Annotated in this window: 48 protein-coding genes, 1 pseudogene and 1 riboswitch (1 of these 50 running past the window's edge); of the genes and pseudogenes, 31 read left to right on the top strand and 18 right to left on the bottom strand. The window is 73.5% G+C overall.

Annotated elements, in window-relative coordinates; all coding sequences use genetic code 11:
* The 3 genes from ACFY30_RS33460 to ACFY30_RS33450 all read left to right on the top strand — a co-directional run.
* Positions 1-2,853, top strand: partial view of a SpoIIE family protein phosphatase gene (locus tag ACFY30_RS33460; RefSeq protein WP_390848889.1) — the 3' portion only. The gene continues 219 nt to the left of window position 1, outside the view; 2,853 of the gene's 3,072 nt are visible here — the last part of the coding sequence; the start codon falls outside the window, past its left edge; it ends in the stop codon at positions 2,851-2,853.
* An 87-nt stretch (positions 2,854-2,940) separates the two neighbouring features.
* Positions 2,941-4,182, top strand: a complete 1,242-nt coding sequence (locus tag ACFY30_RS33455) for a PP2C family protein-serine/threonine phosphatase (RefSeq protein WP_390848888.1) — start codon at positions 2,941-2,943, stop codon at positions 4,180-4,182.
* Between the two features lie 168 nt (positions 4,183-4,350).
* Positions 4,351-5,073 carry a lysophospholipid acyltransferase family protein gene (locus ACFY30_RS33450; RefSeq protein WP_390848887.1) on the top strand — a complete coding sequence of 241 codons (723 nt, stop codon included), beginning with the start codon at positions 4,351-4,353 and terminating at the stop codon, positions 5,071-5,073.
* Positions 5,074-5,173: 100 nt separating this feature from the next.
* Here the strand turns inward: ACFY30_RS33450 and ACFY30_RS33445 are convergent, their stop codons facing one another.
* The 8 genes from ACFY30_RS33445 to ACFY30_RS33410 all read right to left on the bottom strand — a co-directional run bounded on the left by ACFY30_RS33445 (position 5,174) and on the right by ACFY30_RS33410 (position 12,358).
* Positions 5,174-6,772, bottom strand: a complete 1,599-nt coding sequence (locus ACFY30_RS33445; RefSeq protein ID WP_390848886.1) for an alpha/beta hydrolase — start codon at positions 6,770-6,772, stop codon at positions 5,174-5,176.
* Positions 6,773-6,916: 144 nt separating this feature from the next.
* The gene (locus ACFY30_RS33440; RefSeq protein ID WP_390848885.1) at positions 6,917-7,675 is read right to left on the bottom strand and encodes an urease accessory protein UreD; all 759 of its coding nucleotides are present in this window, start codon (positions 7,673-7,675) and stop codon (positions 6,917-6,919) included.
* Position 7,676: 1 nt separating this feature from the next.
* Positions 7,677-8,354: an urease accessory protein UreG gene (ureG, locus tag ACFY30_RS33435; protein ID WP_390657294.1), complete on the bottom strand. Its 678-nt coding sequence runs from the start codon at positions 8,352-8,354 to the stop codon at positions 7,677-7,679.
* A gap of 404 nt (positions 8,355-8,758) precedes the next feature.
* Positions 8,759-9,433, bottom strand: coding sequence for an urease accessory protein UreF (locus ACFY30_RS33430; RefSeq protein WP_390848884.1), 675 nt, complete (start codon positions 9,431-9,433; stop codon positions 8,759-8,761).
* A 13-nt stretch (positions 9,434-9,446) separates the two neighbouring features.
* Positions 9,447-11,168, bottom strand: a complete 1,722-nt coding sequence (locus tag ACFY30_RS33425) for an urease subunit alpha (protein ID WP_390848883.1) — start codon at positions 11,166-11,168, stop codon at positions 9,447-9,449.
* Entirely contained in the window at positions 11,161-11,472 is a 312-nt protein-coding gene (locus ACFY30_RS33420; protein WP_390657291.1) for an urease subunit beta, read from the bottom strand. Before ACFY30_RS33420 ends, ACFY30_RS33425 begins: the two co-directional genes overlap by 8 nt.
* 15 nt (positions 11,473-11,487) lie before the next feature.
* The gene (locus ACFY30_RS33415; RefSeq protein WP_010355509.1) at positions 11,488-11,790 is read right to left on the bottom strand and encodes an urease subunit gamma; all 303 of its coding nucleotides are present in this window, start codon (positions 11,788-11,790) and stop codon (positions 11,488-11,490) included.
* Between the two features lie 241 nt (positions 11,791-12,031).
* On the bottom strand, positions 12,032-12,358 hold the full coding sequence (locus ACFY30_RS33410; RefSeq protein WP_390848882.1) for a type II toxin-antitoxin system Phd/YefM family antitoxin: 327 nt from the start codon (positions 12,356-12,358) through the stop codon (positions 12,032-12,034).
* Positions 12,359-12,431: 73 nt separating this feature from the next.
* Here ACFY30_RS33410 and ACFY30_RS33405 point away from each other — a divergent pair, with 73 nt between their 5' ends.
* From ACFY30_RS33405 to ACFY30_RS33395, 3 genes are all read left to right on the top strand, one after another.
* Positions 12,432-13,067, top strand: coding sequence for an ATP-dependent Clp protease proteolytic subunit (locus ACFY30_RS33405; RefSeq protein ID WP_390848881.1), 636 nt, complete (start codon positions 12,432-12,434; stop codon positions 13,065-13,067).
* Positions 13,068-13,074: 7 nt separating this feature from the next.
* Positions 13,075-13,380, top strand: coding sequence for a hypothetical protein (locus ACFY30_RS33400; protein WP_390823273.1), 306 nt, complete (start codon positions 13,075-13,077; stop codon positions 13,378-13,380).
* A 372-nt stretch (positions 13,381-13,752) separates the two neighbouring features.
* Positions 13,753-13,939: riboswitch (cyclic di-AMP (ydaO/yuaA leader) on the top strand.
* Positions 13,940-13,942: 3 nt separating this feature from the next.
* Entirely contained in the window at positions 13,943-14,416 is a 474-nt protein-coding gene (locus ACFY30_RS33395; protein WP_390848880.1) for a C40 family peptidase, read from the top strand.
* 44 nt (positions 14,417-14,460) lie between these two features.
* Here ACFY30_RS33395 and ACFY30_RS33390 read toward each other — a convergent pair whose 3' ends face one another.
* Entirely contained in the window at positions 14,461-14,940 is a 480-nt protein-coding gene (locus ACFY30_RS33390) for an ATP-binding protein (RefSeq protein ID WP_390848879.1), read from the bottom strand.
* A 211-nt stretch (positions 14,941-15,151) separates the two neighbouring features.
* Between ACFY30_RS33390 and ACFY30_RS33385 the strand changes: the two genes are divergently transcribed.
* Positions 15,152-16,012: a helix-turn-helix domain-containing protein gene (locus ACFY30_RS33385; RefSeq protein ID WP_390848878.1), complete on the top strand. Its 861-nt coding sequence runs from the start codon at positions 15,152-15,154 to the stop codon at positions 16,010-16,012.
* A gap of 9 nt (positions 16,013-16,021) precedes the next feature.
* On the top strand, positions 16,022-16,255 hold the full coding sequence (locus tag ACFY30_RS33380; protein ID WP_390848877.1) for a DUF397 domain-containing protein: 234 nt from the start codon (positions 16,022-16,024) through the stop codon (positions 16,253-16,255).
* A gap of 74 nt (positions 16,256-16,329) precedes the next feature.
* On the opposite strand, the gene ACFY30_RS33375 is transcribed toward ACFY30_RS33380, so the two are convergent.
* Positions 16,330-17,457, bottom strand: coding sequence for an 8-amino-7-oxononanoate synthase (locus ACFY30_RS33375; RefSeq protein WP_390848876.1), 1,128 nt, complete (start codon positions 17,455-17,457; stop codon positions 16,330-16,332).
* A 148-nt stretch (positions 17,458-17,605) separates the two neighbouring features.
* Between ACFY30_RS33375 and bioB the strand changes: the two genes are divergently transcribed.
* From bioB to bioD, 3 genes are read left to right on the top strand one after another with little or no spacing between them, the layout of a single operon-like run.
* Positions 17,606-18,832: a biotin synthase BioB gene (gene bioB / locus ACFY30_RS33370; protein ID WP_390848875.1), complete on the top strand. Its 1,227-nt coding sequence runs from the start codon at positions 17,606-17,608 to the stop codon at positions 18,830-18,832.
* The gene (locus ACFY30_RS33365; protein ID WP_390848874.1) at positions 18,825-20,105 is read left to right on the top strand and encodes an adenosylmethionine--8-amino-7-oxononanoate transaminase; all 1,281 of its coding nucleotides are present in this window, start codon (positions 18,825-18,827) and stop codon (positions 20,103-20,105) included. Before bioB ends, ACFY30_RS33365 begins: the two co-directional genes overlap by 8 nt.
* A gap of 2 nt (positions 20,106-20,107) precedes the next feature.
* Positions 20,108-20,824: a dethiobiotin synthase gene (gene bioD / locus ACFY30_RS33360; RefSeq protein ID WP_390848919.1), complete on the top strand. Its 717-nt coding sequence runs from the start codon at positions 20,108-20,110 to the stop codon at positions 20,822-20,824.
* Positions 20,825-20,920: 96 nt separating this feature from the next.
* Here the strand turns inward: bioD and ACFY30_RS33355 are convergent.
* A pseudogene (locus ACFY30_RS33355) lies at positions 20,921-21,112 on the bottom strand (helix-turn-helix domain-containing protein); the annotation flags it as partial.
* 183 nt (positions 21,113-21,295) lie between these two features.
* Positions 21,296-23,806, bottom strand: coding sequence for a LuxR C-terminal-related transcriptional regulator (locus ACFY30_RS33350; RefSeq protein ID WP_390848917.1), 2,511 nt, complete (start codon positions 23,804-23,806; stop codon positions 21,296-21,298).
* A gap of 118 nt (positions 23,807-23,924) precedes the next feature.
* On the opposite strand from ACFY30_RS33350, the gene ACFY30_RS33345 reads away from it, so the two are divergent.
* Both ACFY30_RS33345 and ACFY30_RS33340 read left to right on the top strand, forming a co-directional pair.
* Positions 23,925-24,611: an esterase/lipase family protein gene (locus ACFY30_RS33345; protein WP_390848873.1), complete on the top strand. Its 687-nt coding sequence runs from the start codon at positions 23,925-23,927 to the stop codon at positions 24,609-24,611.
* A gap of 82 nt (positions 24,612-24,693) precedes the next feature.
* A complete protein-coding gene (locus ACFY30_RS33340; protein ID WP_390848872.1) occupies positions 24,694-25,371 on the top strand; it encodes a class I SAM-dependent methyltransferase in 678 nt (225 codons plus the stop codon).
* Here the strand turns inward: ACFY30_RS33340 and ACFY30_RS33335 are convergent.
* Both ACFY30_RS33335 and ACFY30_RS33330 read right to left on the bottom strand, forming a co-directional pair.
* On the bottom strand, positions 25,366-25,740 hold the full coding sequence (locus ACFY30_RS33335; protein WP_390657278.1) for a fic family toxin-antitoxin system, toxin component: 375 nt from the start codon (positions 25,738-25,740) through the stop codon (positions 25,366-25,368). The two genes, ACFY30_RS33340 and ACFY30_RS33335, sit on opposite strands and share 6 nt — an antisense overlap.
* Before the next feature lie 4 nt (positions 25,741-25,744).
* Complete coding sequence (locus ACFY30_RS33330; protein ID WP_390848871.1) at positions 25,745-26,032, bottom strand: toxin-antitoxin system HicB family antitoxin; 288 nt, start codon at positions 26,030-26,032, stop codon at positions 25,745-25,747.
* Positions 26,033-26,151: 119 nt separating this feature from the next.
* Here ACFY30_RS33330 and ACFY30_RS33325 point away from each other — a divergent pair, with 119 nt between their 5' ends.
* The 13 genes from ACFY30_RS33325 to mug all read left to right on the top strand — a co-directional run bounded on the left by ACFY30_RS33325 (position 26,152) and on the right by mug (position 48,893).
* Positions 26,152-26,943, top strand: coding sequence for an ABC transporter ATP-binding protein (locus tag ACFY30_RS33325; protein ID WP_390657276.1), 792 nt, complete (start codon positions 26,152-26,154; stop codon positions 26,941-26,943).
* 4 nt (positions 26,944-26,947) lie between these two features.
* A complete protein-coding gene (locus tag ACFY30_RS33320) occupies positions 26,948-29,515 on the top strand; it encodes an ABC transporter permease (protein WP_390848870.1) in 2,568 nt (855 codons plus the stop codon).
* Positions 29,516-29,716: 201 nt separating this feature from the next.
* Complete coding sequence (locus tag ACFY30_RS33315; RefSeq protein WP_390848869.1) at positions 29,717-29,980, top strand: hypothetical protein; 264 nt, start codon at positions 29,717-29,719, stop codon at positions 29,978-29,980.
* Positions 29,977-30,771 carry a DUF6338 family protein gene (locus ACFY30_RS33310; protein ID WP_390848868.1) on the top strand — a complete coding sequence of 265 codons (795 nt, stop codon included), beginning with the start codon at positions 29,977-29,979 and terminating at the stop codon, positions 30,769-30,771. Before ACFY30_RS33315 ends, ACFY30_RS33310 begins: the two co-directional genes overlap by 4 nt.
* Before the next feature lie 26 nt (positions 30,772-30,797).
* Positions 30,798-33,329, top strand: a complete 2,532-nt coding sequence (locus ACFY30_RS33305) for a CHAT domain-containing protein (protein ID WP_390848867.1) — start codon at positions 30,798-30,800, stop codon at positions 33,327-33,329.
* Positions 33,326-42,412 carry a hypothetical protein gene (locus ACFY30_RS33300; protein WP_390848866.1) on the top strand — a complete coding sequence of 3,029 codons (9,087 nt, stop codon included), beginning with the start codon at positions 33,326-33,328 and terminating at the stop codon, positions 42,410-42,412. The genes ACFY30_RS33305 and ACFY30_RS33300 overlap by 4 nt, the downstream gene beginning before the upstream one ends.
* Positions 42,413-42,578: 166 nt before the next feature.
* Complete coding sequence (locus ACFY30_RS33295; RefSeq protein ID WP_390848865.1) at positions 42,579-43,004, top strand: GNAT family N-acetyltransferase; 426 nt, start codon at positions 42,579-42,581, stop codon at positions 43,002-43,004.
* A 189-nt stretch (positions 43,005-43,193) separates the two neighbouring features.
* Complete coding sequence (locus ACFY30_RS33290; RefSeq protein WP_390848864.1) at positions 43,194-44,528, top strand: hemolysin family protein; 1,335 nt, start codon at positions 43,194-43,196, stop codon at positions 44,526-44,528.
* The gene (locus ACFY30_RS33285) at positions 44,525-45,538 is read left to right on the top strand and encodes a hemolysin family protein (protein WP_390848863.1); all 1,014 of its coding nucleotides are present in this window, start codon (positions 44,525-44,527) and stop codon (positions 45,536-45,538) included. Before ACFY30_RS33290 ends, ACFY30_RS33285 begins: the two co-directional genes overlap by 4 nt.
* 169 nt (positions 45,539-45,707) lie before the next feature.
* A complete protein-coding gene (locus ACFY30_RS33280) occupies positions 45,708-46,487 on the top strand; it encodes an SGNH/GDSL hydrolase family protein (protein ID WP_390848862.1) in 780 nt (259 codons plus the stop codon).
* A gap of 105 nt (positions 46,488-46,592) precedes the next feature.
* Positions 46,593-46,835 carry a DUF4326 domain-containing protein gene (locus ACFY30_RS33275; protein WP_390848916.1) on the top strand — a complete coding sequence of 81 codons (243 nt, stop codon included), beginning with the start codon at positions 46,593-46,595 and terminating at the stop codon, positions 46,833-46,835.
* 73 nt (positions 46,836-46,908) lie between these two features.
* Positions 46,909-48,351: an adenylosuccinate lyase gene (purB, locus tag ACFY30_RS33270; protein ID WP_390848861.1), complete on the top strand. Its 1,443-nt coding sequence runs from the start codon at positions 46,909-46,911 to the stop codon at positions 48,349-48,351.
* Positions 48,348-48,893 (top strand): G/U mismatch-specific DNA glycosylase, encoded by a 546-nt coding sequence (mug, locus tag ACFY30_RS33265; RefSeq protein ID WP_390848915.1) that lies wholly within the window; start codon positions 48,348-48,350, stop codon positions 48,891-48,893. The genes purB and mug overlap by 4 nt, the downstream gene beginning before the upstream one ends.
* A gap of 9 nt (positions 48,894-48,902) precedes the next feature.
* On the opposite strand, the gene ACFY30_RS33260 is transcribed toward mug, so the two are convergent.
* The 3 genes from ACFY30_RS33260 to ACFY30_RS33250 are packed head-to-tail and all read right to left on the bottom strand — an operon-like array spanning position 48,903 to position 50,989.
* Positions 48,903-49,274, bottom strand: a complete 372-nt coding sequence (locus tag ACFY30_RS33260; protein ID WP_390848860.1) for a hypothetical protein — start codon at positions 49,272-49,274, stop codon at positions 48,903-48,905.
* A gap of 57 nt (positions 49,275-49,331) precedes the next feature.
* Positions 49,332-50,063, bottom strand: a complete 732-nt coding sequence (locus tag ACFY30_RS33255; protein WP_390848859.1) for an ABC transporter permease — start codon at positions 50,061-50,063, stop codon at positions 49,332-49,334.
* Positions 50,064-50,065: 2 nt separating this feature from the next.
* Positions 50,066-50,989, bottom strand: a complete 924-nt coding sequence (locus ACFY30_RS33250) for an ATP-binding cassette domain-containing protein (RefSeq protein ID WP_390848858.1) — start codon at positions 50,987-50,989, stop codon at positions 50,066-50,068.
* A gap of 108 nt (positions 50,990-51,097) precedes the next feature.
* On the opposite strand from ACFY30_RS33250, the gene ACFY30_RS33245 reads away from it, so the two are divergent.
* The 3 genes from ACFY30_RS33245 (at position 51,098) to ACFY30_RS33235 (ending at position 54,186) form a co-directional block, all read left to right on the top strand.
* Positions 51,098-52,252 carry a sensor histidine kinase gene (locus tag ACFY30_RS33245; RefSeq protein ID WP_390848857.1) on the top strand — a complete coding sequence of 385 codons (1,155 nt, stop codon included), beginning with the start codon at positions 51,098-51,100 and terminating at the stop codon, positions 52,250-52,252.
* A gap of 14 nt (positions 52,253-52,266) precedes the next feature.
* Positions 52,267-52,929 carry a response regulator gene (locus ACFY30_RS33240; protein WP_390848856.1) on the top strand — a complete coding sequence of 221 codons (663 nt, stop codon included), beginning with the start codon at positions 52,267-52,269 and terminating at the stop codon, positions 52,927-52,929.
* A 99-nt stretch (positions 52,930-53,028) separates the two neighbouring features.
* Complete coding sequence (locus ACFY30_RS33235; protein ID WP_390848855.1) at positions 53,029-54,186, top strand: ROK family transcriptional regulator; 1,158 nt, start codon at positions 53,029-53,031, stop codon at positions 54,184-54,186.
* 192 nt (positions 54,187-54,378) lie between these two features.
* Here the strand turns inward: ACFY30_RS33235 and ACFY30_RS33230 are convergent, their stop codons facing one another.
* Positions 54,379-55,140, bottom strand: a complete 762-nt coding sequence (locus ACFY30_RS33230) for a GntR family transcriptional regulator (RefSeq protein WP_390848854.1) — start codon at positions 55,138-55,140, stop codon at positions 54,379-54,381.
* A 300-nt stretch (positions 55,141-55,440) separates the two neighbouring features.
* Here ACFY30_RS33230 and ACFY30_RS33225 point away from each other — a divergent pair, with 300 nt between their 5' ends.
* Together ACFY30_RS33225 and ACFY30_RS33220 are read left to right on the top strand one after the other, a co-directional pair.
* Positions 55,441-56,088: an NADPH-dependent F420 reductase gene (locus ACFY30_RS33225; RefSeq protein WP_390848853.1), complete on the top strand. Its 648-nt coding sequence runs from the start codon at positions 55,441-55,443 to the stop codon at positions 56,086-56,088.
* 100 nt (positions 56,089-56,188) lie between these two features.
* Positions 56,189-57,019 carry an alpha/beta fold hydrolase gene (locus ACFY30_RS33220; RefSeq protein WP_390848852.1) on the top strand — a complete coding sequence of 277 codons (831 nt, stop codon included), beginning with the start codon at positions 56,189-56,191 and terminating at the stop codon, positions 57,017-57,019.
* Positions 57,020-57,039: the final 20 nt, after the last annotated feature.

The following is a 57,039-nucleotide window of genomic DNA, read 5'->3' as shown; positions in this document are numbered from 1 at the left end:
CGCGACGGCGGCTGGAGCGGGCTGCTGTCCGCCCGGCGCGGCGACGGCCGGCCGGTCCCGGTCATGGCCCGGTTCACCTCGGCGGACGAGCCCGGCGCCCCGTCCCGCTGGCTGGTGCTGCTGAACGAGACGGGCGACGCCCCCGGCTGGACGATGAGCCGCTTCGTCCTGGAGCAGATGCTGTCCGGCTCCCCGATCGGCATCGCGATCGTCGACACCGATCTGCGGTTCGTGTGGTCCAACGAAGCCCTGGCCAGGTTCGGCGGGGGCCGGCCCGGGGACCGGCTGGGGCTGCGGTTCGCGGACGTGCAGCCGGGCCTGGACGCCGAGGCGGCCGAGGCGCAGATGCGCAGGGTGCTCGAGAGCGGCGAGACCGTCGTCGGCTACGAGCACGTCGGGCACGTACGGGCCGCCCCGCACCGCGAGACCGCGCACATGCTGTCGTTCACCCGGCTCGAGGACGAGCACGGAAACGCGATGGGCGTCTACTACACGGTCGTGGACATCACCGACCGCCACCGCGCCCGGCAGCGGCTCGCCCTGCTGGACCGGGCCGGCCGGCGCATCGGCAGCAGCCTGGACATCGCCCGCACCGCCCAGGAACTGGCCGACGTGGCGGTCCCCGGATTCGCCGACGCGGTCGCCGTGGACCTGCTGGAGCCGGTCCTGCGCGGCGCGGAACCCGCCCCGGGCCTGACGACGGCCGGCCCCGAAGACTCCGTACCGCTGCTCCGGGCCGGGCTCAGGATCGCCGGAATCCCCCGCCCCGAAAGACCCGTACCCGATTCCGACCCGCCCGGCAGCCCCCCGCCCACCGCCCCCACCCCGACCGGACCGGCCACCGACGCGGACGACACGCCCCCCACCGCCACCCGGCCGCACGCGCCCACCGCAGCCGAGGCCGCCACCGACACCGCCGAAACCCCCGCAGCCAACCGGCCGGGCGCCCCCACGACGGCCGGAGACGAAGGTGCGGCCAACACCGGCGGAAGGGCCAACCCCCACCCGCCGGGCGCCCCCACGACGGCCGGAGACGAAGGTGCGGCCGACACCGGCGGGAGGGCCGACGCCGTCGGCCGGCCGGGCGCCGCGCCCTCGGCCAGAGGTGCCACCGACACCGACCGGAGACCCGCCCCCAACCGGCCGGGTGCCACCGACCCGCGCATCACCGCCGGAGGCGCCTCCCGGGCCGACGCCCCTGCGGCGGCCGAGGGCGAGGCCGACACCGGCGAGTGGGCCGACGCTGCCGGCCGGCCGGGCGCCCACGCCCCGAACGCGGGCGGTGCCGAGGCCCACACGAATGCCGACCCCACCGACCGCCACAGCACCGACCGGGCCGGCGCCCCTGTGGCTGCCGGAGGCGAGGGCGGCGGTGATGGCTCTGCGGCGGCCGGGGGCGGCGCTGCGGGGGACGGTGGTGCGGTTCGGTATCCGGCCGGTTCGCCTCCTGTCCGCTGTCTCCTCACCGGGCAGCCCTGGCGGGCCGAGCGGCTCGACGCGTCGGCCGAGGAGTGGCTGCGCGACATGGAAGCGAGGCCGGAGGCGGCCTCGCCGTCCGATCCGGCCGGCGTGCTGATCGTGCCGGTGCGGGCGCGGGGCACCACGCTGGGTGTCACGACCTTCCTGCGGCGCCGTCGGCGGGAGCCGTTCGACGCCGACGACGTGGCGCTCGCCGAGGACCTGGTCTCGCGGGCGGCCGTCTGCGTGGACAACGCCCGCCGCTACACCCGGGAACGGGACGCGGCCCTGGTGCTGCAGCGCAGTCTGCTCCCCCAGCGGCTGCCCGAGCAGGACGCGGTCGAGGTGGCCGCCTGCTACCGGCCGGCCGACGAGCTGACCGGTCTCGGCGGCGACTGGTACGACCTGATCCCGCTGTCGGCGGCACGGGTGGCCCTCGTGGTGGGCGAGGTGCCCGGGCACGGCATCGACGCCGCCGCGGCCATGGGGCGCGTACGGACCGCCGTACGCACACTCGCCGCCCTGGATCTGCCGCCCGAGGAGGTCCTCGCCCATCTGGACGATCTGGTCGCCCGCATGTCCCGTGAGGAGGGGCGGGAGGCGAGCCCCCAGGCGCAGGGGGCGGGGTGCGTGTACGTCGTCTACGACCCGGTGGACGGCCGGTGCGCGATGGCCGCCGCCGGGCATCCCGCGCCGGCGGTCGTCCTGCCCGACGGGAGGATCACGTTCGTGGACCTGCCGCAGGGGCCCCCGCTCGGCGCCGGCGGGCCGCCGTTCGAGTCGGTGGAGACGGTCCTGCCGGAGGGCAGCACACTGGCGCTGCACACCGACGGTCTGCTCGCGCAGGGCGAGGAATGGGCGCTGGACACCGACCGCACCCGGCTGCGGCAGGCCCTGGAGCGGCGGGCGGACACCCTGGACCTGCGCTGCCAAGCCGTGATCGACGCTCTCGTGCCGGCCCGCCCGTTCGACGACGTGGCCCTGCTGATGGCCCGGACGCGACGGCTGTCCGCGGACCGGGTCGCCGAATGGGAGCTGCCCGCCGACCCGGCCGCCGTCTCCGAGGCCCGCAGGACGGCGAGCCGCCGGCTGACGGAGTGGGGGCTCGCGGAGCTGTCGTTCACCACCGAGCTGGTGGTCAGCGAGCTGGTCACCAACGCCATCCGGTACGCCGCCGGCCCCATCCGGCTCCGGCTGATCCGTGAGCGCACCCTGGTCTGCGAGGTCTTCGACGGCGGGGCCACCGCGCCCCATCTGCGTCATCCGCGCACCACGGACGAGGGCGGCCGCGGCCTGCTGCTGGTCTCCCAGGTGACCCAGCGCTGGGGCACCCGCTTCCTCCCCGAAGGGAAGATCATCTGGGCCGAGCAGTCCGTCACGGATCCCGCCGGGTGACACACAAGACCCCAGACGTCACACCACGTGCGAAAATTACCCAAAACCGGTGGATGTGAAGCGGGACCGGCGGATGGGGCGCGAGCCATGAACGACACGGCGATCGACTACGCGGCGGTGTTCCAGGCCCTGCCCGGCATGGTGGCGCTGCTGACGCCAGGGCTCGTGTACGCGGATGCCAACGAGGAGTTCCTGCGCGTCGCCGGGCGAAGACGCGAGCAGGTGATCGGCCGGCATCTCTTCGACGTCTTCCCGGACAACCCCAACGACCCGGGCGCGAGCGGTGTCCGGAATCTGCAGTCCTCCCTGGAGCGGGTACTGGCCACCGGTGAGCGGGACGCGATGGCCCTGCAGCGCTACGACGTCGAGGACGCCGACCGGCCCGGGGAGTGGGACGAGCGCTACTGGAGCCCGGTCAACGCGCCGGTGTTCGGCCCGGACGGCTCCGTGGTGCTCCTCGTGCACCGCGTCGAGGAGGTCACCGAACTGATCCGGGCCCGCGGCTCCCGGAGCGTGGGGCGCCCCGGGAGCCGGGCCCGCGTGCTGGAGGCCGAGCTGTACACGCGCGCCCGTGAACTGCAGGAGCTCAACGAGCGGCTGCGCCTGGCGCACGCCCGGGAGCGGGAGGTGGCCCTCGCCCTGCAGGAGGCGATGCTGCCCGCCCGCCCCCAGGTGGCCGACCATCACGCGGCCGTGCGCTACCGCCCGGCGGTCGGCTCGCTGAACGTCTGCGGGGACTGGTACGACCTCGTCGACCTGGTCGGCGGCAACCGCATCGGCGTGTCGGTCGGCGACGTCGTGGGTCACGGCCTGGAGGCGGCCGGGGTCATGGGCCAGCTGCGCAGCGCGCTCACCGCGGCCTCCCGGGTCGCCGGAGGGCCGGCCGAGGCGCTCGACGTCCTCGGACGGTACGCGCACGTGGTGGACGGCGCCGAGTCGGCGACGGCGGTGACCACGTTCATCGACTTCGACCACCGCACCATCACCTACAGCAGCGCCGGCCACCCCCCGCCCGCGCTCGTCCACCCGGACGGCCGCGTGGAGTTCCTCGACCAGGCCACCGACGCGCCGCTCGACGCCAGCCCCGACCCGGGGCCGCGGCCGCAGGCGTGCACGGTCTACGACCGGGGCGCCACCCTCGTGCTCTACACGGACGGCCTGGTGGAGCGGCGGCACGAGGACATCGACACCGGCCTGGGCCGTCTCGCCGAGGCCCTCAGCCTGCACCGGGAGGCCGACCCGGAGACCCTCGCCGACTCCGTCCTGCTCGAACTGCTGCCGCAGGGCGGCGCGACCGACGACACGGCCCTGGTGGTCGTACGGCTGTGAGGGCGACGGCGGGTCGTGGACGGCGACGGCGACGGCCGTGCGCCATGGGCCGTTCGGCACGGTTCCGGCGGCCTCCGCGTGCCCCTACACTGGCTGCCCACATCATGCCGGTTGACCTGCTGGAACACGGTGGCGGTGCCGAGCCGCCGGGCTGAGGAGCGATCCTTCTTGTTCTACTACCTTCTGAAATACGTGGTGTTGGGGCCGCTTCTGCGCCTGCTCTTCCGTCCCCGAATAGAAGGTCTGGAGCACGTCCCGGAGTCGGGACCGGCCATCATCGCGGGCAACCACCTGTCGTTCTCGGACCACTTCCTGATGCCCGCGGTCCTCAAACGGCGCATCACGTTCCTGGCCAAGGCCGAGTACTTCACGGGTCCCGGCATCAAGGGCCGGCTCACCGCGGCCTTCTTCCGCAGCGCCGGGCAGATCCCGGTGGACCGCTCCGGCAAGGAGGCCGGCCAGGCCGCCATCCGCGAGGGCCTGGGCGTGCTGGCCAAGGAGGAGTTGCTCGGCATCTATCCGGAGGGCACCCGCTCGCACGACGGCCGCCTGTACAAGGGCAAGGTGGGCGTCGCGGTGATGGCCCTGAAGGCCGGGGTGCCGGTGATCCCCTGCGCGATGATCGGCACCTTCGAGGCGCAGCCGCCCGGCAAGGTCATCCCCACCCTCCACCCGGTGGTCATCCGCTTCGGCGAGCCCCTCGACTTCGCCCGTTACGCGGGCATGGAGAACGAGAAGGCGATCCTGCGCGCCATCACGGACGAGATCATGTACGCGATTCTGACGCTGTCCGAGCAGGAGTACGTCGACCAGTACGCGGCGGTCGTGAAGGCGGAGGAGGCCGCGGCGGCCGAGAAGCAGCGCAGGTTCCCGCGTCTTCCGCTCCGCTGACGTCGGGTCAGCATGCCGAAGGGCGGCCGGATCACTCCGGCCGCCCTTCGTCGTACGGACGTCACCGGGACGCCCTACGAGTGGTGCCTGCGGGTGGTGCCTACGGCTTCGGCGTGGCGTGCGGGGCGCAGGTCACGTCCTTGCCGTCCAGCTCGCCGGTGAGGAGGTAGGCGTCCACCCGGGTGTTGATGCAGGAGTTGGAGAGGCTCGTCACACCGTGGGAGCCGGCGTCCTTCTCGGTGATCAGACGGGAGCCCTTGAACCGCTGGTGCAGTTCGACGGCGCCGTCGTACGGGGTGGCCGCGTCATGCTCGGACTGCACGATCAGCACGCCCGGCAGGCCCTTGTGGGTCTTGACCTCCACCGGAGTCTGCTGTTTCACCGGCCAGAAGGCACAGGGCAGGTTCATCCAGGCGTTGGCCCAGGTCATGAACGGGTAGTCCTTGTTGAGCCGCGTGTTGTCGCGGTTCCACTTGCTCCAGCTCGTGGGCCACTTGGCGTCGGTGCACTCCACGGCCGTGTAGACGGCGTTGCCGTTCTCCGAGGCGATGTTGCCGGCGGTGTCGGTGAGGTCCGGGGCGGCCGCGTCGACGAGCGCCTGGGTGTCACCGGCGACGTACTTGCTGAAGACCGTGGCGACCGGGATCCACGACGAGTCGTAGTACGGGGCGCTCTGGAAGAAGGAGATCAGCTCGGCCGGGCCGACGAGGCCGCCGATGGGGTTCTTCTTCGCGGTGGCGCGCAGTTCCAGCCACTTGGCCTGGACGGCGGCGCGGGTGGTGCCGAGGTGGAAGGTGGCGTCGTTGGCGGCGACCCAGTCCTCCCAGTCCTTCCAGCGGCCCTCGAAGGCGACGTCCTGGTCGAGGTTGGCTTCGTACCAGATCTTCTCCCGCGAGGGGTTGACCACGCTGTCGACGACCATCCGGCGGACGTGACCCGGGAAGAGGGTGCCGTAGACGGCGCCGATGTAGGTGCCGTACGAGACGCCCAGGTAGTTGAGCTTCTTCTCGCCGAGGGCGGCACGGACGACGTCCAGGTCACGCACGGTGTTCGGCGTGGTCATGTACGGCAGCATCTCGGCGCTGCGCTCGTAGCAGCCGTCCGCGTACGTGCGGGCCAGCTTGATCTGGGCGAGCTTGTCGGCCTCGCTGTCCGGGACCGGGTCGGCCTTGGGCGCCTTGACGAACTCCTGCGGGTCGGCGCAGGAGATGGGCGCGGAGTGGCCGACACCGCGCGGGTCGAAGCCCACGAAGTCGTAGGCCTTCGCGGCGTTGGCCCAGATGGCGTTCTTGGTGGTGACCCGGCGCGGGAAGCGCATCCCTGAGCCGCCGGGGCCGCCCGGGTTGTAGACGAGGGCGCCCTGCCGCTCCTCCTTCGTGCCGGTGTTGCCGATGCGGTCCACGGCGATCTTGATCTGCTTGCCGTTGGGCCGGGCGTAGTCGAGCGGCACGCTGACCCAGCCGCACTGGATCGGCTTCTCCAGGCCCCAGTCGGCCGGACAGTCCTGCCAGTCGATACCGGCTTTGGCCGCGCGCTCCGCGGCGATGGCCGCGCCCCGCTGCTCCCTGTCCTGCCCCGAACGGCCGCTGGTCGCGCTCGCGGTCGGCGCCGCGATGGCACCGGCCATCAGCGTGGCGGCGACGAGCGCTCCGGCCGAACCGAGCGCAGCGGTCCTTCTGTTCGGACGTATGTCCCTCAAGTGGGCTTCTCCCCTACCTTGTTCTGACGGTACGGCGGTACGGCGATACACGGCGGTAGAGGGATCCTCGCGGCTGTGAGGCACCTGAGAACAGGTTTGGTTGACCTTCTTTGCCAATCCGATAACCGGAGAGGAACGTACCGCTCACCGGTTGTCGAACAGACCCAGGGCTTCGTCCAGTGTCCGCCGCAGCCGCAGACCGTCCGGTGCGACGGCGGTCACCAGGGCCGCGGGGCCCGCGAGGGGCATGACGGAGGCGTACCCGTCGAGCACCTGGGCGGCCACCGGCTTGTCCTCGAACTCCGGCCGTACGACGACGAGTTGCCCGACCGCACGATGTCCCGCGAGCACGGCGGGCCCGTCCCAGCCGCCGGGGGCGCCGGGCCCGCAGCCCAGCTCCTGGTCGAGGACGACCCGGCCCGCCACCCGGAGGACCAGCCGGCTGCTCAGCCTCCCCGGCTCCTCCCCCACCCGCCCGAGGACCTGCTCCTCGCGCAGCACGAGGCGGGCACCGAAGGCGAGGTCGACCCGGGTGCCGACGTGCAGGTCGCTCCCGCGCGCGGAGATCAACGGCTCCGGCAGCCAGTGGAGTTCACCGCCGTCGGCCACGGTGAGCCGTACGTCGTAGCAGGCGGCGTCCTTGATCTGCCCCGGCAGGGCGATGGTGGCGGCGGCGGAGCCGACGGACAACCGGGCCCCGCTCCCGACCTCCGCCTCGACACCGAAGCGGTCCCCGCCCAGAGGTCCGCTCATGGCCCCCACGAGCATGACGCGCGCCTCGCCGCCCGTGCTCCGGGTGCGCCGCAGCGCGAGCGGACCGTCGCTCTCCAGGACCGGCAGGGAGGTCCCGCCGCGCCCGTTAGCCGTCGCCCGGATCCGGGCGACGGCGTGCACACCGCTCATGTCACGCCGTCCAGCCGGCGAGCTGCGCCCGCACCCAGGCCGCGACGTCCGCGACCCCGGCCTCGCTCCTCAACGACTGGAACACGACCGGCAGTTCGGCGCGCTGAGCCTTGGCGTCGGCGGCCATCCTGGCGAGGTCGGACCCGACGTACGGAGCGAGGTCGGTCTTGTTGACGACCAGCAGGTCGGCGGTGGTGACCCCGGGGCCGCCCTTGCGCGGGATGTCGTCCCCGCCCGCCACGTCGATCACGAAGATCTGCGCGTCGACGAGCCCCTTGGAGAAGGTGGCGGTGAGGTTGTCCCCACCGGACTCGACGAGCACGAGGTCGAGCGGCCCGACCGCGTCCTCCAGGTCCTCCACCGCCTCGAGATTGGCGGAGATGTCGTCCCGGATGGCGGTGTGCGGGCAGGCCCCGGTCTCCACCGCGGTGATCCGCTCCGGCGGCAACACGGCCTCCCGCAGGAGGAATTCGGCGTCCTCGCGGGTGTAGATGTCGTTGGTCACCACCGCAAGCGACAACTCGTCGCGCAGCACCCGGCAGAGCGCCGCCACGGTGGCGGTCTTCCCGGACCCCACGGGCCCCCCGAGCCCGATCCGCAGGGCCCGCCGCCCCCCGTCCCCACGACGAACATCGGCACTGACCGCGGCGGGTCCCTGATGAGAGTGATCGAGATGCATGGGGCGGCTCCGGTTGGGGGGAGAGGGGGGCTGGGGGAGGTTCGTCAGACGGTTGAGAGCGGGTGGGGCGGGTGGGGTTGAGGAACTTGGGATGCCCCGGGGGCGGGGGAGCCCCGGGAGGGGCGGGGGGGACCCCCGGGAGGCGGGGGGGGGGACCCTCGGGAGGGGCGGGGGTGCAGCCCCGGCGGGGTGCAGGGGGCGCAGCCCCCGCGTGGGGCCCGGGGCGGAGCCCCGAAGACGGGAACCTCCCAGCCCACCGAGCCGGGCGGGCGGGTGGGCAAACCGGGGTGCAGGGGGCGCAGCCCCCGCCGGGGCACGGGGCGGAGCCCCGAAGACGGGAACCTCCCGGCCCACCGAGCCGGGCGGGCGGGTGGGCAAGACCCCCGGGTCCAGGGGCAGAGCCCCTACGAGGCGAACAGACGTACCGGCCACGCCGCATGCGCCTCCGCCCCGATCTCCAGCAACGGCGCCGACGCCGCCGGCAGCACGTCGACACCGGCGGACCGCACCGCCGCCCCCGCCGACACCGCCCGGTCGACCACCCGGTCCAGCTCCGGCGCCAACCGCGCCAGTACCGCCGTAGCCTCGAAGGGGTCGAGGCTGAGCAACCGCACCACGGCGGTGGCCGGCCCGCTCACGCTCTCGTAGACCGCGCAGTACGCCGCGTCCTCGGGCCCCAGCCCGGCCGCCCGCGCCGCCAGCCCGAGCACCACCGGCTGGTGCGCCCCCTTCGGGAACTCGCGTGCCAGTGCGTCCAGTTCGGCGCTCGGCCAGGTCGCCCGAGCGGCCCGCATCAGCTGGCGCCCCAGTTTCCGCGCGGCCAGCCGCAGCGCCGGCGACGGTGTGCGGGCGTCCGCCGCCGCGTCGAGCTCCGCCGGGTCCGCCCCGGCGGCTGCCGCCGCGGCGAGCCCCGCTGCCACCAGCCCCGCCGTGTGCAGCCGCCCCCGGCAGAACGCCTCCAGGCTCGCCGCCCCGGTGATCCGCCCCGCCCTGACGGCTTCCTCCGCTCCGCCGGAGTGCGCGTGCCCTCCGGCGGGGAAGCGTCCGTCGGCGAGGACCAGCAGTGCCGCCCTGCCCATCACGACCCGCCCATCAGAACAGGAAGTAGCGCTGGGCCATGGGCAGTTCGGCGGCCGGCGCCGCCTCGACCAGTTCCCCGTCGATGTGCACGGCGAAACTGTCGGGGTCGACCCGCACGTGCGGCCGGGCGTCGTTCTCCCGCATGTCCGCCTTGGTGACCCCCCGCGTGGACTCGATGGCGACGAACCTCTTGCCCAGCTGCAGCCGCTCCGGCAGCCCGTCCTCGATCGCCAGCGGTGCGACGAAGTTGAACGAGTTCGAGGCCGGGGCCCGCCCGATCGCGCCGTACATCGGACGCGGCAGGATCGGCTGCGGGGTCGGGATCGAGGCGTTCGCATCACCCATCTGGGCGTACGCGATCTGGCCGCCCTTGATGACGAGGTGCGGTTTGACGCCGAAGAACGCAGGCTCCCACAGGACGAGGTCGGCGAGCTTGCCCGTCTCGACGGAGCCGATCTCCCGCGCCAGTCCCTGTGCCAGTGCCGGGTTGATCGTGTACTTGGCGACATAGCGCCGTACCCGGTGGTTGTCCGCGCGCCCGTCCCCGGGCAGTGCGCCCCGCCGCCGCTTCATGACGTGCGCGGTCTGCCAGGTCCGCAGGACGACCTCTCCGACCCGGCCCATGGCCTGTGCGTCGGAGGAGATGATCGAGATGGCGCCGAGGTCGTGCAGGATGTCCTCCGCGCCGATCGTGGACGGGCGGATCCGCGACTCGGCGAAGGCCAGGTCCTCCGGGACCGCCGGGTTGAGGTGGTGGCACACCATCAGCATGTCGAGGTGTTCCTCGGCGGTGTTGACGGTGTACGGCCGCGTGGGGTTGGTCGAGCTGGGCAGCACGTGCGGCTCGGAGACGACGGTCATGATGTCCGGCGCGTGCCCGCCGCCCGCGCCCTCGGTGTGGTACGCGTGGATACCCCGCCCGGCGATCGCGGCGAGCGTGTCGCCGACGAATCCGGCCTCGTTCAGGGTGTCCGTGTGGATGGCGACCTGGATGCCCGTCCGCTCCGCCACCGTCAGGGCCGCGTCGATCACGGCGGGCGTGGAGCCCCAGTCCTCGTGCAGCTTCAGGCCCAGCGCCCCGCCCCGGATCTGGGACAGCATCGCCTCGTGCGAGACGGTGTTGCCCTTGCCGAGGAAACCGATGTTCAGCGGGTACTGCTCCATCGCCTCCAGCATGCGGGCGAGGTGCCAGGGGCCCGGCGTCACCGTCGTGGCCTTGGAGCCCTCGGCAGGACCGGTGCCCCCGCCGACCAGGGTGGTGACCCCGGCGGACAGCGCCTCGTCGGCGATCTGGGGGCAGATGAAGTGGACGTGCGCGTCGACCGCACCGGCCGTCAGGATCCGCCCGTTGCCGGCGATGACCTCGGTCTCCGGGCCGAGGACCAGGTCGGGGTGGACGCCGTCCATGGTGTCGGGGTTGCCCGCCTTGCCGATCGCGGTGATCCGCCCGTCGCGGATGCCCACGTCCGCCTTGACGATCCCCCAGTGGTCGACGATGACGGCACCGGTGATGACGGTGTCGGGCGTGCCGTCTGCGCGCGTAGCACGCGCCTGGCCCATGGACTCCCGGATGACCTTCCCGCCGCCGAAGACCGCCTCGTCACCGGCGAGCCCGGGACCGCCGGAACGGTCCTCCTCGATCTCGATCAGCAGGTCGGTGTCGGCCAGCCGGATCCGGTCCCCGGTGGTCGGGCCGAACAGGTCGGCGTACGCGGGACGAGAGATCTCAGGCATCGAGGGCACCTCCGGTCTCCCCGCGCAGCCCGGGCACGATCCGCGCGCCGGTGAGCGGGACGAGTTCCACGTCGACGGGGATCCCGGGCTCGAAGCGCACGGCGGTGCCGGCGGCGACGTTCAGCCGCTGTCCGCGCGCCGCCGCGCGGTCGAACTCCAGACCGGGGTTGGCCTCGGCGAAGTGGTAGTGGGAGCCGACCTGGACGGGCCGGTCGGCGGCGTTGAGGACGGTGAGCCGGGTGACCTCGCGGCCCTCGTTGTAGACGATCGGGTCCTCGGCGAAGAGGATCTCTCCGGGAATCATGGCGGTCCCCCCCCCTCAGACGATCGGGTCGTGGACGGTGACGAGCTTGGTGCCGTCGGGGAAGGTGGCCTCGACCTGGACGTCGTGGATCATCTCGGGGATGCCCTCCATGACGTCGTCGCGGGTGAGCAGCTTGCGGCCGGACGCCATGAGTTCGGCGACGGTACGCCCGTCCCGCGCGCCCTCCAGGATGTGCGAGGTGATCAGGGCCACGGCCTCGGGGTGGTTGAGCTTCAGCCCGCGGGCCCGGCGCTTCTCGGCGACGTCGGCCGCGACATGGATCAGCAGCCTCTCCTGCTCGTGCGGGGTCAGTTGCACGTCCCACCTCACATCCTCGCTCCGGACCGTGCGGGGCCCGGTTGCCGCGGCCACGAGGAAAACCCCTGGTGGCGTGGAGGGGCAGGCTAGTTGGAGCGCATTTCGAGCACGTTAACCAAGCCGTGATCCATCAGGCGTGCGGCCGCACCCCGGCATGCACGTCCACGCGCGCGGGCCGTCACCCGGACGGCGGATGCCGCGCCACGCGGGTGACGGCCGGGAGCCCCGCCTCCCGCGGTGTCTACGACGGGCCGGTCCCCCGGTGTTCCGCCGCGGCACCCCCTCGGTGGTCCGCCGCGGCGCCTCCCCGGTGTTCCGCCGCGATGCCGAACCGCCGGCGTTCGCGAGGAGCGGAACCGACCTCGCGCACGGCGGAGACCGAGCTGATCACCTGCTCCTCGGCCGGCCGGTCGAGTTCGTCGAGTCGTTCCAGGTCGGCGGCGGAGACGAGGGCGACCAGGGGCTTGCCGTGCCGCGTCACGACGACGCGCTCACCGCCGTACACCACCCGGTTGATCAGGTCGGCGAGTTCAGCCCTGGCTTGTGTCACCGGAATCTCGTAGGCCATGACCCCATTCTAACGTCACGTACGTCCTGTACATTTTTTACAGATGCGCCGACGCAGAAGGAGGGGTTCTCCCATGACCCGACCGTCCGCCCGCCATGTCCTGCCCGAGTTCACCGAGCGCACGAGCTTCGGGCACCGGACGATGGATCCCTACTCGAAGCTGCTGGAGGAGCGGATCGTCTTCCTGGGAACGCCCGTCGACGACACCTCGGCGAACGACGTGATGGCCCAGTTCATGTACCTGGAGCACAAGGACCCGGACCGGGACATCGCGCTGTACATCAACTCCCCCGGCGGCTCGTTCAGCGCGATGACGGCGATCTACGACACGCTCCGGTACGTCACCTGCGACGTGGAGACGACCTGCCTCGGCCAGGCCGGCTCCTCGGCGGCGGTCCTGCTGGCGGCGGGCACGCCGGGCAAGCGGTTCGCGCTGCCCGGCGCCCGGATGGTGATCCGGCAGCCGGCCCTGCCCGAGCCGGTGGAGGGGCAGACCTCCGATCTGGCCATCCAGGCGGAGGAACTGGCCCGCACCCGCGACCTCCTGGAGGAGATGCTCGTACGGCACACCGGACGCACCCCCGAACGGGTGACCGAGGACATCGAACGGGACCTGATCCTGACCGCACCTCAGGCGGTGGAGTACGGCCTGGTGGACGGGGTCGTCCCGAGCCGCAGGGGCGCGGCCGGCGCGCCGGGCGCGAGGTGAGCGCCCGATGGTCCCCGAGCTGCCGCCGCTGCCCGCGCTGACCCGCGCCGAGGCCGAGCTGATCGACCGATACCTGGACGTGGTGGACCTGCTCGGGCGGATCAATCCCGCCCGCCACGGCGACACGTACCGCGGTCTGCGGGCCGCCCAGGCGCTGGTGGCGAGGGCGGCGGAGCTGCGTGACGCGCTGGCGCTGATGCACCAGCGGGGCGAGAGCGAGCTGTCCGCGCCGACCCTCGCGCGGGCGCTGCGCGTCCTGGACGGGGAGCGCCGTACGGCGCGTGTCACGGTGCCTCCGCTCTCCGACAGTTGACCCACGGCCGTCCGGCCCGGCACGGCCGCGTCACGAGCGCGACGTCCGGGCCGGACCCGAAACGCACCAGACGGATTACCCCCGTTCGGCGGAGCGGCGGCTCCCCTCGCGAGCGCGCGCGAGTTGCCGAAAGCGCCGTTTCCCGGAGCCGCACAAGGGGTAGCGCCGCAGGTCGGAGGGCTTTTGGCGGCCTTGACACCTGAGCGTCCATCAGGGTGTCCACCCGAACGGGTGAGTGGTGAGTAACCCCACAAATCCACGGTTCCATTGGGATTTTTGGTCAACGGTGAGTCAAGATCCCTGTCTGACGACAAGTCCCCGCCACAAGCGGCGGGGCGGTCCGGGCGGACGCCGAGTCCTGCCGCTGCCCGGATTGACCGGTCGACAGAAGTGCATCGGCAGGAGTGGAGGACCCAAGCACGACGGGTCGCCGGAACGTCGCCTCCGCAGGGAGACGCCGGACCGAGCAACCCTTGGGGTGAAGCCGCGCGAGCGGCCGGGCACCTTTGTCAGCCCGAATCCGACAGGTCATCCTTCACAGGCGGTTGACGAAGGGTTGCGCATGACTGCGCTCAATCGTGTCCCGTCGCTCATGGCCAGGGCCGGTACGGCCTCTGCCTTCGCCATCGCCGCCGTCGGTGGCTCGATCGTGATCCCCGGTGTCGCCTCCGACGCGGCGGCTGCCACACCGGCGACCAAGGCACTGCAGGTCGCGGCGTCCAAGAAGGGCTCTCCGTACAAGTACGGGGCGACCGGGCCGAAGAGGTTCGACTGCTCGGGTCTCACGCTGTACTCGTTCAAGAAGGCGGGCAAGACGCTGCCGCGCACGGCGGCACAGCAGTACAACAAGACCCGCCACATCTCTGCCGCCAGCCGCAAGGCCGGCGACCTGGTGTTCTTCCACTCGGGGTCGAACGTGTACCACGTCGGCATCTACGCCGGTAAGGGCAAGATCTGGCACTCGCCCAAGACGGGAGACGTGGTGAAGCTGCAGAAGATCTGGACCAAGAGCGTCTGGTACGGCCGGGTCCGCTGACCCTCGTCGTCCTTCCGGGGCGGTGGCGGCGTCCTGACGCGCCGTCAACGCCCCGGGAGTTCGCCGGCCGGCGGGATCGCCACGGCTTCCACGGCCGGCTCCGCCGGGACGGTCCAGGGCAGCTCCACCGCGACCGTCTTGCCGCCCTCGCGCGTGGGGCGGACTCTGAGCTTGCCGCCGCATTCGGCGGTCAGCCAGCGAATGATCACCAGACCTCGGCCGTTGTCCTGCTGGACGGCGGCCGGCAGTCGTTTGGGCAGGCGCGGGTGGCTGTCGGTCACGCCGACGTACAGGCGCTCGTCACGGTCGAGGACGAGGTCCACCGTGAAGGTGGGTGACAGCCCGAAGGTGTGCTGTACGGCGTTGGTGGCGAGTTCCGAGACGATCAGCCGGATGGTGTCGGCCGCCTCGCTGTCCGCCGGCAGACCCCACTCGCCGAGAGTGCCGGCCACGAAACCGCGGGCGGCGGAGACCGAGGCGGGATCGCTCGGCAGAGTGACGGATGCTTCCAGATGGTCTGCCATGGCGACCTCGTCCCTTTCCCACCGGACCGGAGTCCGACACGCTGCGGATGGTTCGAGTACGGTCCCGGACCGGTGCTTCTTCGCCAGACTGCCATTACCGCGCCGGTCCCGGTGGCGATCCACCGGGATATGCATATATCTGTCGCCCGATGCGGTGAACTCTGCCACGGTCGAACATTCTGGACGGCACGTCAGGAATAAGGAGGAGCTCATGCAGCACGGCCCTGCGGTGCGCCGCCGGAAGCTGGGCGCCGAGCTGCGCAGTCTGCGCGCCCGGGCGGGGCTCACGAGCGGCGAGGCGGCCCGGCTCGTCGGATGGCACCAGTCCAAGGTGAGCCGTATAGAGACCGGCACCAGTGGTACGAAACCGGCCGATGTGCGGTTGCTTCTCGACGCCTACCAAGTGACCGACCCGCATCTGCGGTCGCTGATGCTGGCCTTGGCCGGCTCGGAGGAGAGCGGCGGCCGGGAGCACTGGTGGCACGCCTACCGCGGGGTGCTGCCGGCCGCCTACCGGGACTTCATCAGCCTGGAGTCGCAGGCCGGCGCGATGCGCACCCTGGAGACGACCGTCGTCCCGGGGCTGCTCCAGACGCCCGAGTACGCGCGCGCGGTGACCCGGGCGGCGGTGGAGGGGGCGGACGAGGAGCAGCTCGACACGCTGGTGGAGGTGCGGATCGCCCGTCAGGACGTGCTGCGCAGGGAGCCGCCGCTCCTGCTGAGCGCGGTGCTGGACGAGGCGGTGCTGCGGCGGGAGGTGGGCGGCCCGGAGGTCATGGCCCGTCAGCTCGGACGGCTGAGGGAGGCGGCGCGGCTCCCCCACGTACGGCTGCAGGTATTGCCGTTCTCGGCCGGTGCCCATATCGGGGTAACCGGACCTTTCGTTATCTTCTCATTTCCGAGCGGTTCTGATCTGGATGTGGTTGTTCTCGACCACATGACGAGTAGCCTCTATCTCGAACGGAAAGAAGACCTCGAGGCCTACACCGAGGCCTTCAACGCCCTTCGGGTCCATGCCCTTTCGCCCGAGGAATCACTGGATTACATCGCCGCGACAGCTGACGGCGCGTAGGGAGGCACCATGTCAGCACTGCCTCGGAACGTACCTCGCAGCACCGATCCCCACGCTCTCCCGCGGGTGCGGTGGCTGCGCAGCAGCTACAGCACGGGAGCCAACAACTGCGTGGAGACGGCCCGGCCGGCCTCCGGGCCCTGGGCCGGACTGCTCGCCGTACGCGACTCCAAGGACCCGTCCGGGCCCGCCCTGCTCTTCTCCCCCGAGAGCTGGTCGGGTTTCACGGCCGCGTTCCGCTGATCACCGCGTCGGTCACCGACGCACGATCCCCGCCATCCGCCGACAGGGGCGGCTCACGGCCGTGTCACGCCGACTCATGGTCGTGTCTCCCCGATGACCCGTACAGCGCGTTCCAGCTCGGCCCCGGAGAGGTCCGCACGGGCGGTCAGCCTGAGGCGCGAGATGCCGTCGGGCACGGAGGGAGGACGGAAGCAGCCCACGGCCAGGCCTGCCGACCGGCAGTCCGCCGCCCACCGCACGGCCCCCTCCGGGGACGGCGCCCGCACGGAGACGACCGCGGCGTCCGGACGTACCGCCTCCAGGCCCGCGGCCGTCAGCCGGGAGTGCAGCTCGGCCGCCACCGCACGCGCGCGTGCCGCCCGCTGCGGCTCCCGGCGCAGCAGCCTCAGCGCCGCCAGCGCCGCGCCCGCCGCCGCCGGGGCCAGACCGGTGTCGAAGATGAACGTCCGGGCCGCGTTGACCAGATGCTCGATCACCCGCGCGGGCCCCAGCACGGCGCCGCCCTGACTGCCGAGGGACTTCGACAGCGTCACCGTGACGACGACGTCCTCGGCACCGGCGAGACCCGCCGCGTACGGGGCGCCCTGCCCGCCGTTCCCGAGCACGCCGAGGCCGTGCGCGTCGTCCACCACCAGCCCGGCGCCGTGCTCCCGGCAGGCGGCCGCGAGGCCGGCCAGCGGGGCGGCGTCGCCGTCGACCGAGAAGACCGTGTCGGAGACGGCCACCGCGGGGCCGTCGTGGGTGCCGAGGGCCTTGCGCACGGCGTCCGGGTCGGCGTGCGGGACGACCTGGGTGGTGCCGCGGGCCAGCCGGCAGCCGTCGATGAGCGAGGCGTGGTTGCCCGCGTCGGAGACGATCAGGGAGCCGTGCGGGGCCAGCGCGGTGACCGCGGCCAGATTGGCGGCGTACCCGGAGGAGAAGACGAGGGCCGCCTCCGCCCCGCAGAAGTCGGCCAGCTCCCGCTCCAGCTCGGTGTGCAGCTCGGTGGTGCCGGTGACCAGCCGGGAGCCGGTCGCGCCGCCGCCCCAGGCCCGTGCGGCCGCCGCGGCGCCCTCCTGGACCTCGGGGTGGCGGGACAGGCCCAGGTAGTCGTTGCTGGCGAGGTCGAGCAGCGCGGAGTCGGCCGGGCGGGGCCGCAGCGTCCGTACGAGTCCGGCCCGGCGGCGCAGTTCCGCCTGTTCGTCGATCCAGCCGAACGCCATGGGTCCTCCGGGGCTTTTGTAGGTAGCGGACAGACACTAGCGGCATGAACCGCTACCCACGGTGTGGCAATACCCACACGTCGAACCGGGTGTGTTGTGTGATCCCTACCTTGGCCCGAGGCGGGTCGGTAGGACAGGATCGGCTCTCATGGACCTGCTGAACACGCTGGTGGACAAGGGGCTTCGGCGCGAGCTGCCGACCCGCGAGGAAGCGCTGGCCGTCCTCGCCACTTCCGACGACGACGTGCTGGACGTGGTGGCCGCGGCCGGAAAGGTGCGCCGGCACTGGTTCGGCCGACGGGTGAAACTCAACTACCTCGTCAACCTCAAGTCGGGGCTGTGCCCCGAGGACTGTTCGTACTGCTCCCAGCGGCTCGGCTCCGAGGCCGGGATCCTGAAGTACACCTGGCTGAAGCCGGACGAGGCGTCCAGGGCCGCGGCGGCCGGGCTCGCGGGCGGGGCCAAGCGGGTCTGCCTGGTGGCGTCCGGGCGCGGCCCGACGGACCGGGACGTGGACCGGGTCTCGGACACGATCAAGGCCATCAAGGACCAGAACGAGGGCGTCGAGGTGTGCGCCTGTCTGGGCCTGCTCTCCGACGGCCAGGCCGAACGGCTGCGCGAGGCGGGCGCGGACGCCTACAACCACAACCTCAACACGTCCGAGTCGACGTACGGGGACATCACGACCACCCACACGTACGCCGACCGGGTGGACACGGTCCAGAAGGCGCACGCGGCGGGCCTGTCGGCCTGCTCGGGCCTGATCGCGGGCATGGGCGAGACGGACGAGGACCTGGTGGACGTGGTCTTCTCGCTGCGCGGGCTGGACCCGGACTCGGTGCCGGTCAACTTCCTCATCCCGGTCGAGGGCACGCCGCTGGCCAAGGAGTGGAACCTCACCCCGCAGCGCTGTCTGCGCATCCTGGCGATGGTCCGGTTCGTCTGCCCCGACATCGAGGTGCGCATCGCGGGCGGCCGCGAGGTCCATCTGCGCACCATGCAGCCGCTGGCCCTGCACCTGGCCAACTCCATCTTCCTCGGCGACTACCTCACGACCGAGGGGCAGGCCGGCAAGGCCGACCTGGAGATGATCGCGGACGCGGGCTTCGAGGTGGAGGGCGCGGGCGAGGTCACGCTGCCGGAGCACCGGGTCGCCGCGGGCGGGGGCGGCTGCGGCTCCCACGCCGAGGCCGGCTGCGGGTCGGGGTGCGGGTCCCCTTCGGACGGTGCCGCGGGCTGCGGGTCGCACGAGGGGGGCGGGGTGTGCGGGACCGCGTCCGCCGCCGCTGCCGCGCTCGCGGGCAACGAGCCCCGTACGGACCTGGTCGCCGTACGCCGCCGAGGCGCCGGTACCGACCTCGCGCCCAATGCCTGAGCTGCCCGTCCCCGAGCTGCTGGAGCTGGACCGACGGCACGTCTGGCATCCGTACGGTCCGATGCCCGGCCGGGCCGACCCGCTCGTCGTGGAGTCGGCGAGCGGGGTGCGGCTGCGCCTGGCGGACGGGTCCGGCGAGCTGGTCGACGGCATGTCGTCCTGGTGGTCGGCGATCCACGGCTACAACCACCCGGTGCTGAACGAGGCCGCGCGCGAGCAGCTGGGGCGGATGAGCCATGTGATGTTCGGCGGGCTGACGCACGAGCCCGCCGTACGGCTGGCGAAGCTCCTTGTCGACATCTCGCCTGACGGGCTGGAGCACGTCTTCCTCGCCGACTCCGGTTCGGTGTCGGTCGAGGTCGCGGTGAAGATGTGCCTGCAGTACTGGCGCTCGCTCGGCCGCCCCGCCAAGCGGCGCCTGCTGACCTGGCGCGGCGGCTATCACGGCGACACCTGGCAGCCGATGTCCGTGTGCGACCCCGAGGGCGGGATGCACGACCTGTGGACCGGGGTGCTACCCCGTCAGGTCTTCGTGGACCCGCCTCCCGTGGAGTACGAGGAGGAGTACGCCGAGCGGCTGCGTGCCGCGATCGAGCGGCACGCGGACGAACTGGCCGCGGTGATCGTGGAGCCGGTGGTGCAGGGCGCGGGCGGGATGCGGTTCCACTCCCCCGCGTATCTGCGGGTGCTGCGCGAGGCGTGCGACGCGCACGACGTGCTGCTGGTGTTCGACGAGATCGCGACCGGGTTCGGGCGCACGGGTGCGCTGTTCGCGGCGGGGCACGCCGCGGTGACGCCGGACGTGATGTGCGTGGGCAAGGCGCTGACCGGCGGATACCTGACGATGGCCGCGACGCTGTGCACCGCGCGGGTGGCCGACGGGATCTCGCGGGGCGAGGTGCCGGTGCTGGCCCACGGCCCGACGTTCATGGGCAACCCGCTGGCCGCCGCCGTCGCCTGCGCCTCGGTCGAGCTGCTGCTCGGTCAGGACTGGCTCGCCGAGATCAAGCGGATCGAGGCGGGGCTGCGGGAGGGGCTGGCGCCGGCCGCCGGGCTCCCCGGCGTGCGGGACGTCCGTGTGCTCGGGGCCATCGGGGTGGTGCAGCTCGATCACGCCGTGGACATGAAGGCCGCCACGGAGGCGGCCGTGCGGGAAGGTGTCTGGCTGCGGCCGTTCCGCGACCTGGTCTACACGATGCCGCCGTACGTCACGGGTGACGCGGACGTGGCACGGATCGCCCGCGCGGTGTGCGCGGCGGCGCGGGAGGGATGAGCATGCCGATCCTGGTGATCACGGGGACGGGCACGGAGGTCGGCAAGACCGTGACCACGGCGGCCGTCGCCGCCTCCGCGCTCGCGGCGGGCCGCTCGGTGGCCGTCCTGAAGGCCGCGCAGACGGGCGTCGCCGAGGACGAGCGCGGGGACGCGGACGAGGTCGCGCGGCTCGCGGGTGCGGTGACGGCGGCCGAGACCGCCCGCTATCCCGAACCGCTGGCCCCGGCGACGGCGGCCCGGCGGGCGGGTCTGCCGCCGGTGCGGCCGCAGGACGTGGTGGAGGCGGCGCGGAAACTGGCCGCCGGGCACGATCTGGTGCTCGTCGAGGGGGCGGGCGGGCTGCTCGTACGGTTCGACGAGGCGGGCGGGACGCTGGCCGACGCGGCCCAGGCGCTGCGGGCGCCGGTGCTGGTGGTGGCCTCGGCGGGACTCGGCACGCTGAACACCACGGAACTGACGGCCCGTGAACTGCGGTCGCGCGGTGTGGAGTTGCTGGGTGTCGTCATCGGCGGCTGGCCCGACTCCCCCGATCTGGCGATGCGGTGCAACGTCACGGACCTGCCGGATGTCGCCGGCGCCCCGCTGCTGGGGGCCCTGCCGATGGGCGCGGGTGCGCTGACGCCCGCCGACTTCCGTACGGCGGCACCGGGTTGGCTGGCGCCGCGACTGGACGGGACGTGGGAGGCGGAGGCGTTCCGGGAGGCGTCGGCGTCCTGAACGCCCGTCCTGGTGCGGCGCCAGTGCGAACGCCCGCCAGATCCGCGAGACCGCGGACTGCGACATGCCCGTGGCCGCCGCCATCGACCTGGTCGACCAGTGGGTGGCGTTCTTCGGCTTCTCCTCGAGTGTCTTGACGATGACCCGCTCGACGTCCGCGTCGGTGATCTTCCAGGGGACGCCGGGCCGCGGCTCGTCGGACAGGCCGTCCAGGCCCCGTTCGAGGAAGCGCCTGCGCCAGGTGCGGACCGTGTCCGGAGTGACCCGCAGCCGGCGTGACACTTCCATGATCGAGTGCCCGTCGGCGCACTCCAGCACGATCCGCGACCGCTGGGCCCGCGCCTGAGCCGTCCTGCGGCGACGCACCCAGCCCTCCAGCACGGCCCGCTGGGCATCGGCCACCGACAACGGCGGAATCCTCGGACCCGGACGACTCATACCGAACCAACGACGAATCTCCGACTCAGGCCACTAGTCCGCCTCGGCCAGCAGCCGGACCAGTTCGATGCGGGAGCGGATGCCGAGGCGGGTGAAGACGCCGCGCAGGTGGTGGTCGATGGTGCGGGGGCTGAGGGCGAGGCGGGTGGCGATCTCGCGGTTCGTGGCGCCCTCGGCGGCCATGCGGGCGACCATGAGCTGCTGGGCGGTCAGACGGGTGGTGGGGGTGTCGGTGCCGTGTGCGGGAGTGGCGGGGGCGCCGAGGGCACGGAGTTCGGCGCGGGCGGTCTCGGCGCAGTGCGGGGCGCCGAAGGACTCGAAGGCCTCGCGGGCGCTGTGCAGCCGGTCGCGGGCTTCCGCGCGTCGGCGCAGTCGGCGCAGGGCGCTGCCGAACAGCAGTTCCGTACGGGCGCGTTCGAAGGCGCGGGTGCCGTCGGCGTGCAGGTCCAGGGCGGTGCGGTAGTGCTCCACCGCGTCGGCGCCCGGGGTGAGCAGGGCCCGGCAGCGGGCGCTGAGGGCGAGGTCGTCGGGGCTGCGGACGGCGCGGGCCCAGCGGTCGTAGTCGGCGTGCGCGGCCCGGGCCATCCGGGTGTCGCCGGCGCGCACGGCGGCCTCGACGTAGTGCGGGGTGGCCAGGTGGCGGACGGCCCGGTGGCCGTGTCCCGGGCCGAGGGCGGCGAGGGCACGCAGCCGGGCCGCGGCGGCGGCGTAGCGTCCGGCGCCGAGGTCGAGGAAGGCGAGCGCCCACTGGGCGAGGGCGGCGGGCAGACCGAGCCCGTGCGCGAGGGCGTAGGACCGGGCCGCCGCCGCACGCTCCCGGCACAGGTCGCCGTCGCCGGTGAGGGCGGCGAACATCGCGAGAGCGGCCTGCAGATGGCAGGCGCCGTTGTCCTGTCCGGTGGCGTACGCCTGCCGTAGCGCGTCCAGCGCGGCGGTCTCGGCGGCGCGTGGGCGGCCGGTCCAGAAGTCGGTGTAGGCGCGGAACTCCATCGCCTGGGAGGCAGTCGCGGTAAGGCCGCGGGCCCGGGCGGCGGCCGCCGCGCGGACGGTGGCGGTGGCGGCGCGGGTGTGGTCGCCGAGCATCAGGGCGGCGATGCCGGCGTGCAGGAGGAGGGTGGGGTCGCCGCCCGGCCCGCACCGCCCGGCGGTCGCCTCCAGCAGGTCGCGGGCGTCTCCGTACCGCCCGTCGACGGCGGCGGCGACCCCGGCGAGCACTCCCGGAGGCGCGACCCCCAACCGCCGCGCCACACGCACAGCTTCCCGGCATCGCCGCAGGTCACCCGTGTAGACGGCGGCTTCGGTGGCACGGGCGAGGAGGAGTTCGACAACGGGAGGGGAGGGCGGGACGGCACGGCCGACGGTCACCGGACCGGCGGGCTCGGGCGGGGCCGGGTGACGGGCGGACGTCGGGCCGGAAGGCTCGGGCGCGACCGGGGGACGGACGGTCGCCGGGCCAGGCGGCTCGGGCGGGGCCGGAGGACGGACGGGCGCCGGGCCGGAAGGGTCAGGCGGGGCCGGAGGACGGACGGGCGCCGGGCCAGGCGGCTCGGGCGGGGCCGGAGGACGCGCGGACGCCGAGCCGGAAGGCTCGGGCGCGGCAGGGTGACGGACGGGCGGTGTGTCTGGGTGGGCCGGCGGGGTGGTGGCGGCGGGGGTCGACATGTCGGCAGGGCCACTTGCCCGTACCGCTCCCGCCAGCAGTGCGTCGAACGCCTCCCCCGCCTGGCCGGTGCGCAGGGCGAGGACGCCGCTCAGGGCGTCGACGTCGGTGCGGGCGGCGAGGGCGCGGGAGCGGTCGGCCTCGCCGGAGTTCCAGGCGTCGGCCGCCGCGCGGGCGAGGAGGCGGGACTGTTCACGGGAGTCCGTGCTGAGCGCGGCGGCGCGTTCGGTGAGGGCGCAGGCGAGGGCCGGGTCGGCGGCCCGGCGGGCCCGCTCGGCCGCCGCCGTGAGCTCCGCGGCGAGCCGCCCGCTGGGGCCGAGGGCGCCGGCGCCGCGGTGCCAGGAGCGGCGCGGCAGCTCGGTGTCGTCGTGCAGGACGCGGGCCAGCAGCCGGTGGGCGTCGCGCCGGTCGGCCGGCGCGGCCGTCTCGTACGCGGCGATCCGCGTCCAGGCGTCACGGAAGCCGACCCCGCCCGCCGTGGCGTACGCGAGCCCGGCCGCCTCGGCGGTCTCCAGCGACCGGGTGTCCAGGCGGGCGGCGGCGACGGCGCGCAGGAAGGCGTGGGTGGCCACCGGGTACTGGTCGGCGGCGGCGAGCAGCAGGAGGAGCCGGGTGTCGTCGGGCAGGGCGCGGATCTCGGCGCGGTAGCCATGCAGGAGGCCGGGGGCCAGCTCGGCGGGGTGGGTCGGCAGCGGGTCGAGTCCGGCCGCCTGCCGGTCGGTGAGCCGCGCCGCCAGTTCGGCGGCGGCGCGCTGATCGCCGTATACGAGGCGCAGCACCCGCACCCGGACGCCCTCGGGCAGCGAGGAGGCCGGGCGCTGCCACGCGTCCGGGGGTGGCGATGGCGAAGTGCGGTCGGCACGTGGGGGGTTCACTCGAGTCACCACGCAACTGACGTTACTGGCGAGTTACTTGAACCGTAAAGACCGGCGATTTCACCGATGCGGCGCGCGTAGACCCGGCCGGACACTCCTGGCAACCCCACCCGTTTCAGGAGGCATCATGCAGCGCCGCAAGCGTCGCATCGCCGCGGTCATCACGGCCGCGGCCTCTTCGCTCCTTCTGTCACTGTCGTTCTCCGCCCCCACAGCCCACGCCGCGACCCACGACCCGGTCGTCTTCGTGCACGGTCTCAGCAGCGACTCCAGCAGCTGGGACGACTGGGTCGCCGACTTCAAGGCCGACGGGTACACGTCCGCCGAGCTGGACGCGTGGTCGTACAGCTGGACCCAGTCGAACGTCACGACCGCCTCGCAGCTGGCCACCGAGATCAAGAACGTGCTGGCGAGAACCGGCGCGAGCAAGGTCGACGTGGTCGTGCACTCCATGGGTGCCCTCAGTGCCCGCTACTACCTCAAGAACCTCGGCGGCACGTCCTCCGTGGACGACTTCGTCTCCGTCGCGGGCGTCAACCACGGCACGTCGGTCGCCTCCTGGTGCAGCTGGCTGTACACCTCCTGTGCCGAGATGGTCACCGGCAGCTCGTTCCTCACCGCGCTCAACTCCGGTGACGAGACGCCGGGCGGCGTGAACTACGCGACCTACTGGTCGAACTGCGACGCCGCCATCGACCCGGACTCCTCGGCCCTGCTGAGCGGGGCCACCAATGTCGGCGTCGGGTGCATCTCGCACAACGAGATGAACAACGACCTCGGTGTGTACCAGCAGGTGCGCGACTTCATCCGGTGACGCGTCCGTGAGCGGCGGCGGGGATGCGGCGGGTCCGGGCGGGGGAGAATCCCGGTAGGCCCGTCCTGCCCGGGAGGTCGTCATGCCGATTCGGTCCGCCGGCTCCGGCCGGGTGCCCGGTGATCCCGTCCACCATCCGCTGTTCGCCCGCTGCTACACCCTGCTCGGTACGGCCGCGGAGACCCGGGCCGGTCTCGCCGGTGTGCGGGACCGGCTGCTCGCCGGGCTCTCCGGCCGGGTCATCGAGATCGGCGCGGGGAACGGACTGAACTTCGCGCACTATCCGGGTGCCGTCTCGGAGGTCGTGGCGATCGAGCCCGAGCGCCGGATGCGGCGCTCGGCGCAGGAGGCGGCCCTGCGCGCCGAGGTGCCCGTCGACGTCGTACCGGGCATGGCGGAGGCGCTGCCGGTGAAGAGCGAGGCCTTCGACGCGGCGGTGGTCTCCCTGGTGCTGTGCAGTGTGCGGGACGTGCCGCGCGCGCTCGCCGAGCTGCGGCGCGTGCTGCGGCCCGGCGGCGAGCTGCGGTTCTTCGAGCACGGCCCGGGCGGCGGCCGGGCGATGCTCGCCGCCCAGCGCGCGCTGGACCGTACGGTCTGGCCGTCCCTCGCCGGCGGCTGTCACCTCACCCGCGACACGGTCGGGGCGCTGCGCGACGCCGGGTTCGAACTCGGCCCGTACCGGCGGATGTCGCTGCCGGAGAAGGGGCCGAGACTCCCCTTCTCCTTCTGTGTCCTCGGTTCGGCCCGCAGACCCTCATAGGCTCCACTGGCGCAGTTCCCGGGCGATGTCGAACACCGTCGCCTCGCCGCTCTTGACCAGCTTCGCCAGATCCCGCACCTGTTCGGGCGAGGTGGCCACCTTCAGACCGCTGGCGACGAGGTAGGCGTAGGCGACCGCGCAGGCGAAGAGGGCGTTGGAGCGCTCCAGCGCGGGGACGTGGATGAGGAGTTGGAGCAGGGCGGCGGCGCGGGCCTGCGGGTCGTCGTAGACGGGCACGTCGAATATCTCCGCCTGGTGGCGCGCCACGGCGGCGACCAGGGCACCCCAGTCGGTGACCTGGGGGTCACCCGGGGTCTTCTGTTCGGCGAGCATGAGGAGCCAGGCGAGGTCGATCCGGAGGTCGCTCAAGGGATCAGCGGCGACCTTCGCGCGTGCCGCCCTCACGTACCGCGCCTTCGCGCGCGGGGCCCTCGCGTACCGCGCCCTCGCGGTCCGCGCCGAATTCCTCCGCGAAGACGTTCTCGTACTGCTTCATGAAGTCGGCCGCGGCCTCCACGAAGGTGTGGCCCACTTCCCCGGCGTCCTGTCTGACCAGCTCTTCGATGTAGCGGTTGACGCTCATGCCGCGGGCCGTGGCGCGCTCGCGGGCGGCCCGGGCCGTGCCCTCGTCGACGCGTACGTTCAGCTGGGTCTTCGCCATACCTCGACGCTAGCGCCGGGATGCTAGCAACGGCAAGGGCGCGCCGGAACGGAAAAGCGATACCGGCGTGGAGCGGGTCACACTAGTCTCGGCACGTCGACGCGAGCGAGGAGGCAGTCTTGTCCACAGCGGCCTTGTCCACCCCCGACGGGATCGCGGCCCGTGCCCACGGTCTGACCAAGGCGTACGGCTCCGGCGAGACCACGGTGCTGGCCCTGGACTCGGTGGACGTGAACATCGCGCGTGGCCGCTTCACCGCGGTCATGGGGCCCTCGGGGTCCGGAAAATCCACCCTGATGCACTGTCTGGCCGGCCTGGACACCGTGTCGGCCGGTCAGGTGTGGCTCGGCGACACGGAGATCACAGGGCTGAAGGACCGGGAGCTGACCCGGCTGCGGCGGGACCGGATCGGCTTCATGTTCCAGTCGTTCAACCTGATCCCGACGCTGAACGCGGCCGAGAACATCACCCTGCCCATGGACATCGCGGGCCGCAAGCCCGATCAGAAGTGGCTGGACCAGGTGATCGACACGCTGGGGCTGCGGGAGCGGCTCCGGCACCGGCCGGCCCAGCTCTCCGGCGGTCAGCAGCAGCGGGTGGCCTGCGCCCGGGCGCTCGTCTCCCGCCCCGAGCTGATCTTCGCGGACGAGCCGACCGGCAACCTGGACTCACGGGCCGGCCTGGAGGTCCTCGCGTTCCTGCGCCGGGCGGTGGACGACCTCGGCCAGACGGTCGTCATGGTCACCCACGACCCGGGCGCCGCCGCCCACTCCGACCTGGTGCTCTTCCTGGCGGACGGCCGGATCGTGGACGAGATGGAGCGGCCCACGGCGGAGGCCGTGCTCGAACGCATGAAGCGGTTCGACGTCGGTCGTGCCCCGGTCGGCGACGGCACCCCCGAGGAGGACTGACCAGGTGCTGAAGGCGACGCTCAGAAGTTTCCTCGCGCACAAGGGACGGCTGCTGCTGTCGGCCCTCGCCGTCGTCCTGTCGGTGGCGTTCGTCGCGGGCAGTCTGATCTTCTCGGACACGGTGACCCGTACCTTCGACCGGCTCTTCGCGTCCACGGCGGCGGACGTGACGGTCGAGCCCAGGGACGATCTCGACTCCCAGGTGCCGAGCGGGGCGGTCCAGACCGTGCCCGCCTCCCTGGCGGCCCGGGTCACCCGGGTCGAGGGGGTCGCCTCCGCCCACGCGGACGTCGGCGTGCAGAACATCACGGTCGTCGACAGCGACAACAAGTCCGTCGGCCCGACCACCGGTGCCCCCACCATCGCCACCGACTGGTACCTCACCGACCGCAGCCCCGTGAAGCTGACCTCCGGCCACGCCCCCCGGGGCGCCGGCCAGGCCATGCTCGACGCGGACACCGCGGACAAGAAGCACGTCGACATCGGCGACACGCTCACCGTGATGGCCCAGCCGGGGTCCTTCGAGGTCGAGATCGTCGGCATCGCCACCTTCACCACCACCAACCCCGGCGCGGCCCTGGTCTTCCTCGACCCGAAGGTGGCCGCGACCGAACTCCTGGGCTCGGCGGACAAGGCCACCAGCATCTCCGTGGACGCCGCGGAGGGGGTCTCCGACGCCACGCTCAAGCAGCGCGTCACCGCCGCGCTCGGCTCGGGGCCGTACGAGGTGAAGACCGCGGACGAGCAGGCCGAGTCCTCGGCGGAGTCCCTGGGCGGGTTCCTCGACGTCATCAAGTACGTGATGCTCGGCTTCGCCGGGGTCGCCGTCCTGGTCGGCGTGTTCCTGATCGTCAACACCTTCTCGATGCTGATCGCCCAGCGCACCCGTGAACTGGGGCTGCTGCGCGCGCTCGGCGCCGACCGCCGTCAGGTACGGCGCTCGGTGCTCACCGAGGCGGTGCTGCTCGGGCTGGTCGGCTCCACGCTGGGCCTCGCGGCCGGCATCGGTCTCGCGGCCGGGCTGATCAAGCTGATGAGCGCGTTCGGCATGAACCTCAAGACCACGGAGATGGTCGTCGGCTGGGTGACTCCGGTGGCGGCGTACGCCGTCGGCGTCGGCGTCACCTTCGTGGCCGCCTACCTCCCGGCCCGGCGCGCGGCCACGGTGTCCCCCATGGCGGCCCTCGCGGCCGCGGACATCGCCGGGGTGGGCCGGCCGCTGAAGGTGCGCGCGGTGGTCGGATCGGTCGTCGGGGTGCTCGGTGCCGCCGCGCTGGTGGGCTGTGCGACCTCCTCGAAGACGGCGTCCGCGGCCTCCCTGCTGGGCCTGGGCGTGGTCCTGACGCTGATCGCCACCGTGATCGCCGGACCGCTGCTGGTGCGCCCGGTGATCCGGGTGCTCGGCGCGGCCTTCCCCGCGCTGTTCGGATCGATCGGGCGGATGAGCCAGCGCAACGCCCTGCGCAACCCCCGCCGCACGGGTGCCACCGCCGCCGCGCTGATGGTGGGCCTGGCCCTGGTGGGCGGCATGTCGGTGGCGAGCGCCTCGATGTCGAAGTCCTTCGACGAGCAGATCGACAAGACGCTCGGCGCGGACTTCGTGATCCAGAACGCCAACTTCACGCCGTTCTCCCAGGAGGTGACGGACGCGGTCCGGGACACCGACGGCGTCGGCCTCGTCGTACGGCAGCGGTTCGCGCCGATCGCCGTACGGCTGCCGGACGGCAGGCGGATCGAGACGACGGCCTCGGGATACGACGACCAGGTCGACGACGTCGCCCGGGTCACGTACGCCGAGGGCGACTCGGCGGCGGCGCTGGCGGACGGCGCCATCGGCATGGACGTGGACTTCGCCGAGGACCACGGCGTGAAGCTGGGCAGTGTGCTGCCGGTGGAGTTCCCCGGCGACCGCACGACCTCGCTGAAGGTGGGCGCGCTCACCGACCAGGACGCCGCCGACGGGTTCGGCATGCAGGGCGGGCTGTTCCTCGGGATCGAGACCGTCGAGAAGTACGTACCGGGCGGGCAGGACTCCGCGCTGTACGTGAACGCGGCCGCCGGCACCGGCGCCGATCAGCTGCGGCCCCGGCTGGAGAAGACCCTCGACCCCTATCCGCAGGTGCAGGTGCGCGACCAGGCCGACTACAAGAAGCTGGTGCACGACCAGATCGCCGTCCTGCTCTACCTCGTCTACGCGCTGCTCGGCCTCGCGATCGTGATCGCGGTGCTCGGCGTGGTCAACACGCTGGCGCTGTCGGTGGTGGAGCGGACCCGGGAGATCGGGCTGCTGCGGGCGATCGGACTGGCCCGGCGGCAGTTGCGGCGGATGATCCGGCTGGAGTCGGTGGTGATCGCGGTGTTCGGCGCGGTTCTGGGACTGGCGCTGGGCCTGGTGTGGGGCGTGTGCATACAACAGGTGCTGGCCCTGCAGGGCATGAAGGCACTGGCGATCCCGTGGGGCACGATCGTCGCCGTGGTCATCGGCTCGGCGGTCGTCGGTGTCGTGGCGGCACTGCTGCCGGCGCTGCGGGCGTCCCGGATGAACGTGCTGGCGGCGATCGCCCACGAGTGAGGGAGTGCGGCTGCCGCCGCACTCCTCCCCACCCGTCCCCATGCGATCAGATTCAGTCAAGGGCGGTCGACTTCGGCACCTCAGCCGATCGACCGCCCTCGCCGCGTTACGTTGTGACGAGCGTTCAAGGCGGCACCGCGCAAGCCCGCCCGTGCGGAGACCGACGGGTGACCGCGCACACGAGAGTCAGGTATGGGGGACATGACCGACGCACAGTCCGGCGCACAGTCCGGCGCCCGATCCGACGAACTCCCGGACGACAGCGGGCAACCGAGCCTGCGGCCCCGCCCCCAGGGCAGAACCCGGCGGGACCGGAAGGACCACTACGGAGTCGTACGGGCTCAACCCCCGACGGACGACCATCAGCACGACGACCCGTCCCCCAGCTTCGAGACGCCCCCCGCCGCGGCCGTGGCCCCGGCCCCACCCCCGCCGCCCCAGCAGGCCGGTGACGCGCGGGAGTGAGCGAAGCGTTGCCCGCCTCGTTCACCGCGGTACTCGTCTTCTTCGTCTTCGTGGTCCCCGGCCTGGCCTTCGAACTGAGTCTGCGCCGGCGTGTTCCGCTGCGTGCGGAGAGCCCCTTCGTGGAGACCGCCAGGGTCCTGCTGGTCGGCGCCCTCGCCACGGCGGTGGCCGCCGGACTGCTGGCGGCGGTGCACGAGATCCGGCCCGCCAGTCTGCCCAGCCCGAAGGGGCTCATCTCCGGCACCGCCCGGTATGTGTCGGCCCACCCGGAGCTCTCCGTGGCCGGCCTGACCGCGGAACTCGTCGCGGCGACGGCGCTGGCGCTCCTCGCCGCGGGACTGATGCGGCCGCCCACGAGCGGAGGCATCCACGGCTCCGACGCGTGGTACGAGCTGCTGTACAACGAGATCCCGCAGGGCAAGCACCCCAAGCTGGTCGTGGCGCTCAAGAGCGGCGGCTACCGCGTGGAGGGGTTCTTCCACACCATGAACACCCACCCCGAGGTGGACCGGCGCGAGCTGGTCCTGCGGAAGGTCGAGATCCTCAAGGAGGAGCAGGGGGCACCGCCCGTGCCCTGGCCCGCCCCCTTCGTACGGCTGGCCGTTCCGGCCCGCGAGATCGCCTGGGTGGCCATCGCGCACGTCGGACCGCCGGGTGCCGCTCCGGCCCCCTCGCCGCAGCCGCCGGCCGCGCACACAGCCTCCCTCGGAGACCGGGTGCGCGCGCTCCAGTGGCAGCTCGCCGCCGGCGTGCTGCTCGTCGAGTCGCTGCTGCTGGTGGCCCTCGGCTGACGCACCCGACACCGAAAGCGGGGGACATGAGCGAGGAACGCGTCGTCGGCCTGCATCTGACCGACGCGAGGATCACGGAGAGCCGCCCGGGCCCGGAGACCTGGTCCGCCACGGTCGCCCTGGAACTGCCCGGCGCCCCCCAGACCATGGTGTCCGCGCGCGGCGAGACCCGGGATCTGCGCAGCCTCGTGGGTGCCTTCCGCCGGACCGCCGACGGATCCCGCGCCCTGGGCCGGGCGCTGCGCGACCTGCTGCTCCCGGAAGCCGTGGAGGACGCCCTCTTCGACACCTGCATGAGGGACCTGAGGCCCGACGACCTCCTTGTGGTGCGGCTGCACGCCCGCGACGCGGTCTTCGGCGCGTTGCCCTGGGAGCTGACCCGGACCCGTTTTCCTCCCACGGGACCGACCGGCCGGGAACGCGAACTGCCGCTCGTCAACCGCGACCACCGTTGTGTGCTGTCCCGGATCGTGGGCTCCGGCACGGCGCCGGGGCCGAAAGAACCCTTGCGTTCCCTGGTGGTGAGCGCCGCAGGCGTCCATGGGCAGGTGGTCGCCGAGGACGGCAGTGACCTCGGCCGCGTGGACGCCGTCAACGAGGAGTCCAGGAAGGACGCGGTCTGGACCGCGTCGAGCGCCGCGGACCAGCTGAACAGGCTCGGCGCCACCGAAGTCATGGAGAAGGCCGAATTCGACCAATTCGCACGGGCGCTCGCCGACCGCACGCACATCGTGTGCGTCATCGCCCACGGCGTGGCGCCCGCCCCCCGGACCAGCGGCATCCTTCTCCACCAGCCGGGCAGCGCGTCACCGCACCTGGTCACCGCCGACAGGCTCGCCGGGCTGCTGCGCGCGTCCGAGACCCAGCTCGCGGTCCTGGTCTCCTGCAACACGGCCGGCGGCATGCTGGAGTCCGAGGGCTGGGGAACCACCGCCGAGCAGCTCGTGACCTCAGGCGTCCCGGCCGTGGTGGCGATGCAGTCGGCGGTCGAGCCGACCACCGGCCACGACTTCCTGTACGGCCTCGTCGAGGAGCTCGGCCGGCACGGCGAGATCCACTCCGCCATGGCCGCCGGCCTCGCCAGGGTCAGCGAGTCCGGCCTGGACGAGTACCTGGGGGTTCCCGCCCTCTACACCGGCCCGAACGGACTGCGACTCACCGACGCTCCCCCGGCGCCCACGCCCGGTTCGCCGCACGCCTACCCGGTCGAGCACGGCAGCAGGAGGGACGGGGACGGCGCCGACGGCCGGCGCGTGCGGCTCGACGTCGCATGGGGGCTCGACCGGGGCGGCCTGGCCGGCGTCCTGCTCGACCTGCCCGGCAACGATCTGGCGGCGGACCTGAACCAGTGGGAAGAGCAGTGGGACGCCGTCCTGCCGCACGGCTGGCCGCGCCGGCGCTGGTTCCGGACCCGGGCCCAGGAACGCCCCCCGAGCGGCGACGACTGGCAGACGAGAGCGGCGTCACCGGCGCTCCGGCGCGCGTTCCTCGCGGCGTTCCCGGAGCAGGACGCGAAGACGCAGGCGGTCAGCGGCTGGGTCCTCACGTACGACATCCCCGACGGCCCGTGGAGTCCCGGCGCCTGGGACACCGTCGTCCAGCACTGGTACAGGCGACTCTGGCGCACGCCCGGCACCCTGGCCCATCCGGTGATCGTGGTCCTCACCGGACGGGACACCGTCCTGCGGACCACCGGCCCCAGCGCTCTGGCCGCCGTACGGCAGCACCTGGAGGACCACCTGAACGTGCCGGTCACCGCGCTGAGCCGGCACCGCCCGGGCCAGGAACCGTCGGCCGGGCCGTCGGCGGCCGAGCTGGAGCTCGTCGAACGGCCCGAGGACTGGCCGGTGACGGAACAGGGCCTCAGGGACCTGCGCGGCACCGCGCCGGCCGCGTACCGGCGGATCCTGGAACGTCTGGCCGCCGACGCGTCCGCGCCCGGCCGTCCGGCGGCACTGGCCGTCGCCGCCGACTACGACGAGGACATTCGCACCTGGGTCCGGGCCGCTTCCACCGCCGGAGCGCCCCTGCCCTCTCCTTCCGGACTGCCCTTGTCCGTCCTGCGCGCCCAGGCCGACGCGATCGCGCTGGCCCTGCTGTGGTTACTGTCCGGCCACGCGGTCGACCTCGCGGGGTGGGACTCTCCGCTGCTCAGCCGGCCGGTCGGGGCCCTGGTGAGCCAGTACCGCACCGTCGAGTGGGCGGGGCGACGGCCCGCACCCGCCGAGGTGGCGCGCTGGCTGGCCGGCCACCCGGCGAGCGCCCCGGCAGCGCTGCGCGCGGGACTCGACTGGCCGGCCTCCGAAGCGCTGCGCCTGCTGCCGCCCACGGCGGCGCCCTGGCCCCTGCTGCGCGCCGCCGGGGCCGACGCCGAGACGCTGAGGATCCTGCTCGCGCTGCCGATGGACCAGCGACAGGCGCTGGGCCTGATGCCCGGGACGGGCGACCCGTCACCACCGGGATTCGACGAGGGGCTGCGCGCCGAGCGGATACGCGAGCAGCTCGGCCTGCAACCGACGAAAAACCACTGCTCTTCCCCCAGCGAGGCAACGCGATGATCGACGACTGGTACTTCTGCTCGGCCATGCGGGACACCGCTCAGGCCACGCACTCCTATCTGGCGGTGCTCGACGTGCTCGACGCCCCCGGCGGATTACCCGGCATGCTTCCGGACGCCCTGACGATGCTCGGGCGCTGCGAGCGCTGGACGGCACTGCACGTGGCGCCCCGTCTCCTGCGGCTGGCCGGTGCGGGCGGCGACAGCGCCGACCGCTGTCTCGACCAGCTGCTGGAGACCCTGCGGGACACGGTGGAGGGGGGCGCCGTCGCCAAACCGCTCGGCGCCCTGCTGCGGGCCTGCGCGCGGGAGGACCCTTCCGGTGCGGTCGCCGCGCTCCGCCACGCCGTCACGGCGTGGAACGAGCACGCGGCGCCGCGGCCGACCACGGAGCCCTTCCGCGAGATGACGCGTTACTCGCAGGAGTCGCTCCTGCTGGCCGCGACGGCCCACCTGGCCGCCCGGCCCGAGACCGCCGACGATCTGCGGACGGAACTGCACGGCGACGGCTCGGTGCTGGAGGACCTCACGAGGCGGGCCCTGAAGCAGGAATACGGGCGGCTTCCCTTCCTGCTGGCGCTGCGCGCCCGTGGCGAGGTCGCCCCGGGAGCCGCCGAGCGGGAAGAGCTGCTGCGGGTGGTGTGCGATCCGGAGATCGGCCATGTCCACCTGGAACCCGACCTGATGGCCGCCGCGGCCCGGCTGCTGCACCCCGGTGGCCGTGACGGCACGGCGGGGCCGGTGGCCGGCCTCGACCGGGACGCCGTCACCCTCAACGGACTGCGCCGTCTGAGCCGCACCTGGGAGGAGAAGGGTTCCGGAGTCCCGGAGCGGCGCGTGCTCGACCGGCTCGGGATCGCGGCCGAGACGGCTCCGCAGGCCCTGTCCGCGGTCCTGTGGCAGCAGACCCTGTGGGACATGGCGGCGGCCACGGACCCGGCGGCCGCGGCCGCTCTCCTGGTGAAGCGGTGGGCCGCGCCGGGGGGCCGCCCGGAGTACCCGGTGCGGTTCCTCGGCCCGGTGGAGCAGCGCGAAGTGCGCCGTTGGGGCGATCAGCTGACCGCGCTGTGGCAACTGCGCACCGGCTCCCGTCCGGTGGTCACGGACGGCACCGAGGCTGTCCCGGTGCAGCTGGTACGGACGGCTCGGTCGGACGAGCTGAGGACGTTCTGGCCGTCCGTCTGGGCCTTCTCGCCCTGGGTGGACCGGGTGCGGACCGGCTGGGGGCCCACGAAGGCCCCGGGCGACACCTTCCCCACGGCGTCGGACCCGGTCGTGCTCCTGCGGCTGCTGTCGGCCGTCCGCACGGCCGTACGGCTGATGCGGCACGGCGGTGCGGCGGCACACCCGCTGGCCGACCTCGTCCTGCACGGCACGGAAGTCCTCTCCGAGGGCGCACGCGGGCACCACATCACCGGTGTGACCCATGGCACCGAGCAGGCGCCGGACTCCCCGCTGCCCCCGGTCCTCGTCCCGCTGGCGTACTCCGCCCACCGCACCGGCATGTACGCGCTGCGGGGCGTCTACCCGGAGCTGCATCCCGAGGTGTTCGCCCAGCGTGCCGTCACCGTGGCCAGGGGCGGACCGAGCCAGCGCGTCTACCGGCAGGCCAGGCTGCTCCACGACAGCGGAGGCGCGCTGCACGTGCTCGTCCAGGCGGTGCTGGACGCGCTCTCGGGCTACGGGGGACCGCGGGACGACGCTCCGCAGAGCCGCTGGTTCCACGGTGAACCGCCGCTGGCCGAACCGGTGTTGCGCCAGGCGGCGCACGGCCTCGACACACGGCTCCACCGCCGGGAGGTCGGCAACGCGAACCTGCTGCTGCGCCTGGTGCTGAAGCAGGACGTCTCGGGCCGCCGGCTGGCCGAGACCCGCGACACGACCGGCACGCCCACCTTCCAGGAACTCCTGCTGGTGCAGCCGGGAGAACTCGACTCCCCGCGCGAGGTGACCCGGTGGGTGCGCAAGTCCCATCGCGTTCCCGAACCGCTGTCCTGGGCGTCAGCCCGCCTGCTGCACGCCCTGTCCAAGGTGCGGGACGGCGGCGCGGACGGCTCCGTGCCGGAACTCGTCGACACCTGGATCCAGGTGATCGACCAGGTCCACGCCACCAAGGAACTCCCCAGGCTGGGGCGCTGGTTCATGCTCCAGCTGCTCGACGTGGTCCGGGTCGAGGGGGAGCACGAATCCCGTCTGCTCGACAAGTTCCTGGACGTGTTCACCGAGTTCGGTCTGAGCACCCCCATGGATCTGCGGCTGCTGTTCCACCGGCTCGTCCACGCGGAGCTCCCCGAGCAGACCGCCACCCGCCTGCGGGCGCGGCTGCTGGGCCTGTCGTACGACGGCCGGCTGGTCGGGCTCCACGGCCTGCGCACGGCTCGCGACGCCTGGGACCTGGAGATGCTGCGGACCACCGAGCTGTCGCTGGAGCGCCAGCTCAACTGGCTGGTGCGCACGTTGACACGGGACGACAGTCCGGAGGCGGGGAGCAACCGCGCGTTCGTCGAGTACTCCTGGCACTCGTCCGTCCTGACCTCGACGCTGCGTTCCACGCCGCTGCCGCTCGACGGATCCGCGCACCCCGCCTCGGCGGTCGCGGCGCAGCAACCGCCCGACCCTCGCTCGGTGATGGCGGTGTTCTCCTACGAGACCTCGCACCAGGCCGTGTTCCACTGGCTGCCGGTCGAACCGGAGGCGCACGGAGCGGTGGACCTGTTCCGGGAGCCGCACCGCCGTGAGGAGGTCGTCCAGCAGGCCCGTCGGCTCATGTACCCGAGCGTCGCGGCCGTGGTGTGCGCAAGCATCGACGGAGGCCGGAGGCTGCTGGTCAACTGCGGCCTGGGAGAGCCGCTGGAGGCCCCGCCCTGCGCCGGTGCCGGGCTCGGTGACCCGGTCGTCGTCGTCCTCGAGCCCGACCGCGATCGCGAGCCGTTGCCGGTGGGGGTCAAGGAGACACGGAGGATGCCGGTCGGATTCCTGCCGGGTGACGTCCGGCGCGTGCAGGTCGCTCCGAACGCGGACAAGGGCGTCGCGGACGTCACGCCGGACGGGCTGCCGCCCGGGGGCGAGCCGCACAGCGGCCCCTTGGCGGAGTGGGACCCCGACCTGTCCCGGCCGTTCGCCGGCGGTGCTCCCCTGCTCACCGTGGGCCGCTACGAGAAGGACGGCTGGCACCCGGTCGACCGGGGGTTCACCGAGTTGCTGGCGACACGGCTGCCCTACGACGACGGCACGGTCGCCGTCCTGACGCTGCTGGAGCGGACGAGCACCAGGGCGGGCACGGCCTGGCGGTTCGGACTGCAACCCGGGCGGACGTTCCTGTTGCACGAGCGGTTCTGGGACCCGGCCGCCGCCGGGCGGCTGCGCGCCGAGGCCGCCGAGTGGGAGGACCCGGCCGGACTGCGCTGCTGGGTACGGCTGGTCGACGACGAGCACGACGGCCCCTCGCTCACGCTCACCGACCCGCCCGCCGGCGTCCCCCCGCAGGAGTGGCCCGACGCCGCCACCGACGGGATCGACCGGCGTAACCCGCGCTGGCGGGAGCTGTGCGCCTCCGGCACGGTCGACGCCGTCCGCAAGGGCACCCGGTGGTGCGTCGAGCACGACATCCCCGGCTTCCCGCCAGTCGTCGTCGAGGACATGCCTCCCCTGGTCCAGGACACGGCCCAGCAGGCGATCACCGGCTGGGACGAGAGGGCGCTGCGCACGGCCAGGGTGAGCGCCGAGGCGAGCCGGCACGCCGGCGACGAGGAGGCCGGCCTGGAGGAGTTCCTCCACCTCTACGACCTCCCCAAGCACGCCGTCGTCCGGCTGGGCGCCGGGATGAACCCGCGCCACGGCACCCTGCGGGCGTGGACCAAGCGGGGCAACGTCGAGGTGACCGTGGAGGCGCAGTCCGTGATGCTGCGGCCGGGGAAGGAGACCGATCGCTGGACGGTCGCGATGAGGGACCGGCCGGCCCTGATCACCGGGGTCTCCGTGCGCAACACACCGCGCGGCACGGCGAAGAACCCCGTGCCCGATGCCGAGTTGCTCTCGCGTGTGGCGCGGCACGAGCGGGCGGGAATCGCTCAGCGGCTCGCCCGGATGGACTACACCACGGCGATCCTGCGCTCGGCCCCGGCGGAGGGTTCCGGTCATGCGCCCCGGGTGTGGCTGCGGGTGGGCGACCGGATCATCGACCTCCATGTGCCCTGGTCCGCCTTCACCGCCCCCACCCAGCGCAGCGGTGACCAGGTGCTGGCCTTCCGGTCCGCACAGGGCTGGAGTTTCACGGCGCGCGGCCGGCGCGTCTTCGCCCGGTGCCTGTGGCGGCTGGACCACCGGCAGGGCAACGGGGCCCTGGGCGTCCTCGAAGGGGCCGCCGAGACACCTCTCACGGTCGCGCACGACCCGAGGCGCGAGGGAGTGCTGCTGGCCTGGGCCGGCCGGACGAAGCCGGCCGACGCCCGCGCCCCGCACGGGCGGGTCGTCCTGGGGCCGCCCTACGTGGACCCTGCCGACCGGGCCCAGCGGCACCGTGTGGAGGTCCGGCTGCCCGGTGGCCGCTCGATGTGGGGGGTCACCGACACCTGGTACCCGAGCGAGACGGCGTGGCAGGTGGACGCCGTCGCCCTGCACGCGGAGCCGGTGGACCACGGCGGCCGGACGTGGTGGGACGTCCGGCGGGTCTTCTCTCTCGCGCCGGCCGCGGCGACCGACGAGGGAGCCGATCACGCCGAGGCGTGGCCCGTGGTCACGAGGGAGACCGGGTGGAGCGCCGCGCTGCGGGACGGCCACGCGGTGCTCGCCCCGGTGGGGCTCGACGGAGGCCGCCGCAGCGTGAGCCTGCCGCCCGTGCCGCTCGTCGCGGGCGAGGGGCCGCACGTGGAAGGCGGGCGTTACCGGGCGGAGCGGGCCCATGTGGTCCTGCTGCCGGCTCCCGCCGACGCGCCCGGGGAGCTGCCGTACGTGGCGTCGTACCGGCAGACGCCGCCGGTCGACCTGCGTGCCTTCAGGAATCTGCAGAACATCGTCGAGGGCCGGGAGACCGCCACCTCCCTGTACTTCGTGGGCGCGGTGAGCGCACGGCCCGGACAGGCCCGGGCGGACTGGCTGCTGTTCGAGTGGGGCTTCGGCCGTACCCTCCGCGTGCACCGCGGTGACGTCACGCTCGACGGCCGCCCGCTGCGGTGGGGCAAGGAACTGCCGGTCTTCCACGGTGACCGGGTCACCCTGATCACCCTGACCGCCAGGACGGCTCAGCAGGACGGCGGAAAGCACGGCGGTCTCTCGCTGGATCTGCACGGGAGCGGTATCCGCTGGTCCGACGAGCGCTTCCTGCGCGACCAGGCGCACCAGCACGTCCTGCCCCTGCTGACCGTGCGCCTCGACCGGATGGCCCGGACGGCGGACGTGCTCAGCGCCCAGGGCCGCGGCGGTTCCATCGGCGCCGACGAGAGTCCGAACGAGGTGCGCTCCGCGCGTCTGCGGCTGCACCAGGACGATGTCGGTCCGCTGCTGAAGCAGTACCCCTCGGGACCCGAGGAGGTGCGGGTGCTCGGCTTCCTCGACACGGACGCGTGGGACGTCTCGGGCGGCCGCGAGGTCACCTTCCGGTACGTGCGGCCCACCCTCCACCGGCGCGACCCGCACGCGATCCGGCCGGGCCGGCACGTCTTCATGTGGGCCGACCGCATCCTGCGCCACCCCAACGACATCACCCTCGACCTCTTCCTGGAACTCGGTCCGAAGAGCGCGCCCCAGCGGATCACGGCCCGGGTGACCCGGCGCGCCTTCGCGCACCGGGAGGATCTGCTGCGGCGCATCCTCGAGGAGGACGGCTCGGGCGCCCTGAAAGACACGTGCTACCTGGTCGAGTTGACCGGGCAGCGCAAGGCGGGGCACTTCGAGGGCCGGCTCTCCCATGCGCCGACCCGCCCGGCGCGTGCCCTGCGCGGCCATCTGACGCCGCGCAACCCGTCGTGCTTCGCGGTCGTCACCGCCGTCGCGCCCCGGGTGCGGCTGGAACTGCGCGCGGGCGTGGTCGTCGTGCTGGGCACCGCGGATCTGGCGGACTGCGACCCCCTCGACGTGGGTGCCGTGGTCCGTGTCACCCGTGCGGACCAGGGCCGTTTCCGGCTCCGTACCGCGCTGCCCGGCGATGCCGCCTACGGGCTCGACGGCCGGGAGGTGGTGGTGTTCCCCAAGAACCAGCTGCTGGCCGGGCACACGCCGGACAAGCTGGACCGGACCCAGTTCACCGTGTCGGGGCTGCCCAACGTCCAGTTGCTCGCGCAGCCGTCCGCGGACGACGCGGAGGACCCCCTGGCCGGGATCCGGGAGCTGATGCGGTACCCCCACCCCAAGATCGGGCGGATCCGGCGGGAGGACTCCCGGTCCTTCGCGGTGCCCTCCAAGCCGGAGGAGTCGTCGGCGCGGTGGTTGTCGATCGACCTCGACACGCTGGAGGCGACCGTGACCCCGGTCGCCGCGAGGACGGGGACGGCCGGGACGCCGGTGCCGGCCGGCCGGGTCTCGTTCGCGGACCGCGGGATGCGGGCCATCGGCGAGCGGCACGCGGCGGCGCGCCATGTGCCCCACGACCTCCAGACGGGCCACTGGCCCGACGGGCTGCCGGAGTCCGTGGAGATCGTCCAGTTCGACGGGCGGGAGGGCATCGCGGAGCCCGTGATGACGGCCGGGGACGCGGTCCTGCGGTACCCGCCGGGCGACCTGCGCAGGTTCGCCTTCCCCGCGAACCTGCTGATCGACCGCCGGCGCGGGGGCAGGGCCACCCAGGGGGTGCGGGAGGCCGCGGACCTGTACGCGGTGGCCGGTCCGGCGATGTCGTCCGGCCGGGCGTCCGGGCTGTGGCTGGAACTCTCCCCGGGCAGGCTGGTGGAGGTGCCGGGTGAACTCGCCCACGCGATGACGGCGGGCACCCTCCATCCGCTGGACGGGCTGTGCTGGGCGTTGTTCCGGCCGGGCGACGAGGTCAGCGTGTCCGCCTACCACCGCACCATCAGCGAGCCCGCCTTCGTCGTCCTGCACGACTGGCGGCCGGGGCTGCGGGGCGCGCTGGGCGGGGTGCCCGCCGTGCTGACGGTGCTCGCCGTCGAGCCGGAGTCGGGGATCCTGCGCCTGGGCGGGGCGGACGCCTCCCTGGAGTACCCGGTGACCCGTGCCGGGGCGCGGGCGTACGCCCCGGGGGACACGGTGCGCCTCACTCCCGGCAACGATCTGGTCCGGTGCGCGGACGGTGTCCCCGCACGGCCCGGCGATGCGGTGCTGCTGAGCGCGGCCGACGACGGAACCCTGTACGTGCAGGGCATGCCCGGGCGCCCCGTGGTGCCGGCCGAGGAGGGCTGGGCGGATGACGCCTGGCTGCGCCGGGAACTGCAGGCGGGTCCCCAGGCGGCTCGCGCGGTGCTGTCCGCGGTGGGCGGCGCCCTGCCGGTGACCGTCGAGGCGCTGGAGTCCGACGGCGGCCTGCGTATCTCCCGGTCCGCCCAGCCGCGCCTGCCCGGTGACGCCCCGTGGGAGACCCTCGCGCGGGTGGCGGGCCGGCTGGCCGACGGCCGGCTCGTGCTGCGCTGCGGCGGGGCCCTCCTCCCCGCGCGGGCCGGTGACCTCGTACCCGGGCTTCCCGAGCCGGCCGCCGACGCGGTGGCGGCGGTCCTCATGGGCGGCGCCCCTGATGACGCCATGGGCGGCGCTCTGTGGCTGCGCCGGACGGAGGGCGGAGGCCTGTGCACCGGGCTGCCGGTGCCGCAGCGGTCCGAACGGCAGGTGCTCCCGCTCGCCGCGGTGCACGGTGACGGGACCGGCGCCGAGGGGGCGGGACTGCTCTGCCGGGAGGAGGACTCCGGGGCGCTGCGCTGGATGCCCGCGGAGCACGCCGCCTGGGCACGGTTGACGGGCAGGCAACTGGACGAGGCGCTGGTCGACGCGAAGGCCGTGCTGCGGGCCGCGGTCCTGGGGGACGGACGGGTCTCGGCGGCGGCCTCGCCGTCGGCGCTCGGTCACTTCGGGCGGCTCGGGATCGGCGATCCGGTGCGGCTGGTGGTGCTCGGCGGTGCCGCCCCGATGGAACCGCACGGCCGCCGGCGCTACCTGGCCCGGCTGGAGAGCAGCGACATGCTGGTGACGTTCTCCAGCGAGGCGTCGAACCACGGGGACGGCGAACGGCTCGTCGCCGAGGTGGACCGGCTGACGCGCGGCCCCCGGGGGACGGCCCTGGTACGCACCGTCCCGCGGGGCAAGCGCGACACGATCCCGGACCTGCCGAGTGTCGTCACCGGGGGTCGCGCGGTCCGCGAGACCGTACGGCGGCGCTTCGCGGACTACCGGGAGCTGTGCGCCGATCCGGCCCTGGAGATCGCGGAAGGCCGCGCGGCCGACCCGGTCGACGTACGGGTGGTGAGGGCCGCGTGGGAGCACGTCGCGGCGGGGAACGCGGGGCAGCCCTCGCCGGAGGCGTCCGCCGCGCTGGAGGAGTGGCTGCGGTCGCGCGCCACCGATGAGGGGCGGGCCGGGGAGGTGGATCTCGTTCCCCTTCTCGGCGCGACGCTGCTGGCGGCGGGGACCCCCGATCCGGAGCGGGAGCGGATCGCCGTGGGCCTCGCACGCCAGGCCGGTGAGCGGGCCCTGCGAGCCGTTCACGTCGATCCGATGCTCGACACCTGGCTCAGCGGCAGGGGCCCCCGGCAGGGCGTGTGGGGGCGCCTCACCCGGCTGAGCCTCCATCCGCTGCTGAATCCACGGCATCTCGCGGAGCTGGTCACGTTCGGCCGGGGGCGCCTCTACCGGGCGGCCGTGGAACGGGAACCGGAGATCCACCTCATCGCTCTGGGGCTCCTGGCCTCGGTGGGAGAGCCCGTGGCGCTCGATCCGCTCTTCGTCGCACCGGGCCCGCTGACCGAACTCGCGGCCCTGAGCCGTGCCCTGGTGCCTCCGCGGGACCGGCAGGATGCCCAGGACCGGCTTCACCCGGGCCAGATCGCCTTCCTCGCGTCGGCGTTCGACGCGGCCGTGCGGGGCGCGTCTCCGGCGGTGCTGCCGGCCCCGCTGACGTACCCGTCGGCCGGGTCGTCGACCGCCTGAGCGGATGGCGGGGGGCCGTCCGCCTCGCGGACGGCCCCTCCCGCGCGTGGCTCGCGAGGACGCGGGCGCCGCACTCGCGGCCGGGGGCCCGCCCGGCACGCCGGGGGCGCCTGCCCGGCACGGAAACGGTTCGCGGGACGGGGCGGCGCTCTGCTTGGCTCGCTCCATGACTGATCTTCGGACACGGGCCGCGACGCCCGACGACCTGGACACCGTCCTCGCCTTCTGGAAGACCGCCGCCGAGGGCACGAGCATCAGCGACGACCGCGCCGGCGTGGAGCGGCTGGTCGGCCGGGATCCCGAGGCGCTGATCCTGGCCGAGCACGGCGGCGAGCTGGTGGGCACCGTGATCGCCGGGTTCGACGGGTGGCGGTGCCATCTGTACCGGCTGGCGGTGCACCCGGACCGGCGTCGGCAGGGCATCGGCTCGGCGCTGCTGGCCGCCGCCGAGGAGAGGTTCGTGCGGCTCGGCGGGCGGCGCGGGGACGCGATGGTGCTCACCCGGAACGAGACGGCGCATCATGCCTGGCGCGCGGCGGGGTACGCGCCGGAGGAGACGTGGCGGCGCTGGGTGAAGCCGCTCGTCGACTGACCGGCGTCCTCCACCGGTTCGGGACACTTTGCCGATCCTTTACCATGGGGGGACCGTGCGAGACCGTGCGGTCCCCCTGCGAGTCATCGAAAGGTGTGAGCGTCCGCCCATGGGCGAGCCTCCCAGTAGCCGAGCGCGACATCGCGCGATCCTCCCTGCCCTGCCGGACCATGGGACGGAGGTGAACCGATGACGGAAGTGCTCCTGCTGCTGGTGGCGATCCTGCTGTCGATCGCCTGCGGCGCCTTCGTGGCCGCGGAGTTCTCGCTGACCACGGTCGAGCGCGGCGAGCTGGAGCGGGCGGCGGCGCGCGGCGAGCGGGGCGCCGCCGGCGCGCTCAAGGCCGTACGGAACCTCACCTTCCAGCTCTCCGGCGCCCAGCTCGGCATCACCGTCACCAACCTGGTGGTCGGCATGCTCGCCGAGCCGTCGATCGCCAAGCTCATCGCGGGGCCGCTGGAGGCCGTGGGGCTGTCGGGCTCGGCGTCGAGTTCGGTCGCGCTGGTGCTGGGCACGGCGCTGTCGACGGTCTTCCTGATGGTCGTCGGCGAACTGGTGCCGAAGAACTGGGCGATCTCCTCGCCGCTGCCCGTGGCCAAGAGCGTGGGCAACGCCCAGCGCTGGTTCAGCGCCGCCTTCCGGCCCTTCATCACCCATCTCAACAACACCGCGAACCGGGTGGTTCGCCGCCTCGGCGTGGAGCCGACCGAGGAGCTGGCCGCCGCGCGGGGCCCGCAGGAACTGGCCGCACTCGCCCGGCACTCCGCCCGGGAGGGCGCCCTGGAGGCGGACACCGCCGAGCTGTTCGTGCGCACCCTGAACCTGGCCGACCTGACCGCGGAGAACGTGATGACCCCGCGCGTCCAGGTCATCTCCCTCGACGCCCTCGCGACCTGCGAGGACGTGGCGAACGCGACCCGGGCGACGGGCCTGTCCCGCTTCCCCGTCCACCGCGGCACCCTGGACGCGGTGGTGGGCACCGCGCACATCAAGGACGCCCTGGCGGTCCCGGCCGAGCGCCGCGCGCGGGTGCCCGTCTCGGAGATCATGCGCGAGCCGCTGCTCGTGCCCGAGTCGCTGACCGTGGACCGGCTCCTGGACCGGCTGTCCGGCAAGCGGACGATGGCCGTGGTCATCGACGAGTACGGCGGTACGGCCGGGGTGGCCACCCTGGAGGACATCGTCGAGGAGGTCGTCGGCGAGGTCCGCGACGAGCACGACCCGCACGAGACGCCGGACCTGGCCCCCGCGGGCACCGACGACCACGGCCGCGCCCTGTACTCGGCCGACGGCGCCGCGAGGATGGACCAGCTCGCGGGCGTGGGCCTGCACGCGCCCGAAGGGCCGTACGAGACGCTGGCCGGCCTCGTCGCCACCGAGCTGGGCCGCATACCGGCCGTCGGCGACGGCGTCGAGGTCGCCGGCTGGCACATGGACGTGGTCGACGCCTCCGGCCGCCGCGCCGCGCGCGTGCTGCTGCACGCGCCGCTCGTCGAGGACCACGTGGAAGGGGTGGACCAGTGACCGCCGTGCAGCTGCTGATCGGCCTGGCGACCCTCGTCGTCAACGCGTTCTTCGTCGGCGCGGAGTTCGCGCTGATCTCGGTCCGCCGCTCCCAGATCGAGCCGTACGCCGAGCAGGGCGACCGGCGCGCCAGGAGCGTGCTGTGGGGCCTTCAGCACGTGTCCGCGCTGATGGCGGCCGCGCAGCTCGGCATCACGCTGTGCACGCTGGTCCTCGGTGTCGTCGCCGAACCGGCGATCGCGCACCTGCTGGAGCCGGTGTTCCACACGATCGGCGTGCCCGAGGGCGCGGGGCACGCCGTGTCCTTCGTGATCGCGCTGACGCTGGCCACCTACCTGCACATGCTCCTCGGTGAGATGGTCCCGAAGAACATCGCGCTGGCGGAGCCGGTGCGCAGCGCACTGCTGCTCGGGCCGCCGCTGGTCGCGCTGTCCCGGGCGCTGCGCCCGGTGATCTTCGCGATCAACGCGTTCGCCAACGGTCTGCTGAAGCTGCTGCGGATCGAGACAAAGGACGAGGTCACCGCGGCCTTCTCCGACGCCCAGCTCGCCCAGATCGTCAGGGACGCCGGAGAGGCGGGGCTCATCGACGACCGCGCCCAGGAGCGGCTGCACGACGCCCTGGAGCTGGGCCGCCGTCCGGTGCGGGACGTCGTGCTCCCGCTGGAACGTGTCGTCTACGCGCGCGTGGGCGTCACACCGGAGGAGCTGGAGGGGCTGGCGGCACAGTCGGGGTTCTCCCGCTTCCCGGTGGTGGACGACGGGCGCCGGATCGTCGGCTACCTGCACGTGAAGGACGCGCTGGACGCCTCTCCGCAGGACGTTGCGTTCCAGCTGCGGGACATGCGGGCGATCGCGCGCGTGCGGGAGGCGACGCCCCTGGACGACGTCCTCACCGCGATGCGGGGCAGCCGTACGCACCTGGCGGCCGTGCTCGGCTCCGACGGACGGCTGGCCGGACTGGTGACGATGGAGGACGTGCTGCGGGAACTGTTCGGGCAGCGGGCGTAGCCGGGCGGAGGGCGGATGCCGGCTACGGGCGCAGGGCGGATGCCGGCTGCGGGCGAGCCCGGCAGCGGGGCGGTGGAGTGGCCTTTCGGGGCCCCCGCCGCCCCGGCGTCTCCCGGACGGAGACCGACCGACCGCTGGGTATGCGACTCGGGCTACCATCGGTGGCGCCATGCAGAAGAACCCCACACACACCAGCCTGGTCGCGGTCGGCGACTCCTTCACCGAGGGCATGTCGGACCTGCTGCCCGACGGCACCTACCGGGGGTGGGCCGACCTCCTGGCGAGCCGGATGGCCGCCCGCACACCCGGCTTCCGGTACGCCAACCTGGCGGTCCGCGGCAAGCTGATCGGACAGATCGTCGAGGAACAGGTCGACGTGGCGGCCGCGATGGGCGCGGACGTGATCACCCTGGTCGGCGGCCTGAACGACACCCTGCGCCCGAAGTGCGACATGGGCCGGGTCAGGGACCTGCTCACGGAGGCCGTCGAGCGGCTGGCCCCGTCCTGCAAGCAGCTGGTGCTGATGCGCAGCCCGGGGCGCCAGGGCCCGGTCCTGGAGCGGTTCCGGCCGCGCATGGAGGAGCTGTTCACCTGCGTCGACGAGCTCGCCGCGCGGCACGGCGCCGTCGTCGTCGACCTGTACGGCGCCCCCTCGCTCGGCGATCCGCGCCTGTGGGACGTCGACCGGCTGCACCTGACGCCCGAGGGACACCGCCGGGTCGCCGAGGCGGTCTGGCAGTCCCTCGGCTACGACCCCGAGGACGCCGACTGGCACACGCCGATGCCGGCGACTCCGCCGCCCGGCTGGGCCGCCCGCCGCGTGGCGGACGCCCGCTTCGCCCGGCGGCATCTGCTCCCGTGGATCGGCCGCCGCCTGACCGGCCGCTCCTCCGGGGACGGCCGCCCGCCGAAGCGGCCCGAGCTGCTGCCGTACGAGGGCCCGGCGTAGGCGGCGCTCAATGACCACGCGGGTGATCAGCCTCCGGGGCCGGATCCACGCGTTCGGTCCCCGGCTGGAACGCGCCCCCGAGGGCGTGGTCCACGTCGGCCGCCTCTGGACGCTCGGCGGCCGGGACCTCCCCGGCACCCGCTGTACAACCCGTTCGCCCACGACACCCCGAAGCAGAAGCGGGACGGCACGCGGGCCGAGGTGACGGCGATGTACCGGGCCCGCCTGCTGGAGCGTCCGGAGCTGCTGGAGCGGGTGGAGGCGCTGCGCGGGAAGACCCTGGCCTGCTGGTGCGCCCCGAGCCGTGCCACGCCGACGTGCGCGGAACTCGCCGACTCCGCGAGGTGACGCGCGTCTCGTAGGTTCCGCCGAACGGGACGGTGGCGCTGGCCTGCACGAATCGCCAGTAGAATCCGTGCACGTGACTTCCGCTCCCGCCAAGCCCCGCATCCCGAACGTCCTCGCCGGACGCTACGCCTCCGCCGAGCTCGCCACGCTCTGGTCGCCCGAGCACAAGGTGAAGCTGGAGCGTCAGCTCTGGCTCGCCGTGCTGCGCGCCCAGAAGGACCTCGGGATCGAGGTGCCGGAGGCGGCGATCGCCGACTACGAGCGTGTCCTGGACACCGTCGACCTGGCCTCCGTCGCCGAGCGCGAGAAGGTCACGCGGCACGACGTGAAGGCGCGGATCGAGGAGTTCAACGACCTCGCCGGGCACGAGCAGGTCCACAAGGGCATGACGTCCCGCGACCTGACGGAGAACGTCGAGCAGCTGCAGATCCGCCTCTCCCTGGAGCTGGTCCGCGACCGTACGGTCGCCGTGCTGGCGCGGCTGGGCAAGCTGGCGGGCGAGTACGGCGAGCTGGTCATGGCCGGCCGCTCGCACAACGTGGCCGCGCAGGCCACCACCCTCGGCAAGCGCTTCGCGACCGCCGCCGACGAGCTGCTCGTGGCGTACGGCCGGGTCGAGGAGCTGCTCGGCCGCTACCCGCTGCGCGGCATTAAGGGTCCCGTCGGCACCGCCCAGGACATGCTCGACCTGCTCGGCGGCGACGCGGGCAAGCTGGCCGAGCTGGAGGACCGGATCGCGGCCCACCTGGGCTTCTCGCAGGCGTTCACGTCCGTCGGCCAGGTCTACCCGCGCTCGCTGGACTACGAGGTCGTGACGGCGCTGGTGCAGCTCGCGGCGGCCCCCTCCTCGCTGGCGAAGACGATCCGGCTGATGGCCGGGCACGAGCTGGTGACCGAGGGCTTCAAGCCCGGCCAGGTCGGCTCCTCGGCGATGCCGCACAAGATGAACACCCGCTCCTGCGAGCGCGTCAACGGCCTGATGGTGATCCTGCGCGGCTACGCGTCGATGACCGGCGAGCTGGCGGGCGACCAGTGGAACGAGGGGGACGTGTCCTGCTCGGTGGTGCGCCGGGTGGCCCTCCCCGACGCGTTCTTCGCGCTGGACGGTCTGCTGGAGACGTTCCTGACGGTGCTCGACGAGTTCGGTGCCTTCCCGGCGGTCGTGGCCCGGGAGCTGGACCGTTACCTGCCGTTCCTCGCCACCACCAAGGTGCTGATGGGCGCGGTGCGCGCGGGCGTGGGCCGTGAGGTCGCGCACGAGGCGATCAAGGAGAACGCCGTCGCCTCCGCCCTCGCGATGCGCGAGCAGGGTGCCGAGCGCAACGAACTGCTGGACAAGCTGGCCGCCGACGAGCGTCTGCCGCTCGACCGCGCCCAGCTCGATGCCCTGATGGCCGACAAGCTGTCCTTCACGGGCGCCGCGGCCGCGCAGGTGGCGACGGTCGTCGGCCGCGTCGAGGAGATCGTGAAGCAGCGTCCGGAGGCCGCCGGTTACACCCCCGGAGCGATCCTCTGACGCGTTTCACCCAGGCGGAGCTGGAGGCCGCCCGCGACCGTCTGGTACCGGACGTCGTCGCGGGCGGTCTGCGTGTGCTGTTCTGCGGCATCAACCCGGGGCTGATGACGGCGGCGACCGGACACCACTTCGCCCGCCCGGGCAACCGCTTCTGGCCGGTCCTGCATCTCTCCGGTTTCACGCCGCGGCTGCTGAAGCCGGCGGAGCAGGGAGAACTGCTGTCGTACGGGCTCGGCAGCACCAATGTGGTGGCGCGGGCGACCGCCCGGGCCGACGAGCTGAGCGCCGACGAGTACCGGGAGGGCGGCCGGATACTGGCGGAGAAGGTGCGGCTGCTCGGGCCCCGCTGGCTGGCGGTGGTCGGTGTGACCGCCTACCGGGCCGCCTTCGACGAACGCAAGGCCGCGGTGGGTCCCCAGGAGCGGGCCATCGGGGACACGCGGGTGTGGGTGCTGCCGAACCCGAGCGGTCTCAACGCCCATTGGACGGCCGCGACGATGGCGGAGGAGTTCGCCCGGCTGCGGGTGGCGGCGGAAGGCTGAGCCGGGCCGTCAGGGCGGGTCCGTGTCGGTGACGACCAGCAGGAGCTGTATCTCGTCGTCCGGGTCGAGGTCGGCCACGCCCAGGGCCACCCAGCGGCCCTGCTCCGCCACCTGCCAGAGGTACACGTCTCCCACGCGCAGGCTCAACCCGGCCCAGGGCTCGGGTATCTCCTCGGTCCCGGTCCGCAGCCGGACCGTCTGCAGTCCCAGGTGACACGGCGTCCCCCATCTCCGCGTCAGCGTCCCGGCCAGCTCCTCCTTCTCCTCGTGGATCCGCTCCGCCTCGGCCAGACGCACCGCCGCGTCCGCCACCGCGAGGCCGTGACTGGTCACCAAGGCCGCCGTGCGGTGACCGGGCCCGAGGTACCTGTCGATGTCCATGCGATCCAGTAAACCCGCCACCACTGACAATTGGCGGGCCGTCAGCGGGCATCCGGCTCAGGCGTCCCGGCGCCCGAGCCGCCAGGCGCCCGCCGCCAGCGCGACCGCCGTCCACACGGCGGTCACCGCGAGCCCCGTCCACGGTCCCAGCACACCGTCCCAGCTGCTGTGCAGCACCACCTGCCCGGCCCGGTCGGGCAGGAAGTCGGCCGCGCTGCCGGACATGTCGCCGACCACGAACGACACGATCAGGAGGAAGGGGATGAGGACGCCGAGCGTGGCCACCGCGCTGCGCAGAACCGTCGTCAGACCGGCGGCCAGCAGGGCCATCAGGGTCAGGTAGACGGCGCAGCCGGCCACCCCGCGCAGTCCCTCGGCCGTGCCGGGGGCATCCGCCTCCTCCCCCAGCACCGTGCTGCCCACGGCCCAGGTCGCGAGCCCCGTGACCAGCCCGACGGCCAGCACCGGCAGGGCGATCGCCGTCAGCTTGGCGGCGAACCAGCGGGCCCGGTCCGGAACCGCGGCCAGCGACAGGCGAAGGGCGCCGCCCTGGAACTCGGCGGCGACGGCCGTCGTCCCGAAGGCGATCGCCGCGATCTGGCCGAAGCCGACGCCGAAGAAGACGGAGAAGAGAGGGTCGAAGTCGTCACCGCCGGAGTCGGCACCGGCCGGCGCCGAGAAGGCGACCGTGGCGAGCAGGACCGCGCCCAGGCTGCCGGTCTGCGACCGCAGCGTCCGGATCTTGATCCACTCGGCGTGGAGTGCGGGGGTGAGAACCGGGGTGGGCACGGTCAGGCCTCCTGGTACGGCTGGGCCGCGAACTCGGCGGCGTCGGCGGTGAGATCGAGGTAGGCCTCCTCCAGCGTGCCTTCCTCGGTGGTCAGTTCGAGCAGGGGGACGCCGGCGGCCGCCACGAGCGGGCCGATGTCGTCCACGCGCGCGGAGGACACGCGCCAGTACCCGTCGGGGTGTTCCACGGCGTCGTGGCCGTGCCGGGCGAGAGCGCTCCGCAGGGCGGTGGGGTCGGTCGTACGGACGCGGACGCGGGGGCGCACGCGCGCGTCGATGAAGTCCCGCATCGGGGTGTCGGCCAGCAGCCGGCCCCGGCCGAGGACGACGAGGTGGTCGGCGAAGGACGCGGTCTCGTTCATGAGGTGGCTGGAGACCAGCACGGTGCGTCCTTCGCCGGCGAGCCTGCGCAGCAACCCGCGGATCCAGACGATGCCTTCGGGGTCGAGGCCGTTGGACGGCTCGTCGAGCAGGACCACCTCGGGGTCGCCGAGCAGGGCGGCTGCGATGCCGAGCCGCTGGCGCATGCCGAGGGAGTACGTCTTCACCCGGCGGCGGCCGGCGTCTCCGAGCCCGGTCTCCTCCAGCACCTCGTCGGCCCGGCGGGCGGGGATGCGGTTGCTCGCGGCGAGGGCCAGAAGGTGGTCGCGGCCGGTCCGGGAGCCGTGCGCGGCCTGCGCGTCGAGCAGGGCGCCGACCCGGCGGAGCGGCTCGGGAAGGGTGACGTAAGGCCGGCCGGCGAGGGTGGCGGTGCCTGAGGTCGGCCGGTCGAGGCCGAGGACGAGGCGCAGGGTGGTCGACTTGCCGGCGCCGTTGGGGCCGAGGAAGCCGGTGACACGGCCGGGCATGACGCGGAAGGTCAGGCGGTCCACGGCCCGCCGGGGGCCGTACTCCTTGGTGAGGTCGTGGACGTCGATGCTGGTCATGGCCCCGACTCTGGCGGTCCGCAGGGGGGTTGGGCCTCCCCCGCCCGGGGAGGGCGTCTCCCCCGCTCGGGGGAGGCCGTTGCCAGTGGCGCCTGTCACGATGTGCGCATGGGCCGCTGCCTGCGCCCGCTGCTGCGGGGGACGACGTACACACGACTGCTGCACCTGTGGGTGCCGCTGCTCCTCCAGAGCGTGTGGATGTTCATCGACATGTCGAAGCCGTGGGTGCCCGCGCTGCTCCTGGTGCCGGTCGGGCTGATCCCGGGGGTGCGGACGGGAGAAGGGGTTCAGGCGCGGCTGCTGCTTCTGCCGGGGGAGGCCGATCCCGGGTTCTCGGTGGCGCCGTCGGCGAACCGGCGGGACCGGCTGCGGACCGTGCTGTGGCTGGAGGTGCGGATGGTCCTGGGGGCGGCCGTCGGGTACTCCTGCGTGTGGCTGCCGATCACCGCGCTGGTGCTCGTCGATCTCGCGCGCGGGCGCGTGCCGGACGGCATACCCGTCCTCGACGCGGTGACGCCGCACTGGTGGTACGCCCTGCTGGCGCCCCTCCCCCTGCTCGTGCTGTACGGCGTCGTCGTCGGGCTGGGCGAGCTGGTCACCGTCGCGGCACGCGCGCTGCTCGGGCCGTCCGCCGCGGAACGGCTCGCCGCACTGGAGGAGCGCACCGAGCAGCTCCTGGAGCGCAACCGCATCGCCCGTGAGCTGCACGACTCCATCGGGCACGCGCTGACGGTGGCGGTGGTGCAGGCGGGGGCGGCGCGGGCGGCGGGCGACGCGGAGTTCACCGGCCGGGCGCTCGCGGCCATCGAGGACACCGGCCGGGCGGCACTCGCGGACCTGGAGCGGGTGCTGGGTGTGCTGCGCGAGTCGGACCGTCCGGTGAGTGCCCGGCCGACGCTCGCCGAGGCCGACGGGCTGCTGGAGTCCGCGCGGGCGTCCGGGGCGAAGGTCGACGCCGAGGTGACCGGCCCGCTGGAGACGGTGCCGGGGCCGGTGTCCCGCGAGGGATACCGCATCCTCCAGGAGGCGCTGACCAATGTGCTGCGGCACGCGGGCGACGTACCGGTCAGGGTCCGGGTCGGCGTCGCCGGCGGCCGGCTGAGCCTGGAGGTGCGCAATCCGCTGCCGGCCCGGACACCCGGCCCCGGGCGGGGCAGCGGGCTGCGCGGGATACGCGAGCGCGCGGCGCTGCTCGGGGGACACGCCTGGACCGGGCCGGACGCGGGAGACTGGCAGGTCCGTGCCGAGCTGCCGCTGAGTTGATCTACGCTGGCCCCATGCCGGTGACCGTGCTCCTCGTCGACGACGAACCTCTGGTGCGCGCGGGGTTGCGGGCCGTGCTGGAGGCACAGGGCGACATCGAGGTCGTGGGGGAGGCGGCGGACGGTGCAGCGGTGATCCCGCTGGTGCGGCGGCTGCGGCCGGACGTGGTCGCCATGGACGTCCGCATGCCGCTGATGGACGGCATCGAGGCGACCCGCGCGGTGCTGCGCACGGTGGAGGGGCCGCCGAAGATCCTGGTGGTGACGACCTTCGAGAACGACGAGTACGTGTACGAGGCGCTGCGGGCGGGGGCGGACGGGTTTCTGCTGAAGCGGGCCAGGCCCGCCGAGATCGTGCACGCGGTACGGCTGGTGGCGGAGGGCGAGTCGCTGCTGTTCCCGGCGGCGGTGCGGCGGCTGGCCGCCGAGTACGGCGAGCCGGGCGGCAACCGCGCGGCCCGGGACACGCTGGAGCGGGCCCGGCTGACCGAGCGGGAGGCCGAGGTGCTGCGGCTGATGGCGCGCGGGCTGGCGAACGCGGAGATCGCCACGCGGCTCGTCGTGGGCACGGAGACGGTGAAGTCGCATGTGAGCGCGGTGCTGGCGAAACTGGGGGCGCGGGACCGCACACAGGCGGTGATCACGGCGTACGAGTCGGGGTTCGTCGCACCGGGTTGAGACGGTGTGTGACGGCATCGGTACGGATACCGCTCTCGCCCGGCTCCTCCCCGCCGAGTACGATCCGCCCAACACGCGCACGAGCTGGAAGGACGGACGTTGGGGCGGCTGACCGGCGGGGATCCCTCGCTGCTGCGAAGGATCAACTCCGCGGTGGTGCTGCACGCGCTGCGTGCCGCGGACTGCGCGACGCTCACGGAGATCACCCGGGTGACCGGGCTGTCCCGGCCGACCGTCGAGGGGGTCGTGGAGGACCTCATCGGGGCGGGGCTCGTCGTCGAGAAGGCGGCCGACGACAGTGTCGCCCGGCGGCAGGGGCGGCCGGCGCGGCGTTTCCGGTTCCGTGCTGAGGCCGGGCACCTGCTGGGCCTGGAGATCGGCTCGCACCGGGTGGCCGCGCTGCTGGCCGATCTGGACGGGCGGCTGCTGGGCTCGCAGGCCAAGGAGGTCGACCAGACGGTCCCGGCGGACGAGCGGCTGGAGCGGCTGCGCACGGCGGTCGCCGAACTGCTGCGCCGGGCGGGCGTGCCCCGCGACTCCCTGCGGGCGGTGGGGGTGGCCACCCCCGGCATCGTCGACGCGGACGGGACCATACGGCTGGGCACGGCCCTGCCGGAGTGGACCGGGTTGCGGCTGGGCGAGCGGCTGAGCCGCTCCTTCAAGTGTCCCGTGCTGGTGGAGAACGACGCCAACGCGGCGGCCGTGGCGGAGCACTGGAAGGGGTCGGCCACCGAGTCCGACGACGTCGTCTTCGTGCTGGCGGGGCTGAGTCCGGGCGCCGGGTCGCTGATCGGCGGGCGGCTGCACCGGGGGTACGGCGGGGCGGCCGGTGAGATCGGGGCCCTGCATCTGCTGGGCCGGGAGGTGACGCCGGAGACCCTGCTGTCCACGACGGACGAACCGCTGCATCCGCTGGACGAGCAGGCGGTGGCGAAGGTGTTCGCGCAGGCGCGCGACGGCGACCAGCGGGCGCGGGCCGCCGTGGACCGCTTCATCCAGCGGCTCGTGCACGACGTGGCCGCGCTGGTGCTGGCCCTCGACCCGGAGTTGGTGGTCGTCGGCGGGTGGGCGGCCGGTATCGACGGCGTACTGGAGCCGCTGCGGCGGGAGTTGGCGCGCTACTGTCTGCGACCGCCGAAGGTGGCGCTGTCGATGCTCGGCGAGGCGGCCGTGGCGACCGGGGCGCTGCGGCTGGCGCTGGACCATGTGGAGGAGCAACTGTTCGCGGTGGAGGGGACGGTGACGGCCCGTCGGTGACGGGCCCGCCCCTGTCAGCTCTTCCCCGACAGCGCGACCGTGACGGTCCGTCGGGGACGGTCCGGATCAGCACGCGGCGCCGCGACGCGCCGCGCCCCGGAGGCGTTTCCGGGGCGCGGGCGAGGGGTCCGTCCGCCGGGTGCGGGCTGTTCAGGGAGCCTGCCGCACGCGCGGGGCGGACGGACGTGGCGGTCAGGACGCCCGGCGTTCCGGGCCGTGGTGTATCTCGACGCCGCCCGAGGCGCCGAACGTCAGGCGGCACGTGTCAGCGCGATACGTGGCGACGGAGAGGGCGGCGGTGCGGCCCCCGGCGAAGAAGCGGGTGGTGACGACGAGGACGGGGGCGCCGGGCAGCCGGTCGAGTTCCCTGGCGTCGTCCGCGCGGGCCGAGCCGAGCTCCACGGAGCGGTCCTGGCCCTGCAGTTCGAGGCGCTGCAGTTCGCGCAGCACGGCCCGCGCGCGGGCCGCTTCGGACGGGGTGTCGATCCCGGTCAGGTCGGGCACCGACGCCTGCGGGACGTAGAGGAGTTCGGCGGCGACGGGCTGGCCGTGCGAGACCCGGGAGCGGCGCACGACGTGCACGGCTTCCTCGCGCGGGATCTCCAGGGCGGTGGCGACGGCGGCCGGCGGGACCGCGAGCGCGCAGTCGACGCACTGCCAGGCGTCGTCACCGCCACCCGGCCATGCCTGTTGTTCCGTGCCGACGGCGACGCCCATCCGGGGCGGCGCGACGGTCGTGCCGACCCCGCGGCGGCGCTGCAGCCGGCCCTCCAGTTCCAGCTGTTCCAGGGCCTGGCGGAGTGTCGCCCTGGCGACGCCGAAGCGGGCGGCCAGCTCGCGCTCGTTCGGCAGGATCTCGCCGACGGCGAACTCGGAGTCGAGCGCCTCGCTCAGTACGGTCTTGAGATGCCAGTACTTCGGTTCCGGTACCGATTCCAGTTGCGTGGTCCCCACCCTGTCCTCCGCAATCGCCATGGTCCGGCGGCGTATTTCGCGCCCTTGTTTATTAAAGGTTGTTGTACTTCTCTGCGACCATAGGGCGGCCCCCACCCTTGGTCAAGACCAATCCTCGATCCCCCGGAAGGCCGACAGGGGCCCGGCGGGAAAGCGTTCACGAGGCGTTCGTACAGGCCCGCGCCCGCCCGGCCGGGGCGGCCGGACGCCGTCCGGGGGTGTCCGGCGCCGTCCGGGCGGAATCGACGCCTTCGGCACACAATGACCGTGGCGGAATGATCCGCGGAACGGGAGGTCGCCATGCGGTACGCCGTGCTGGGCACGGGCCAGGCCGGGCGCACGCTGGGCGGAAAGCTGGTGGCCCTGGGGCACGAGGTGACCCTGGGCTCGCGCACGAAGGACAATCCGGTGGCCCTGGAGTGGGCTGCGGACAGCGGCGGAGGCGCCGGTACGTTCGCGGAGGCGGCCTCCTTCGGCGAGGTCGTGGTGAACGCGGTGGCCGGGCGGGTGGCGCTCACCGCGCTGGAGGCGGCCGGGGCGGCCAACCTCGCCGGGAAGGTCCTGGTGGACGTCTCCAACCCGCTGGCGTTCGAGGACGGCGAGGCGCGGCTGTCGCCCGTCGAGTCCGACAGCGTCGGCGAGCAGATCCAGCGGGCGTTCCCGGACGCGCGCGTGGTGAAGTCGCTGAACACGGTCAACTGCGCGGTGATGGTGGATCCCGCGCGGGTGCCGGGCGGCCACCAGCTCTTCGTGTGCGGGGAGGACGCGGACGCCAAGGCGCGGGTCACGGCGATGCTGGGCGAGTTCGGCTGGCCCGCGGACCGGGTGCTGGACCTGGGCGGCATCCGGGCGGCGCGGAGTGTGGAGATGTGGCTGCCGCTGTGGCTGGACCTGATGCGCCACTTCGGGCACGCGGACTTCAACCTGGAGCTGCGCACTTCTCGTTGACCCCGGCCGGGCTGCGGCATCCGAGGGGCTACCCGTCGGTAGCAATTGCTGACAAGCTGTCTACGGCGTCCGCCGGTCCGTACAGACGAGGAGCTCCCCCATGCCCGCCACCGCCTCCTTCCCGGTCCCCACCCCCAGTGGCCCGCAGCCGGTGACCGTCTCCTACGAGCGGACGGGTCGCGGCGAACCGCTGCTCCTGCTGCACGGGATCGGACATCACCGCCAGGCCTGGGACCCGGTGGTGGACATCCTCGCCGCCGAGCGCGACGTCATCGCCGTGGACCTTCCCGGCTTCGGCGTCTCCCCCGCGCTGCCGGACGGGCTCGCCTACGACCTGCCCACGACGACCTCCGTGTTCGCCGCGTTCTGCGAGGCGCTGGAACTCGAACGGCCGCATGTGGCGGGCAACTCCCTCGGCGGCCTGCTCGCCCTGGAACTCGGCCGCGAGAAGCTCGTACGGTCCGTCACCGCGCTGTCCCCCGCCGGGTTCTGGTCGCAGGCCGAGCGGCGCTACGCCTTCGGCGTCCTGCTGACGATGCGGCACCTCTCCCGCCGGATGCCGCTCCCCCTCGTCGAGCGACTGGCCCGCACGGCGGCCGGCCGCACGGCTCTCACCAGCACGATCTACGCCCGCCCCGCCCGCCGCTCACCCGAGGCCGTGGTCGCCGAGACGCTCGCGCTGGCCCAGGCCACCGGGTTCGACCAGACGCTGCGGGCGGGCACGAGCGTCCAGTTCACCGACGACATCCCCGGCATCCCGGTCACCGTCGGCTGGGGCACCCGGGACTGGCTGCTCGTCCGCCGCCAGGGCGTCCGAGCCAAGCAGATCATCCCCGCCGCCCGTCTGGTCCGGCTCCCCGGCTGCGGCCACTGCCCGATGAACGACGACCCGGCCCTGGTCGCCCGGCTGATCCTCGACGGCAGCCGCTGAGCCGTCCGGGTGGGGCGCCG

The sequence above is a fragment of the Streptomyces sp. NPDC000345 genome (assembly GCF_042898825.1).
In the GTDB taxonomy this organism is placed as follows: domain Bacteria; phylum Actinomycetota; class Actinomycetes; order Streptomycetales; family Streptomycetaceae; genus Streptomyces.
This window is presented reverse-complemented; position numbering and strand designations above follow the sequence as displayed.

What these genes read in the sequence shown, in the direction of transcription:
- ACFY30_RS33455 (WP_390848888.1), top strand. Translation starts at nt 2,941, where the DNA reads ATGAACGACACGGCGATCGACTACGCGGCGGTGTTCCAGGCCCTGCCC.
- ACFY30_RS33395 (WP_390848880.1), top strand. Translation starts at nt 13,943, where the DNA reads ATGACTGCGCTCAATCGTGTCCCGTCGCTCATGGCCAGGGCCGGTACG.
- ACFY30_RS33345 (WP_390848873.1), top strand. Translation starts at nt 23,925, where the DNA reads ATGCAGCGCCGCAAGCGTCGCATCGCCGCGGTCATCACGGCCGCGGCC.
- ACFY30_RS33430 (WP_390848884.1), bottom strand. Translation starts at nt 9,433, where the DNA reads ATGGGCAGGGCGGCACTGCTGGTCCTCGCCGACGGACGCTTCCCCGCC.
- ACFY30_RS33245 (WP_390848857.1), top strand. Translation starts at nt 51,098, where the DNA reads ATGGGCCGCTGCCTGCGCCCGCTGCTGCGGGGGACGACGTACACACGA.
- ACFY30_RS33295 (WP_390848865.1), top strand. Translation starts at nt 42,579, where the DNA reads ATGACTGATCTTCGGACACGGGCCGCGACGCCCGACGACCTGGACACC.
- ACFY30_RS33410 (WP_390848882.1), bottom strand. Translation starts at nt 12,358, where the DNA reads ATGGCCTACGAGATTCCGGTGACACAAGCCAGGGCTGAACTCGCCGAC.
- ACFY30_RS33380 (WP_390848877.1), top strand. Translation starts at nt 16,022, where the DNA reads ATGTCAGCACTGCCTCGGAACGTACCTCGCAGCACCGATCCCCACGCT.
- ACFY30_RS33425 (WP_390848883.1), bottom strand. Translation starts at nt 11,168, where the DNA reads ATGCCTGAGATCTCTCGTCCCGCGTACGCCGACCTGTTCGGCCCGACC.
- ACFY30_RS33225 (WP_390848853.1), top strand. Translation starts at nt 55,441, where the DNA reads ATGCGGTACGCCGTGCTGGGCACGGGCCAGGCCGGGCGCACGCTGGGC.
- ACFY30_RS33405 (WP_390848881.1), top strand. Translation starts at nt 12,432, where the DNA reads ATGACCCGACCGTCCGCCCGCCATGTCCTGCCCGAGTTCACCGAGCGC.
- bioB (WP_390848875.1), top strand. Translation starts at nt 17,606, where the DNA reads ATGGACCTGCTGAACACGCTGGTGGACAAGGGGCTTCGGCGCGAGCTG.
- ACFY30_RS33280 (WP_390848862.1), top strand. Translation starts at nt 45,708, where the DNA reads ATGCAGAAGAACCCCACACACACCAGCCTGGTCGCGGTCGGCGACTCC.
- ACFY30_RS33260 (WP_390848860.1), bottom strand. Translation starts at nt 49,274, where the DNA reads ATGGACATCGACAGGTACCTCGGGCCCGGTCACCGCACGGCGGCCTTG.
- ACFY30_RS33290 (WP_390848864.1), top strand. Translation starts at nt 43,194, where the DNA reads ATGACGGAAGTGCTCCTGCTGCTGGTGGCGATCCTGCTGTCGATCGCC.
- ACFY30_RS33305 (WP_390848867.1), top strand. Translation starts at nt 30,798, where the DNA reads ATGAGCGAGGAACGCGTCGTCGGCCTGCATCTGACCGACGCGAGGATC.
- ACFY30_RS33340 (WP_390848872.1), top strand. Translation starts at nt 24,694, where the DNA reads ATGCCGATTCGGTCCGCCGGCTCCGGCCGGGTGCCCGGTGATCCCGTC.
- ACFY30_RS33220 (WP_390848852.1), top strand. Translation starts at nt 56,189, where the DNA reads ATGCCCGCCACCGCCTCCTTCCCGGTCCCCACCCCCAGTGGCCCGCAG.
- ACFY30_RS33385 (WP_390848878.1), top strand. Translation starts at nt 15,152, where the DNA reads ATGCAGCACGGCCCTGCGGTGCGCCGCCGGAAGCTGGGCGCCGAGCTG.
- ACFY30_RS33375 (WP_390848876.1), bottom strand. Translation starts at nt 17,457, where the DNA reads ATGGCGTTCGGCTGGATCGACGAACAGGCGGAACTGCGCCGCCGGGCC.
- ACFY30_RS33250 (WP_390848858.1), bottom strand. Translation starts at nt 50,989, where the DNA reads ATGACCAGCATCGACGTCCACGACCTCACCAAGGAGTACGGCCCCCGG.
- ACFY30_RS33400 (WP_390823273.1), top strand. Translation starts at nt 13,075, where the DNA reads ATGGTCCCCGAGCTGCCGCCGCTGCCCGCGCTGACCCGCGCCGAGGCC.
- ACFY30_RS33300 (WP_390848866.1), top strand. Translation starts at nt 33,326, where the DNA reads ATGATCGACGACTGGTACTTCTGCTCGGCCATGCGGGACACCGCTCAG.
- ACFY30_RS33440 (WP_390848885.1), bottom strand. Translation starts at nt 7,675, where the DNA reads ATGAGCGGTGTGCACGCCGTCGCCCGGATCCGGGCGACGGCTAACGGG.
- ACFY30_RS33390 (WP_390848879.1), bottom strand. Translation starts at nt 14,940, where the DNA reads ATGGCAGACCATCTGGAAGCATCCGTCACTCTGCCGAGCGATCCCGCC.
- ureG (WP_390657294.1), bottom strand. Translation starts at nt 8,354, where the DNA reads ATGCATCTCGATCACTCTCATCAGGGACCCGCCGCGGTCAGTGCCGAT.
- ACFY30_RS33420 (WP_390657291.1), bottom strand. Translation starts at nt 11,472, where the DNA reads ATGATTCCCGGAGAGATCCTCTTCGCCGAGGACCCGATCGTCTACAAC.
- ACFY30_RS33240 (WP_390848856.1), top strand. Translation starts at nt 52,267, where the DNA reads ATGCCGGTGACCGTGCTCCTCGTCGACGACGAACCTCTGGTGCGCGCG.
- ACFY30_RS33365 (WP_390848874.1), top strand. Translation starts at nt 18,825, where the DNA reads ATGCCTGAGCTGCCCGTCCCCGAGCTGCTGGAGCTGGACCGACGGCAC.
- bioD (WP_390848919.1), top strand. Translation starts at nt 20,108, where the DNA reads ATGCCGATCCTGGTGATCACGGGGACGGGCACGGAGGTCGGCAAGACC.
- ACFY30_RS33330 (WP_390848871.1), bottom strand. Translation starts at nt 26,032, where the DNA reads ATGGCGAAGACCCAGCTGAACGTACGCGTCGACGAGGGCACGGCCCGG.
- ACFY30_RS33315 (WP_390848869.1), top strand. Translation starts at nt 29,717, where the DNA reads ATGACCGACGCACAGTCCGGCGCACAGTCCGGCGCCCGATCCGACGAA.